This window comes from Pseudoalteromonas undina, from assembly GCF_000238275.3.
In the GTDB taxonomy this organism is placed as follows: Bacteria; Pseudomonadota; Gammaproteobacteria; order Enterobacterales; family Alteromonadaceae; genus Pseudoalteromonas; species Pseudoalteromonas undina.
In genome coordinates, this window is the sequence record NZ_AHCF03000004.1 from 346,027 (window position 1) to 403,697 (window position 57,671).

General features: G+C 40.2%; 42 protein-coding genes (2 of these 42 only partly in view). 22 read left to right on the top strand and 20 right to left on the bottom strand.

Annotation, left to right across the window (positions count from 1 at the left end; all coding sequences use genetic code 11):
- Both PUND_RS16530 and PUND_RS16535 read right to left on the bottom strand, forming a co-directional pair.
- Positions 1–1,182, bottom strand: partial view of an RluA family pseudouridine synthase gene (locus PUND_RS16530; protein ID WP_010389262.1) — the 5' portion only. Its footprint begins 486 nt before the window's first position; the window shows 1,182 of its 1,668 coding nt (coding positions 1–1,182); the start codon lies at positions 1,180–1,182; the stop codon falls past the left edge of the window.
- 136 nt (positions 1,183–1,318) lie between these two features.
- On the bottom strand, positions 1,319–3,367 hold the full coding sequence (locus PUND_RS16535; protein WP_021033124.1) for a S9 family peptidase: 2,049 nt from the start codon (positions 3,365–3,367) through the stop codon (positions 1,319–1,321).
- Positions 3,368–3,593: 226 nt separating this feature from the next.
- Here PUND_RS16535 and PUND_RS16540 point away from each other — a divergent pair, with 226 nt between their 5' ends.
- Together PUND_RS16540 and PUND_RS16545 are read left to right on the top strand one after the other, a co-directional pair.
- Positions 3,594–4,100, top strand: a complete 507-nt coding sequence (locus tag PUND_RS16540; protein ID WP_010389260.1) for a TetR/AcrR family transcriptional regulator — start codon at positions 3,594–3,596, stop codon at positions 4,098–4,100.
- A gap of 11 nt (positions 4,101–4,111) precedes the next feature.
- Positions 4,112–5,170 carry an alcohol dehydrogenase family protein gene (locus PUND_RS16545; protein ID WP_010389258.1) on the top strand — a complete coding sequence of 353 codons (1,059 nt, stop codon included), beginning with the start codon at positions 4,112–4,114 and terminating at the stop codon, positions 5,168–5,170.
- A gap of 41 nt (positions 5,171–5,211) precedes the next feature.
- Here the strand turns inward: PUND_RS16545 and PUND_RS16550 are convergent, their stop codons facing one another.
- Together PUND_RS16550 and PUND_RS16555 are read right to left on the bottom strand one after the other, a co-directional pair.
- The gene (locus PUND_RS16550; protein WP_075169987.1) at positions 5,212–6,444 is read right to left on the bottom strand and encodes a threonine/serine exporter family protein; all 1,233 of its coding nucleotides are present in this window, start codon (positions 6,442–6,444) and stop codon (positions 5,212–5,214) included.
- A 122-nt stretch (positions 6,445–6,566) separates the two neighbouring features.
- On the bottom strand, positions 6,567–7,790 hold the full coding sequence (locus PUND_RS16555) for a glycosyltransferase (RefSeq protein ID WP_010389254.1): 1,224 nt from the start codon (positions 7,788–7,790) through the stop codon (positions 6,567–6,569).
- 276 nt (positions 7,791–8,066) lie between these two features.
- Here PUND_RS16555 and PUND_RS16560 point away from each other — a divergent pair, with 276 nt between their 5' ends.
- Together PUND_RS16560 and PUND_RS16565 are read left to right on the top strand one after the other, a co-directional pair.
- A complete protein-coding gene (locus tag PUND_RS16560; RefSeq protein ID WP_010389253.1) occupies positions 8,067–10,517 on the top strand; it encodes a S9 family peptidase in 2,451 nt (816 codons plus the stop codon).
- Between the two features lie 218 nt (positions 10,518–10,735).
- The gene (locus tag PUND_RS16565; protein ID WP_010389252.1) at positions 10,736–11,353 is read left to right on the top strand and encodes a LysE family translocator; all 618 of its coding nucleotides are present in this window, start codon (positions 10,736–10,738) and stop codon (positions 11,351–11,353) included.
- 33 nt (positions 11,354–11,386) lie between these two features.
- On the opposite strand, the gene PUND_RS16570 is transcribed toward PUND_RS16565, so the two are convergent.
- Positions 11,387–12,271, bottom strand: coding sequence for a LysR family transcriptional regulator (locus PUND_RS16570; protein ID WP_010389251.1), 885 nt, complete (start codon positions 12,269–12,271; stop codon positions 11,387–11,389).
- 121 nt (positions 12,272–12,392) lie between these two features.
- On the opposite strand from PUND_RS16570, the gene PUND_RS16575 reads away from it, so the two are divergent.
- The 5 genes from PUND_RS16575 (at position 12,393) to PUND_RS16595 (ending at position 18,265) form a co-directional block, all read left to right on the top strand.
- A complete protein-coding gene (locus tag PUND_RS16575; RefSeq protein WP_010389250.1) occupies positions 12,393–14,378 on the top strand; it encodes a ligand-gated channel protein in 1,986 nt (661 codons plus the stop codon).
- Positions 14,379–14,646: 268 nt separating this feature from the next.
- Positions 14,647–15,501 carry a PA4780 family RIO1-like protein kinase gene (locus tag PUND_RS16580; protein WP_010389247.1) on the top strand — a complete coding sequence of 285 codons (855 nt, stop codon included), beginning with the start codon at positions 14,647–14,649 and terminating at the stop codon, positions 15,499–15,501.
- 553 nt (positions 15,502–16,054) lie between these two features.
- On the top strand, positions 16,055–16,558 hold the full coding sequence (locus PUND_RS16585; protein ID WP_010389246.1) for a hypothetical protein: 504 nt from the start codon (positions 16,055–16,057) through the stop codon (positions 16,556–16,558).
- A 758-nt stretch (positions 16,559–17,316) separates the two neighbouring features.
- Complete coding sequence (locus PUND_RS18410) at positions 17,317–17,775, top strand: hypothetical protein (protein ID WP_010389244.1); 459 nt, start codon at positions 17,317–17,319, stop codon at positions 17,773–17,775.
- 124 nt (positions 17,776–17,899) lie between these two features.
- Positions 17,900–18,265, top strand: a complete 366-nt coding sequence (locus tag PUND_RS16595) for an energy transducer TonB (RefSeq protein ID WP_010389243.1) — start codon at positions 17,900–17,902, stop codon at positions 18,263–18,265.
- A 385-nt stretch (positions 18,266–18,650) separates the two neighbouring features.
- Here PUND_RS16595 and PUND_RS16600 read toward each other — a convergent pair whose 3' ends face one another.
- The 5 genes from PUND_RS16600 to PUND_RS16620 form a co-directional block, all read right to left on the bottom strand.
- Positions 18,651–20,240, bottom strand: coding sequence for a tetratricopeptide repeat-containing sulfotransferase family protein (locus tag PUND_RS16600; protein WP_010389240.1), 1,590 nt, complete (start codon positions 20,238–20,240; stop codon positions 18,651–18,653).
- Between the two features lie 110 nt (positions 20,241–20,350).
- A complete protein-coding gene (locus PUND_RS16605) occupies positions 20,351–22,765 on the bottom strand; it encodes a TonB-dependent receptor (protein ID WP_010389237.1) in 2,415 nt (804 codons plus the stop codon).
- A gap of 334 nt (positions 22,766–23,099) precedes the next feature.
- On the bottom strand, positions 23,100–23,966 hold the full coding sequence (locus PUND_RS16610; protein ID WP_008115672.1) for an EamA family transporter: 867 nt from the start codon (positions 23,964–23,966) through the stop codon (positions 23,100–23,102).
- Positions 23,967–24,140: 174 nt separating this feature from the next.
- Positions 24,141–25,139, bottom strand: a complete 999-nt coding sequence (locus PUND_RS16615; protein WP_010389236.1) for a Gfo/Idh/MocA family protein — start codon at positions 25,137–25,139, stop codon at positions 24,141–24,143.
- Between the two features lie 35 nt (positions 25,140–25,174).
- Positions 25,175–26,176: an AraC family transcriptional regulator gene (locus PUND_RS16620; protein ID WP_010389235.1), complete on the bottom strand. Its 1,002-nt coding sequence runs from the start codon at positions 26,174–26,176 to the stop codon at positions 25,175–25,177.
- 88 nt (positions 26,177–26,264) lie between these two features.
- On the opposite strand from PUND_RS16620, the gene PUND_RS16625 reads away from it, so the two are divergent.
- The gene (locus tag PUND_RS16625) at positions 26,265–27,863 is read left to right on the top strand and encodes a GMC family oxidoreductase (protein ID WP_010389234.1); all 1,599 of its coding nucleotides are present in this window, start codon (positions 26,265–26,267) and stop codon (positions 27,861–27,863) included.
- On the opposite strand, the gene PUND_RS16630 is transcribed toward PUND_RS16625, so the two are convergent.
- The 3 genes from PUND_RS16630 to PUND_RS16640 all read right to left on the bottom strand — a co-directional run bounded on the left by PUND_RS16630 (position 27,855) and on the right by PUND_RS16640 (position 29,545).
- Complete coding sequence (locus PUND_RS16630; protein ID WP_041709302.1) at positions 27,855–28,664, bottom strand: class I SAM-dependent methyltransferase; 810 nt, start codon at positions 28,662–28,664, stop codon at positions 27,855–27,857. The genes PUND_RS16625 and PUND_RS16630 overlap by 9 nt on opposite strands.
- Position 28,665: 1 nt before the next feature.
- On the bottom strand, positions 28,666–29,058 hold the full coding sequence (locus PUND_RS16635) for a hypothetical protein (RefSeq protein WP_010389232.1): 393 nt from the start codon (positions 29,056–29,058) through the stop codon (positions 28,666–28,668).
- 67 nt (positions 29,059–29,125) lie between these two features.
- Complete coding sequence (locus PUND_RS16640) at positions 29,126–29,545, bottom strand: DUF3429 domain-containing protein (protein ID WP_010389229.1); 420 nt, start codon at positions 29,543–29,545, stop codon at positions 29,126–29,128.
- Between the two features lie 213 nt (positions 29,546–29,758).
- Here PUND_RS16640 and PUND_RS16645 point away from each other — a divergent pair, with 213 nt between their 5' ends.
- The gene (locus PUND_RS16645; RefSeq protein ID WP_010389226.1) at positions 29,759–31,027 is read left to right on the top strand and encodes an ABC transporter substrate-binding protein; all 1,269 of its coding nucleotides are present in this window, start codon (positions 29,759–29,761) and stop codon (positions 31,025–31,027) included.
- A 9-nt stretch (positions 31,028–31,036) separates the two neighbouring features.
- Positions 31,037–33,292, top strand: a complete 2,256-nt coding sequence (locus PUND_RS16650) for an ATP-binding protein (RefSeq protein ID WP_010389224.1) — start codon at positions 31,037–31,039, stop codon at positions 33,290–33,292.
- Positions 33,293–33,434: 142 nt separating this feature from the next.
- Here the strand turns inward: PUND_RS16650 and PUND_RS16655 are convergent, their stop codons facing one another.
- Positions 33,435–36,965 (bottom strand): ATP-binding protein, encoded by a 3,531-nt coding sequence (locus PUND_RS16655; protein WP_010389223.1) that lies wholly within the window; start codon positions 36,963–36,965, stop codon positions 33,435–33,437.
- Positions 36,966–37,220: 255 nt separating this feature from the next.
- Between PUND_RS16655 and PUND_RS16660 the strand changes: the two genes are divergently transcribed.
- From PUND_RS16660 to ahpF, 3 genes are all read left to right on the top strand, one after another.
- Positions 37,221–39,323 (top strand): two-component system response regulator, encoded by a 2,103-nt coding sequence (locus tag PUND_RS16660; RefSeq protein ID WP_010389221.1) that lies wholly within the window; start codon positions 37,221–37,223, stop codon positions 39,321–39,323.
- Between the two features lie 216 nt (positions 39,324–39,539).
- On the top strand, positions 39,540–40,109 hold the full coding sequence (ahpC, locus tag PUND_RS16665) for an alkyl hydroperoxide reductase subunit C (RefSeq protein WP_008115650.1): 570 nt from the start codon (positions 39,540–39,542) through the stop codon (positions 40,107–40,109).
- 161 nt (positions 40,110–40,270) lie between these two features.
- A complete protein-coding gene (gene ahpF, locus PUND_RS16670; RefSeq protein ID WP_010389218.1) occupies positions 40,271–41,848 on the top strand; it encodes an alkyl hydroperoxide reductase subunit F in 1,578 nt (525 codons plus the stop codon).
- A gap of 94 nt (positions 41,849–41,942) precedes the next feature.
- Here the strand turns inward: ahpF and PUND_RS16675 are convergent, their stop codons facing one another.
- The 4 genes from PUND_RS16675 to PUND_RS16690 all read right to left on the bottom strand — a co-directional run bounded on the left by PUND_RS16675 (position 41,943) and on the right by PUND_RS16690 (position 45,540).
- On the bottom strand, positions 41,943–42,134 hold the full coding sequence (locus PUND_RS16675) for a DUF3185 family protein (RefSeq protein WP_008115648.1): 192 nt from the start codon (positions 42,132–42,134) through the stop codon (positions 41,943–41,945).
- Between the two features lie 49 nt (positions 42,135–42,183).
- Positions 42,184–44,208, bottom strand: a complete 2,025-nt coding sequence (locus tag PUND_RS16680) for a hybrid sensor histidine kinase/response regulator (protein WP_010389214.1) — start codon at positions 44,206–44,208, stop codon at positions 42,184–42,186.
- A 205-nt stretch (positions 44,209–44,413) separates the two neighbouring features.
- Positions 44,414–45,265 (bottom strand): patatin-like phospholipase family protein, encoded by an 852-nt coding sequence (locus PUND_RS16685; protein WP_010389213.1) that lies wholly within the window; start codon positions 45,263–45,265, stop codon positions 44,414–44,416.
- A gap of 32 nt (positions 45,266–45,297) precedes the next feature.
- Entirely contained in the window at positions 45,298–45,540 is a 243-nt protein-coding gene (locus PUND_RS16690) for a hypothetical protein (protein ID WP_010389212.1), read from the bottom strand.
- Between the two features lie 116 nt (positions 45,541–45,656).
- Between PUND_RS16690 and tkt the strand changes: the two genes are divergently transcribed.
- Positions 45,657–47,660, top strand: a complete 2,004-nt coding sequence (gene tkt / locus PUND_RS16695; protein ID WP_010389211.1) for a transketolase — start codon at positions 45,657–45,659, stop codon at positions 47,658–47,660.
- Between the two features lie 118 nt (positions 47,661–47,778).
- Here the strand turns inward: tkt and tal are convergent, their stop codons facing one another.
- Positions 47,779–48,732, bottom strand: a complete 954-nt coding sequence (gene tal, locus PUND_RS16700) for a transaldolase (RefSeq protein ID WP_010389210.1) — start codon at positions 48,730–48,732, stop codon at positions 47,779–47,781.
- Positions 48,733–48,969: 237 nt separating this feature from the next.
- Here tal and PUND_RS16705 point away from each other — a divergent pair, with 237 nt between their 5' ends.
- From PUND_RS16705 to PUND_RS16730, 6 genes are all read left to right on the top strand, one after another.
- Complete coding sequence (locus tag PUND_RS16705; RefSeq protein ID WP_010389208.1) at positions 48,970–50,622, top strand: ribulokinase; 1,653 nt, start codon at positions 48,970–48,972, stop codon at positions 50,620–50,622.
- Positions 50,619–51,320 carry an L-ribulose-5-phosphate 4-epimerase gene (locus PUND_RS16710; protein WP_010389205.1) on the top strand — a complete coding sequence of 234 codons (702 nt, stop codon included), beginning with the start codon at positions 50,619–50,621 and terminating at the stop codon, positions 51,318–51,320. The genes PUND_RS16705 and PUND_RS16710 overlap by 4 nt, the downstream gene beginning before the upstream one ends.
- Positions 51,321–51,342: 22 nt before the next feature.
- Positions 51,343–52,842 carry an L-arabinose isomerase gene (gene araA / locus PUND_RS16715; RefSeq protein WP_010389204.1) on the top strand — a complete coding sequence of 500 codons (1,500 nt, stop codon included), beginning with the start codon at positions 51,343–51,345 and terminating at the stop codon, positions 52,840–52,842.
- A gap of 88 nt (positions 52,843–52,930) precedes the next feature.
- The gene (locus tag PUND_RS16720; RefSeq protein ID WP_010389203.1) at positions 52,931–53,521 is read left to right on the top strand and encodes an HAD family hydrolase; all 591 of its coding nucleotides are present in this window, start codon (positions 52,931–52,933) and stop codon (positions 53,519–53,521) included.
- 72 nt (positions 53,522–53,593) lie between these two features.
- Positions 53,594–54,805: an aldose epimerase family protein gene (locus tag PUND_RS16725; RefSeq protein ID WP_010389202.1), complete on the top strand. Its 1,212-nt coding sequence runs from the start codon at positions 53,594–53,596 to the stop codon at positions 54,803–54,805.
- 147 nt (positions 54,806–54,952) lie between these two features.
- The gene (locus PUND_RS16730) at positions 54,953–56,923 is read left to right on the top strand and encodes a family 43 glycosylhydrolase (RefSeq protein WP_010389201.1); all 1,971 of its coding nucleotides are present in this window, start codon (positions 54,953–54,955) and stop codon (positions 56,921–56,923) included.
- 68 nt (positions 56,924–56,991) lie between these two features.
- Here PUND_RS16730 and PUND_RS16735 read toward each other — a convergent pair whose 3' ends face one another.
- Positions 56,992–57,671 carry the 3' end of a carboxylesterase/lipase family protein gene (locus tag PUND_RS16735; protein ID WP_010389200.1) on the bottom strand. The gene runs 904 nt beyond the window's last position, so the window shows 680 of its 1,584 coding nt (coding positions 905–1,584); its start codon lies off the right edge, out of view — the gene reads right to left on this strand; its stop codon occupies positions 56,992–56,994.

Here is a 57,671-nt window from a genome sequence, read left to right on the forward strand (position 1 = left end):
CGAAGCGTGTGGGAACTGAGTTTTGATTCGCATATATACCGAATCGTCAATATTAATGCCTGGCACAGATAAAAATTCAGCTGGTTTATTTACCACTAACAAATCATCGTCTTGATAAACAATCGTTAGGTCTTTACCCTGTGCAGGGTTGACCAAGAGCGGGTTGTCTTCAACATTTAACCCCTCTAGCATATGCCCTAAAATAGGCTGGCATTTGCTATAGCACGATGGGTAATAATGTAAATGATGTCTTATTGCCGACTTAGGCGGTGCGCCCCACCAAAATTCGGCCATAGCCAGGGGCTTTAAATTATGCTTATAAGCATATTGTAATAATTTTGGCGCGGCACAATCTCCCGCGCCCGAAGGCGGTGTGTGCTCGGGCAGTTTGGCAAAAATAGCATTCAAATCGGTCACTTCGCCGTTTGCATTTAAAAACTGGTATTGAGCGAATAGCTTTTTTTGTAAATTTTTAGAGAGTACTTTACGGCGTTTTTTTAATCCGTTAATTTCATCATCTATTGTTAGTTGTGTCTGTTCAAGCGCTGCAATGCGTGTTTGCCACTGTTGCTTTAATGCTTGTAGTTGTTTTTTCTCAACAATGCTCTGCCCAGCTAATTGGTTCTTCAGTTTTTCAAACTCATCATTATTGAGTTGTTCGCCGGCGGCTTGCCGTTGCTGTTTTCGCTGTTTTCGAGTTACTTGCATCGCTTGCTGCTTGGCGATAAGTTGTTGCTCATAGTGTTGGCGAGCAGTCGTTAATTGTTGCTCAATTTGCTGATAATTATCACTGTTTTGCAAGGCTGTAATTTGCGCATTAATATCGTTAATCACTTGGCTTTGCTGACTAAATTCTGCATCGTCTATATGTTTAAGTGCCACATTTGGCGCAAAATGCAGTTGCTCATCTATCCCCGCTATTTGCCCCGAATAGGCGCTAATAAAGCCTAGCTGTTGCGACTTATCTTGAACAACCAATACGCCAAACATTTTACCGGCATCAATATCATCTGTATCTAAAATAGCCTTATCTAGCTTTTTTAATTGTTGTTGTAATTGTTTTGCAGCGGCAACGGCCAGCGGATGAGGCTTATAATAAAAGGGAAACGTAAACTGCTCAGGCAGTGCAAGGTTATCTATATTTTCATTAAAAGTGGTAAAGCAGCTAGCAGGGTTTGACATGGCAATAGTGTGATTAGCAGTTAACAGAATAATTAGTCAGAGTGTAACATAAGCAGCGCTTTGCCACTAAGCATGCCTGGCATTACAAACAAAAAGGCCAACATATTTATGTTGGCCTTTGGTATTAAGCTAATACTTATTTATTGGCGTCTTTCACTGCTTTTAATTTAGCTGCATGGTCAATTTCAAATGCAGGCATGTCTTTTTTGCCTTCCATTAAGTAGTTGTCCATCCAACGCATTAAACGCAAGCTGTAATCGTACTGTGCCGCTACTTTACGGTTACCATGGCCTTCTCCTGGGTAGTAAACAAGGCGAACATCTTTACCTTGCACTTTCATGTAACGGTAAAGTTCCATAGATTGTGCAGGGTGAACGCGAGGATCGTCTTTACCATGCATAATAAGCAGTGGCGTTTCAGATTGACCCGCCCAGTAAATTGGGCTGCGCTCTAGGTACCATTGCCATTTATCCCATGGGTATGAACGCGCATGAACTAGGTTCATTTCGTTTGAAATATCAGTAGTACCAAATTTAGATAGCTGATTAGTGACACCCACAAACATAACGCTGGCAGCAAAGTGCTCGGTTAGCTTTGTAGCGCCCCAGGCTGATGCATAACCGCCGTAAGAACCACCGGTAATACCCACGCGTTTAGTATCAACTAATCCTAAATCAACAAGGTGATTTTTAAAGTCAACTAAGTCGTCAAACTCTTTACCTGCGTAATCGTTTTGACCCAGTTTAGAGTAATCTACGCCTTTACCTGTTGAACCTCGGTAGTTAGGGTAAAATACCGCATAACCACGTGCAGCACCCATTTGACCAGGGCGCGAGTAGTTAGTTCCCCAGCCGTTTTTATCATGACTTTCTGGGCCACCGTGTACCGACATAATTAGTGGGTAGCGTGTGCCTTTTTCATAATCGAGTGGGTAAACTAGAACACCATCAAGTTCTACACCGTCACGCGCTTTAAGGGTAATTGTTTCTTGTTTAGCAAAGCGTTTGTCGTTTAACCAGCTGTTTGAATCAGTTAAACGTTTTGCCTTGTTACTGCGCACAATAAAGACTTCGTTAGGGTGTTTTGCCGTGTTACCACGAAGTGCTAGGGTTTTATCTGAATCAGAAACACTTAGCTGTGAGGCAATAAATTTGCCTTCTTTTACTAGCTTCTTGTATTTGTTAGAGCCGGTTTTAATGCTCGCAACAAAACTTTCTGTGCCAATATTGGCAATAAAGTTAAGCGTGTTACGTTTATGCGACCATTCAAAGTCAACAACGTGGCCCATAAAGTTAGGTAACCATTCAGTGATTTCGGCGGTTTTAGTATCGGCAATAAATAAGCGGCCAGTTGCAGGGTCGTGCTTATCTTCAGCACCTAAAATAGCAATGTATTTACCGTCATGCGAAAGCTCGGCATCGCCTAGCTTACCTTCAGTTTTAAACGATAAGGTGACCTTGTTGCTTGCAATATCAAACAAGTGCCACATCGATTTTGTGTATTTATCATCAATTAGTGCAGTAGGTTGAGTTTTAACCAGAAGCTTTTCACCATTCGCAGCCCAATTAACGTCACTCACGTAGTTATCAACATTGAGTGCGGTAGGGGTAAGTGGCTTGTCGGCTTTAGCTAAATCTACAATAAAAAGCTGCTTGTTCTTAAGGCCTTGCTCGTACACTTCTGCTTTAAAGCCAAGTTTTTTAAGTTCTTTTTCTGACTTATCAGCAGCTGGCATTGCTAAAATAGCGACTTGCTTGTTATCAGGACTTAACTGATAGCTTGAAATAGATGTGTCTTTTAATGACATAACCGCTTGTGCTTGGCCGCCATCAACAGGTATTTGGTAAAGCGAAGTATATTTGTCGTCTTTTAATTTCGCTAAAAAGTAAATTGTTTTGCTGTCGTTTGACCATTGTAGGCTTTTAATATTAACTGAACCGGTAATAAAAGGGCGTTCAACACCTTTACCGTCAACAACGTAAAGCTCACTGTAATTACTACCATTTTCATCAACGTAAAGCGTGCGAGGTAACGAACGGGTAAATGCAACACTGTCGCCATCGGGGCTAACGGTTGTTTGTATTACCGATTTTACTTTTGGAATGTCTTCAACAGTAATTGCTGATTGCGCAAATGCAAGTGAGCTTGAAAGCCCAATTGCTATCGCTAAGCTAGTTTTTAGCATTGTTATTTCCTTTGCTTTATTAGATTTCAGCCATTATAGCAAGGTGTTCTCAATATACTAAAAAATGCGATGATCTAACAAAAAACGCAGAGATATGAACTGTATAGGCTCAGTGTTTGCCAGTTACTCAGTGTTTTTACCTTTGGACTGTAACTGATATATTGACATGGTAGAATGAACGCTCTACTATCTGTGTAGAGTGTTCATTCTACATTGGTATAAAAATATGCTTAAACAAGAAATAGCTGCAGCGTTAGAGGTTGCCTTTAGCCAGCATGGTTTTGCCGAACCAAGCGTAGCAAAGCTGCAAAAGCTCAGTGGTGTCAGCTTACGTACCCTTTATAAATATTATCCTTCAAAGCAAGCAATGATTATTGCTGCACTTGAGTATCGCCATACTCGGTATCTACATTTTTTACTAAAGGACTCACCCGGTGAAGGTGTAAATGCGGTTTTACATATGTTTGATCAGCTTAAATTATGGATGCAGCAGTATGCACCTAATGGCTGTTTATCAATTAATGCATTGTCGGCATTTCCTGAAGACGAAGTAATTAGCAGCGCAGTGCAAAATCATAAAAATGAGGTTAAGCAATTGTTAGGTGAGCAAAGCTTAAATGCATCAATAGCGAGTAGCTTATTCTTATTGCATGAAGGGGTTTCGAGCGCATGGCCAGTAATAGGTGATGAGGCAGTACTAGCCGCAAAACAAAGTATCTTAAAGTTAATTTAAAGGAGCAAATAATGGCAAACCTACCCACTACAATGCATGGCGTGCAGCTCACAGCCCATGGCGATTTTGATACGCTAAAATATGCAACCGATATAGCTGTACCTAGTCTTGCAAGTACCGACGTATTAATAAAAGTCATGGCGGCGGGAGTAAATAACACTGACTTAAACACACGTTTAGCTTGGTATTCAAAAAAAGGTGATGAAAGCGATGATGCTAGCTGGTCTGGTAATGCATTAGTATTTCCCCGCATTCAAGGTGCTGATGTATGTGGTGTGATTATAGCCGTTGGTGAAAGTGTTGATAAAAATCGAATTGGCGAGCGTATTTTAGTTGAACCATGTTTGCTAAAAGCTAACGGTGAATCATTGAAAACACCGTGGTATTTTGGTTCAGAGTGCGACGGTGGTTTTGCACAATATACTGTAGTTGATTCTTTGCATGCATATAAAATTAATAGCAGCTATAGCGATGTAGAGCTTGCGTCGTTTCCGTGCTCATACTCAACTGCTGAAAATATGTTGTACCGCTCTAACCCGCAACAAGGGCAAACTGTATTAATTACTGGAGCTTCCGGTGGTGTTGGCTCTGCTGCTGTGCAGTTAGCAAAAGCGCGCGGTGCTAATGTTATTGCAATCACTAGTGAAAGTAAGGCGCAGCAGTTAAAAGATTTAGGTGCTGATAAAGTTTTATCTCGTGAAGACGATTTAATTAAAACCTTGGGTAAAAGCAGTGTTGATGTAGTTATCGATTTAGTAGCAGGGGAGCAATGGCCAAAGTTATTAGAGGTTTTAAAGCCAAAAGGGCGTTACGCGGTGTCGGGGGCAATTGGAGGAGCGTTAGTTGAGCTTGATATTCGTACATTGTATCTAAAAGATTTAACATTCTTTGGCTGCACAGTTATAGAACCAGGTGTATTTAAAAGCTTGGTAAACTTTATTGAGCAGGAAAAAATTAAGCCGATAGTGGCGCAAACATTGCCATTAAGTGAAATAGTAACAGCGCAACAAGTGTTTTCGCAAAAGCTGCACGTGGGAAAAATTGTTTTAACAATACCGCACAGCGAATAGCACACTAAAGCCCGCTATTTTAAAGTTAACGAGCTTTAAGCTTACAAACTCTTTTTAGGAGGAAGTGCCACGTTTGCAAAAATAAGTCCGGCCACGAGCGACATGAAAATTAAAAACGTTTGCTGACCAATATGATCTGCATAAACAAAGTCTTGGCCTTCAATTAGTGAGTTTAAACCAATATATGTTTTGCTCCCAGGCACTAATACAATTAATCCCTGCATAGCTACAATAGAGGCCGGAGCATTGGCAACACGGTTAAATAAGTTGCTAAATACACCGACTGAAAATGCACCAATAAAGGTGCCTAACGTGTAATTTAAATCTAAATATATAGCAGGCCCAATACTGGTGCCATAAGCTATAAAGCCTGAGGCAATAGACCAGATTGCATGTTTAAGCTTAGTTCTAAAAATAACGATTAAGCTACTACATAAAAGTAAAATAGCGAGCCATGCAGTCCACTTTGGTAACGGCTCTGGTTGTACGAAATCGGCTTGCCCAAAGACCGCAAAGCCAATAGCAAGACCAATAAAAGCCCCAAAATAAAGCTTAAACAGCAACATAAATGAGTCCATAACGCGAGCTGTGCCCGATACTAAATGTCTGGCTGCGAGTTCAGCAAGGCCAAGTGCAAGGGCTAAACCGGGTATAAACACAATAATGGCAGAAAGCACAATTAATCGAATGTTGATGTGTGCATCCAAATGAACGCTAATAGCACAAGCAAGAATAGCCGACACTATTGCCACTAATGGCTCAAGCATGTGAGCCACACGTTTCGAACGGGCCGACCACAATACAAATAAGTATACAATAAAGGTTAATAACCCAGACCACAGAACATCATTCCAACTGGTGCCCATAAGCATTGCAAATGCGCCGCCAGAGGTGGCAAAGGCAACGCCTGTCAGCACTCTGTTATAAGGATTTGGGGCATCAAAAATAATATCAAGTTGCTGATCAACCTCTTGCAACGTGAGCTCACCATTAAGCATTTTATTAACTAGGTCATCGGTATCGGCAAGTGAACCTAAATCGTGATCGCCTGGGTCAACACGGGCAACATGGGTATATTCATCTTCATGGCCATCGGTCCAAATAACAAAGGTAACCGACGTGGGCGACATAACAAACGATGATTTAAGATCTAAATAAGTCGCCACTTCCATTAAGTGGGCTTCTAAGCGATAGGCAGGTGTACCGTATTTATGGAGCATTTTGCCCAATTTAACGATAAATTTGCGTTTTTCAGTAAACGTTGCGGTTTTCAAATTTGTTTTGAACCAACTATTAAATAACTAAGCTAAAAATATAGGCAATAATGCTAAAATTGCCCAAGTTTATTTGCGGCGATTTTAAACACAAATCGCCGCCTGTCTAGTGATTTTTAATGTTATTTTTTATTTTTTTCTGCTATCCACTGCGACATATATTGTGTGCTGCGCATGGTATGGTGTTTGAGCATTTGACCCGTGAAATTTTTCATCCGGTGAGCATCTAAATTACTGCTTATTGAGTCGATTTTTTCAATTAATTGAGCACTTAACTGTACTTTGTCATACAGAGTATTAAGCAGAAGGCCGCCAGCGGCTTGTGCTTCGCTAAATTTAGCCTCGTTGTTGTATAAAGAAACTGCGGCATCTGCAAAAGCTTGCACATCTGCTGTTACCACACCTGGCCACGGCAACGTGCTGTGCATACCTTCGCTACCAATAGGCGTGGTGATGCTTGGGGTTTGCATGATCATGGCTTCTAAAAGTTTACCTTTAATACCTGCCCCAAAACGCAAAGGAGCTAAGCAAATACGCGCACTTTGCATTACCTCATACGCATCATCGGCCCAACCTTTAATTAAAAAGCCGGTTTTAGGATTATTAAGCGCGGTGGCTTTTGGCGGTGGGTAAGACCCATAAATATGCAATTCTGCCTGCGGTAGTTGTTTGCGGATAAGCGGCCAAATTTTTTGTAAATAGAGTACCGCATCCCAGTTTGGGGCATGTCTAAAATTACCAATGGTCATAAAGTGTTGGCGTTGTTGATACGATTTAGTTTGCTCAGGTAAGGCACTTAAATCAACCATAAAAGGTAAGTGATGCAACACGCTAGGCTCAACTTTAAACACTTCATTGAGTAGTTCCATCTCATAGCTTGAGATAATTAAGCTGAGATCACAGCGTAAAATAGCGGCTATTTCACGTTTAGCTATGTCTGATAGTAAATCGCTGTGGTTGAATTCGCGCTCACCTTTATGCGCCTCATGGCGTGCATTACGCAGGCATTGTAAATCTTCGGTGTCTAAAATTTTAAGCGCATTAGGACAATGCTTATCTACGCGCCAGCCAAACTGCTCTTCCATCATAAAACGATCGAACATCACTAAATCGGGGTTGTAAGCTTTAACATAGTCATCAAAACTATCGCAGTTAAGAGCGATGCTTTGGCTGGTTATACCAAAGTCGGCAAGGTCAACCATGTGTTCGGTAGGCAGTGCGGGCGTGGCGAACTCAACATCCCAATTTTGCGCCCTAAACGCATTTAGTAACGACATCATGTGCGTACCTGCAGCAGATGAATTGGGCTCTGGCCATACATAGCCAATTACCAGCACTTTTTTCATTGGCTAGATTCTCTAATTATTTGATGGAAAAACAGACTCAAACACAGTGGTATATTTTTAAAAGCTGTAACGGTATTTAAAAAGCAGAGTTTTTTTTTCGAAAAACTAAAATGCTGCAAATTAATAGACATAAACAACCAATTTTAGCGTTGAGTAAATAGGCGTGTATTTTAGCGTATTCAGGCTACTTAAGTCATTACTTAGCTTAACACTTTATGAATGGTGCAAAACGTGTTTATATATCCGGTAATATTTAACAATAAAAAGGATGAAAACATGAATGCTTTTAGGCTGTTAATTGCCTTGGTAGGCTGCATTGTTTTATTGCCTGCAAGTTATGCAGAGCAAGGATATCAAACCCCTTCACCAGCGCTTGCTACACTTGTAGATGCTAAGTTAGCACCAACTAGTTCTTTATCAAGTGATGGACAGTGGCTGGCTTTGTTTGAACGCAAGCGTGTTGTGTCGCTTGATGAGCTGGCAAAAGAAGAATTTAAGCTTGCGGGGATCAAGCTCAACCCAGCTAACTTTTCACGCTCACGGGTAAGTGCCAAATACAGTGCTTTAGAACTTAAGCATGTAGAAAGTGGTACTGTGGTTAACGTAAATAATTTGCCGCAGGGGATCATTCGCTCTCCTCGCTGGTCAGCAAATAGCGAGTATTTAGCGTTTATTGTTGAACAACCGGATAACGCACGACTTTGGGTTTATAGCGTTAAAACCAAGCAAGCAAAGCAGTTAAATGAGTTTGCACTAAATTCAGTATTAACCGCTACACCTTATCAGTGGTTACCCGATAGCACAGCGATTGTGGCGAATTTAGCGGTTAACTTAGACAAACCCAGATTAACCAATGATACCCAAAGCACAGTACCAGTTATTCAACAAAGTAGCGGTGAAAAAGCCCCGGCGCGTACTTATCAAAACTTATTAACCAGCCCATTTGATGAAGCACAATTTAAATTTTATGGTCAAGGTCAATTAGCGTATATCACGCTTGATGGTAAAGCACAGCCAATTGGCCGTGCTGGCTTATTTAAATCGTTTTCAATTTCGCCTGATTCAACCAATATTTTAGTCGCGACCATCGACGAGCCATTTTCGTATCAAGTCCCTTACAGCCGTTTTGCAACTACATGGCAAATATGGGGAATGCGTGGATATGCATTAGTCGAGTTGGCAAAGCAACCCCTTGCCGACAACATTCCACAAGGGTATGACAGTGTTCGCACTGGTCGTCGTGATTTTGAGTGGCGAGCCGATCAGGGTGCGGAGGTTATTTGGGCCGAAGCGCAAGATGGCGGCGATATGAAAACTGAGGTTGAGCATCATGATTACCTTTATAGTTTACGAGCACCATTTAAACGCGACCCTAAATTATTTGCCAAAGTAGAGCGTCGTTTTGCAGGCATACAATGGGGTAATGACAACATTGCCATGCTAAGTGATTGGCGCTTTAGTGACCGACAAGTGCGCACTTATGTAATTCAACCACGTAATGCTGATAGTAACCGCGTGTTATTTTCAGAGCGAAGCTACAATGATGCCTATAAAGATCCTGGTAGTGCCATATATGAACGAAACGACTTAGGCACGCGTGTTATAAAAGTCGTAGGCGGACGTTACATTTACCTTCGTGGAAACGGTGCATCTGAGCAAGGAAATATTCCATTTTTAGATCAATATGATGTAAAAACAAATAGTACTAAGCGAGTATGGCAATCGGCTGCACCTTACTACGAGCGAGTGCGAGCTTTATTAGACGATGAAGGTAAGCGTATTATCACTATTCGTGAATCTAAAACGCAGCAGCCTAACTTTTTTATTCGTGATTTAGATAAAGATAGCTTAACGCAACTGACCCAATTTGAGCATCCGTATCCAGCATTTAAAGGGGTGACTAAAGAGCAATTACGTTATACCCGCGATGACGGTGTTGAGCTTTCAGGTACGCTTTATTTACCGCCAGGGTATGACAAAACACAAGGGCCTTTACCTGTTCTGATGTGGGCATATCCACTTGAATATAAAGATAAAGCGGTTGCTTCACAAGTACGCGAATCAGAATACGAATTTACCTACATAGGTTACTGGGGCCCAATGCCTTATTTAGCTAAAGGAATTGCGGTATTTGACGATCCTAAAATGCCGATTGTAGGTGTTGATGGCAGTGAGCCAAATGATCACTTTAGAAAACAGCTGGTTTCTAGCGCCAAAGCAGCGGTAGATGTACTGGTTGAAAAGGGTATTGCTGATAAAGATAATATCGCCATTGCAGGGCACTCTTACGGTGCATTCATGGTGGCTAACTTATTAGCGCATAGCGACTTATTTAAGGCTGGTATTGCCCGAAGTGGTGCGTATAACCGCACATTAACGCCGTTTGGTTTTCAAGGTGAAGAACGTGATTTTTGGCAAGCACAAAGTGTGTACGCAAACATGTCGCCGTTTTTCCATGCTGAGAAGATTAACGAACCTATGTTAATGATCCACGGTCAAGAAGATCCGAATTCGGGAACTTTCCCAATGCAAAGTGAACGTATGTATGCTGCACTTAAAGGCTTGGGTAAAGAAGCGCGTTTAGTGATGCTTCCTTACGAAGCCCACGGCTACCGTGCCCGTAAAAGCTTATTACATGTACTGTGGGAGCAAGAGCAGTGGCTTGATAAGTACTTGCTAAGTGATAACGTTGAACCAGTTGATATGGAAGAACAACCGATTCAATAGTGTATTATGCCGTGAGATCAAGAAGATCCACTCTTAATCTCACGGCACTTAAAAAATAAGGCTTTCGAGCTACGGGTCTCGGGCTAAGCTCGTTACCCTTAGCCCGAGTCTCGACGCTGTTACTTCTAATTTATCGGAAGCTATTTCACCTTTGGCTTTTTTCCTTTACCCTTTCATTCATAATTAACACCATTTTATTAACCTATTGCGAGCTTTAAATGATTGATGTAGCTGCACTTGCGGTATTTGTTCCTACGTTCTTTTTTGTGTCTATTACTCCGGGTATGTGCATGACACTGGCCATGACTTTAGGCATGAGTATAGGCGTGCGCCGAACTTTATGGATGATGATTGGTGAGCTATTAGGTGTCGCCAGTGTTGCGGTAGCCGCGGTGCTAGGTGTAGCCAGTGTTATGCTTAATTACCCTAGTGCATTTGATATTTTAAAATGGCTAGGTGGCGCTTATTTAATCTACATCGGCATTAATATGTGGCGTGCGAAAGGAAAAATGTCGGTTGATACACATAACGCAACAGCGGTGAGCCGATATTCATTATTTTCACAGGGGTTTGTAACCGCCATTGCCAATCCAAAGGGATGGGCGTTTATGATTTCCTTATTACCTCCTTTTATTAACGTACAATACAGTGTTGCGCCCCAGTTAGCGGTGCTGGTGGCCATTATTTTGCTCTCAGAGTTTATCTGTATGATGATTTATGCAACAGGTGGTAAAAGCCTGCGGTTATTTTTAACCAAAGGCAATAACATTAAGTGGATGAATCGTATTGCGGGGAGTTTAATGGTGCTAGTAGGAGTTTGGCTTGCAATTAGTTAACTATAAACAAGCCTTAACCTGAACTTAGCTTATTTAAATAGCTGAAAATGATGCGTTAAGTGCTTTAATTGCAGCTTTTGTTTTTGCTGCTAACGTGTCGCGTGCAAGCGTTAGAGCAAATACATCGTAATGGGGAAGCTGCCAATCAGTGCATATTTCTAAAAGTTCTCCTGTAGCTAAGAAATGGCGTACTTCAGGCTCTGGCAAAATAGCATAGCCTAACTCATCGAGAACAAATTGAATCACAGTTTGCATATTATTAATGGCAATACGTGCTTTTGGTAGTGTTGTGCTTTCACCGCGGGTAAGGTGCGTAAGCGCCGGATCAACAGCTATATGTGCAATGCGGTTATGCGCTTTTAGGTCATCCAGTGTGATTTTTGGTTGCTGTGCTAGTGCATGATTTTTATGAACACACAGTATTAATGGCCAACTAGCGAGTTGGCGTGCAATTAAGTTTGAGTCTTCGAGAGGACCAATCGCCAACACCAAATCAATACCTGTTCTGATCATATCAATCGGCTCGTCAGAAAGCGTTAAGTGCACATCTATATCACTAAATTGGCTAATTAAATGCTTTACAGGCTCGCTTAATAACCCACCACCAAAACCAACAGGGGCGGCTAGTTTTAATTGCCCACTCGGACAATTTTGTAAATGCTGTAATTGTTCTGAAGTAGCTGTTGCAACGGCAAGCATTTGTAAACAACTTTGATAATACAGTTCACCCGCCTCGGTAAGCGTTAATTCTCGAGGGCTGCGATTAAATAAACTCAAACCTACATCTAGCTCTATTTGTTTTATTTGCTGGCTAATTGCAGAGGTTGTCATTAAAAGGTCTGCGGCAGCTTTACTCATACTTCCCGTTTGTACTGTGCGAACAAATATATTCAGGGTTTTAGTTAACTTATCACTCATACCGTTAAGCCTTACTTAAATTAGCTTTAATAAAAATAACGTTGTGAGAAAGGGAACTTCTCACTATTATCGCAAACGCTAATTATTATCATTTACATGCTAAATGTCACGGAGAAATATCATGAACACGGTAAGTTGTAAGTTAAGGCCGGTAACTGCATTTATTTTAAGTACTTTTGCAATTGCTAACCCTGCTTTTGCTGATGAAAAAAAACAAGATATGGAAGTAATGGTTGTCACTGCTTCTGGTTACGAACAAATGCTCAAAGAGGCACCTGCAAGTATTAGTGTTATCGACAGAGCGCAGCTAGAAAAACGCTTTTATCGTGACTTAACCGACGCAATGGCTGATATTCCGGGTGTAATAGTGACTGGCGGAGGTGACAGAAAAGATATTAGCTTGCGTGGTATGGCAAGCCAATACACGCTTATTCTTATTGATGGGCAACGCCAAAGTTCAAGAGAAACACGACCAAATAGTGATGGCCCGGGCGTAGAAGGTGCTTGGACGCCGCCAATTTCAGCGATTGAACGTATTGAAGTAATACGTGGCCCTATGTCGTCGTTGTATGGCTCTGATGCTATTGGTGGTGTGATCAATATTATTACCCGTAAAGCGCCAGAGCAGTGGTATGGAGAACTGCGTTTAGACAGCACCATTCAAGAGCAAAGCCAGTCAGGTGATATAAACCAAGCCAGCTTTTTCACTTCTGGTGGCATTATTCCAGATCTATTGGGCGTGCAATTATACGGTCAATTTTCAAAGCGAAATGAAGATGATTTTACTGCAGGATTTCGAGGCAAAGAACAAAGTAATGTAAAAGCTAAGTTCATATTAACACCTAATGATAGTCACGAATTAATGTTTGAACTTGGCTCGGCAAAACAAACATTAGATGAAACCCTCGGCAAAACAGTTGCCGAGCTTGCTCCAGGAGAAAGTTGTGGTCGACGTGGCTGCCCTGAATCAGCAACTACTGAGTATGAGCAACAAACATACTCTATGTCACACAATGGTTTTTATGACTTTGGATCGTCGCGTAGTTACATTAAATACGATAAGTTTGATAATAACTCACGTGAAATGTTTGTCGAAAATACCGACATTCAAACAACTTGGAGTTTACCGCTATTTAGTGATCATAACTCTACGTTTGGTGCGACCTATTTAAAAGAGTCATTGGATGATTATACAAGTAATAAAATTAGCGACTTAACCCATGTAGAAAACGAGCAATGGTCAGTTTTTGGTGAAAACGAGTGGGCAGCAACGAATGACTTTAAGCTTACCGCAGGCCTACGTTACGATCATGATGGCAATTTTGCCGGTCATTGGAGTCCACGTTTATACGGTGTTTATAGCGCATCTAAAGCGATCACCATCAAAGGCGGCATATCAACGGGTTTCCGTGCGCCAAATATTCGCCAATCTACTGCGCAGTGGGGGCAAGTGAGTCGTGGCGGTAATATTTATGGTAACCCTGACTTAAAGCCTGAGCAATCAGTGAACTATGAAATGGGTGTTTACTATGACTCTGGACGCGATTTAAGTATATCGACAACCGTTTTTTATAATGAATTTGATGACAAAATAACTCGTATAGCATGCCCATTAACGCAGTGCACAGATGGCCCAAATCAGTTTGGCTCCATGCCAACTACCTACATTAATGTGGATGAAGCCATAACCCAAGGTGTTGAGCTATCAGTAGATTACGATATTTCAACTGAAATTGATGTGAGTGCCAGTTATACCTACACCGACTCAGAGCAAAAAACCGGTGAATATAAGGGGAGCCCACTTAATCAGCTACCAAAACATAGTTTACAAACGTCTTTAAATTGGCGTCCAACAGATAAGTTAGGCGGATGGTTACGTGTGCAATATCGTGGAGAAGAAAGCCAGCCAACGACAGGGCCTTCACAAAGCAGTTTAATTGCTCCTGATTATACCATTGCCAATTTAGGTGCTAATTATCAACTAAGTGACAGCGTTAAACTCGGTGCTGGAATTTACAACTTGCTTGATAAAGAGATCACAGAGCAAGAGTATGGTTATGTTGAAGATGGTCGCCGTTATTGGGCGTCTTTAGTGTGGCAGTTCTAAACACTTTTTAATAATACAAAGTAAACGAGTACGCTAAACCGTACTCGTTTTTTGGTTTTATCTAGGCTCTTGTTCAATAATGTTTAAAAAGCACAAAAGGCGGTTGGCTTTTTCTGTGTAGTCGCTTATTCTAGCTGCGTATTTAGTCATTAAATGTAACTTTAAAGTTTACTAATAATTTATAATTTTCTTTAATCCCCAAAGGTATGCCTCGTTTGAACCACATAGCAAAACAAAAAGCCAACCCTGTATTTTTAGTAGGTGTCGTTTGAAAATACCTAAACGCTTACAGCCATTAGTTGATGATGGTTTTATTGATGAAGTGATCAGCCGTTTAATGAGTGGTAAAGAGGCCGATGTATTTGTCGTCGCCTGTGGCGATGACATTCGCTGCGCTAAAGTATACAAAGATGCCAGTAAGCGCAGTTTTAAAAAAGCTGCACAGTACCAAGAAGGGCGAAAAGTGCGAGGCGGGCGCCAAGCCCGTGCTATGGGTAAACGTTCAAGCTATGGCCGCCAATTAGAAGAAGAAATTTGGCAAAATGCTGAGGTTGACGCGCTGTCGCGTTTATCTTCAGCAGGTGTTCGGGTACCGCAAACTTACGGCTGCATTGACGGTGTATTGCTAATGGAACTTGTAAGCGATGATGAAGGCGATGTTGCACCACAACTTGGCGCGGTTGATTTAACCGAGCAACAAGCCATTGAGCAACATACATTAATGATGCATTACATCAAATTAATGCTGTGCGCTGGGATTATTCACGGTGATTTATCGGAGTTTAACGTGCTTGTTGATAGCAACGGCCCAGTAATTATTGATTTACCCCAAGCGGTTAACGCCTCTGCTAATAATAGCGCAGAAGCCATGTTTGCCCGTGATGTAAATAACATGCGCCGCTATTATGGCCAATTTGCACCGGCGCTATTACACACGCAATACGCCAAAGAAATGTGGGCATTGTTTGCAGATGCTAACTTAACCCCGCACTCAAAACTCAGTGGCGAATTTGAAGACGACAGCGAAGCTGCAGATGTAGACTCAGTACTTGACGAAATTCAAGCCGCCTTTGATGAAGAGCAAGAACGTAAAGAACGCATTCGCGACGCTGATGAGCAATAATCCTTAATTTACGTGCTGAGTTTTGACTATTAGATCAAAACCTAAAAGGCAAGTAAGGGCGATAAGCGGACAGTCGAAAGCGGTCACGCATTACATCAACTTTGATTTATCCATAGCCTCACTGTTAATTGGTATCTTGCCATTTACAGGTATGATGAATAATTTAACTGTGGCGACAAATAAATAACGCGAACGAGTTAGCAGCTTTGCTTGCTGCATCAAATCAATGAGTTAACCTGCTTAATTGCTCAGGCTAATAGCGACTATGCGAGCGAAAAATATCCTTGCTTAACGATTAAACATTCGGTTTAATGAATAGATAATAAACGCTGAGCAATGCAGGGAAAGCTTAAATTATAATAGGTAAACTTATTAAATTAGCTGATTTAGCTAGAGCCTCTAAAAAGCAAATTCCCATAGCATAAACAACACCAACTCTGACACACCGAGCGGGTAGCGCCTCAGCCCAACAAGCGATTATGCAACACAAACAGCGTGTCGCATAAATACTTAAATGTTAGGTCTACTATCAAGGACAGGTGTTTAAATTAACATGAAACCAGAAATCCCAAATCATCAAGTAAAAGACTCTGCTGATCAGTACATGGAAGCGTGGAAAATTTTGAATAAGTTACCACCTGGTTCTGGGGTCTTATTACCTCTACTAAATACCGGAGTAGTTGCAATTGAACTCTATTTGAAATGTATGTCTTCTCTAGATGTGTATACACCTCTAGGTGCAGAAGAGGGGATTAGTGTTATAACAGCAAAACCCCAACAATCAGGACACAAATTAAAGAGTATTTTTAATAAAGTTCCAGAAGAATATCGACGTGTTATAAAAGAACTTTATGCTACTAGCCATAAACAAACTCCTTATAACCTTGAGCAAGAAACACGCGACTTTGATAATGATATTTCAAACCTAGAAGGAGCTTTTATGCAATCACGATATCCATACGAAAAAGGATTTGATATCACGAAATTTGATATTGAAATACTTGATGGTTTATGCATTTTTCTTAGTAGCTTCGTATCGGGTTTACAAAATAAATAAGTCGCACTATGTAGTTATGTAGACCTAACAAGAAAACAAACAAGGACTTAAAACAGTTGGCTTTTGCTCCTTCGTCGCTTATTTTAGCCAACAATTTTAAGCCTGTTATTTAGGCGTTAGCATTAAGGAGTCAACTTGGATAGTCTATTGAAAATAACATCGCTACTTAATTTTTTAATTTATACCGTTGTGGCGATCTTTATTCTGATATCTCAGGGTGAATTTTATGAAAACCATTATTGGTTTTTAATTGCTTTTTTGGGTGTTTCTATAGCAGCGTCAAACTTAAAGCCCGTTAATGATGTACTTGTTGGTATTCTATTCTCAGGGCTTACAGCTAATCTCTTATTAGTTGCCTCGGTATCAACAGGTATAAAAATCAATAGTGCTACATTTTTGATTTTTTTCGGGTACTTATGCGCAGGCTGCTTTTCTGTATGGTTCTTTATCGCACGGAATAAGTATCAGAGTTTTAATGCTAACAAGTGACTATGGTGCTCAATGTCCTCTCATAGCACACAGGCATACTTCGGCAAAGAGCGATGAACGATCATTCAGGTGAGTCGTTTTTAACTTAGTAAGAATAAAAAGAAACCCTCCCATTTTTACATAGCGAAATAACCTACATTAAGCATAAAATTTATAGCTGGTAATAACTTACACTATTTGTTATTAATATATGTTAATAACATAATGGCATTTTCACGCTGGAATGTGGAAAGTGTTAACTGATAAAGCGGTTGTATGTACAAGGAGTTATGGTGAAGAAATTCTTCAAATATCTAGGTTTTGGAATTTTAAGTGTTGTTATATTTTTCATTGGTATTGGAGTTGTTGCATCCATAAATACTGTTGATAAAGAGGCCGTCTTTGAGCCTTTTATTGTAAAGGCAATCCCTAAGTTAACAACGTGGGAAGTAACTCCTTTTAAAGAGCTAATGTCTGAACAAGGTTACACTAGTGCAACTTCAGAGCAATGGGAGTTGTACGTAAAAAAGGTTGCTAAATTAGGTGTATTTCAATCAGTCGGTAAAGCAGAGTTGCAAAATTGGAAAACGTTATCTCCAGTTGGTAGCTCAAGTGTGACATATGCTGTTTATCAGGTACCTGTAACCTTTGATACAGGATTAGCTCATATTCAATTAGGTTTGCAGTCATCTGACGGTAAAGTTGAAATAAATAGTATAAAGTTTTTATCTGATTTGTTAATGCAATAGTACATATAACAAGGCTATAAATTATTGAATGCATAATAGTTGGTCTTGTTTCGTGTTGCTGCACACCTTAGTAAACTTAACCACTAGTTGTTTATTTTACTGAGTATATTTTTAGGAGTAGCCTTTGAAGTACATAACTATATTTTTAGTTCTTTTACTGGTTGGTTGTAATAGTACTGATAAAACGGCAAATTCAAGTATTGTGTATATTAATGCGCAAACAGATTCACCTGCTAAATGGGTTGTGAAGATTGAACCAAAATATCCTGAAGATGCAGCTAAAAATAGCGTAGAGGGCTACTTAAAATTCAAAGCAATAGTGAATGAAGTTGGAGCGTTAGAAAGAGTTGAAGTAATTGAATCTGCCCCAAAAGGTGTATTTGAAAAGGAAGGTTTACGGGCTTTAAAACTATGGCTATTTAAGCCTGCGTTATTAAATGGTAGGCTGGTTAAGGTTGAGTACGCTGGTACTCTTGAGTGGAGGTTATAATGTCTCTAGATATGAGCATATCATGGAGATCTAAGCAACCTAAACAAAAGCGATGTGATAGGTGTGAACTGTATTATTCTGAGTTTTTGGATAAATGTACGCATTGTTCCGATTTAAACGAAACACAATTACTTATGCTTAAGGCTAAACATCAAGAATCTTTTAAACACAATGCTAAGCTTGGTAAATATTTATTTATAGCTGCTGTTGTAATTGGTGCATTACTTTTTGTTAGTTTTTTATGGTAGCGTTGGGTTTTTCCTTAAGTGGAAGAGGGTAAGTTAACAGAGAAAAACCCCCAAATACATTCAGCTTAAAAACTTATATCCATCCGGTAACTCTAAAATTAATCACAATCAACTACCCGTCCACGTAACATTTGTTGTTATTTCATTAAACCTATAACTCCTTCATTAACTAAATGGGTCTGCGCTTCATTGGTATAGGGTTTAAACTTTTTCCAGCGGCCTATGGCTTTGTTGTTAAGCGGTTGGCGCACTTGCATTTTGCTAGCGGTTGATACCGGTGCGGTGTTTAAATGAAAATCAAGGCACTGCGGTTGCCAGTCTAAGTCGCAATAGCTCACTAACTCTTTTATTTTTTGCTCTGGTGCGGCGATGAGCTCTTCGTATTTTACTAGTTTAATATTGCTGTGCAGGGCGCTAAAGTGCTGCATCAGTTTATAAAAGCGGCTGTAAAATTTAGCGGTGTCGAGTAAGTCTAAGGAGTAAGCATAATATGGGTTGTTAATGGTAAATAGCTGACGATAGTTACCAATACAGGTGTCCATGGGATCGCGAAGTAGGCAAATTATTTTGGCGTTTGGCAGGGCTTTGGTAATTAAATCAATATAAAAAAAGTTAAACGGTAGTTTATCAATAAAGTGTTTATGACTGCCGGTTACAACGCGCGTTGCTTCAAGGTAAGTACTGCCAAGTTTTGCAAAATCAAGCTGGTAAGCTTGGCTTAAGGTGTCTATATCGAGTACTTGAGGCGTGTGCGTTTGGCTAAGTTTTTTTACACTTAGGCCAAAGTCTTGCAGCTCGCCCGCCGATTGTACGTCGCTGTGGCTTGATAAAATGCGTTCAACTAATGTGGTGCCAGAGCGCGGCATGCCTAATACAAAAATTGGCTCACTGCTTTGGTTGCCAGCTGTTTGTTGGTTTTTGTATTTATCACTGAGCTGTTTTATATGTGCAAATAAAGCCTCAGACGCTTGGTTATCAAACGCCTTATTAGCGAGTTTTGCTGCTTTACCTTGTTGTAACGCGGTAAAGGCTGCTGAAAACTCTCCTAAGTCTTGATATTCTTTTGCCAGCGCATGACCTATATGCAGTTTAGCGTCGGGATGATTGACCTGTTCGAATACATTTTTTAATCGCGTGATGTGGTTATTATGTTCGGTGACTTTAGTTAAATCGGCTAAGGCAAAATGACTTTGATGATGAAGCGGGTTCAGTGCAATGGCATTTTCAAACGCGTGCTGTGCTTTATCAAACTGGCCTAAAAACTTAGCGCATACTCCATAGTTATAATAAAACTGCGGTTGGCTGCTGTTACTCGCCTCAGCTAAATTTAACGCGCATGTAAAGTAGTCAGCAGCATGCTGATGTAAACCCGCTTGGGTGAGCGCGACGCCTAATGTATCGGCATCCAGTGCTTTACTAATATGTTCAATCTTAACGCTGAGGGCGGTGTTTTTTGCTTTTTGTAAGTCGCCCGTAAGAGCGTAACACTTGGCAAGTTGCGCTGTATATTCAATAGACTGGGTAAAGCTTAATGCTTTTTCAATTAGCTTTATCGCTTTGTAAATTTGGCCAACCTGTAAATTAACCATAGCGAGCAAAAAGTAGCCATCAGCAAAGTCTGGTTTTTGTGTTACCAGCTCAACCAGTGCTTTATGCGCTTGCTGAATATTGCCTTGGTTTAAGTTGTTGATAGCGCTTTGGTGTAGTTGCTTTAAGTTTGGCTGCATGAATACTCTTATAAATAATGTACTTACAAATAAAAAGGCTCAAAATTAATTTGAGCCTCTTGATTGTACTTAAACTTATCGTTTAATTACATTTCAAACTTGTCGCTTAATTATATTTCAAACTGATAGTTAAATTTAATGCCAACAGTAAGCGGGCGATTAATAAAGTAACCATAGTTACGTTGTATGTCTGCGCCATTGGCTGTTGTAATATCCGCATCTGAACGACGAACAGAAGTAACCGCATATTTATTAAATAGGTTATCTACATATAAAGTAGTCGACCACGCATCGGCGGTTAATTTAGCTGAAATATTACTTAAGCTATAACCTGGGAGTGCTTCACCGTTGTCACGTAGGCCTACTTTTGAAATTACATCACTTTGTGCGGTTAAACCATAGTTAATATCAAGGGTTTTATCATTTAAAACGTCTGTTTGGTAGTTAATACCCATAGAGAACTGATGCTCAGGTGAGCCCGGTAAACGGTCGCCGTCTTTCGCGCCATTAGTGCCATCGGCATTAAATAAATACGGAGCGTCTGAGGTTAGTTCTGCTTTTGTATAGGCATAAGTTGCATAGGCAGTAAACGAGTCTGATAAAATTGCACGCGTGGCAATTTCAACCCCTTTCGCATTTGCGCTACCAGCATTTGATAAATACGGTAATTGGCCTACTGTTGTTGCACCGGCAATTTGTGCGTTATCCCAATCTACATTGAATAGTGCGGCATTAAAGTGTAGCTGGCTTCTCATCCAGGTACTTTTAAAGCCTAGCTCATAGTTGGTGGTTGTATCGGCATCGTATAGCATTTCATCTGGTGTACCACAGCCTGTTTGTTGGTCTTCAGGTAGAGGTGTTGGGCAAGGCACTAAGCCATTTGAGCCACCAATTCTAAATCCTTCACTTATAGTTGCATACGCCATTACTGAATCTGTAAATTGGTATTTAGCATTAAATTTGAACAGATTACCGTTGTCACCGGCTTCGTTCTCTTCAAAGTTAACTGAAACTTCATCAGGTGCAGCACCTTCATACAAGGTATTTGCTAATGGAAAATCAAAAGCCGCTTTTGATTCTACGTCGTATTCGTAAAAACGCGCGCCAATGGTAATGTCGAGTTTATCGGTTACCTGGTAACCCACTTCACCAAAAAGTGCAGACTCAGTGACTTTGCTGCCAGTAATTTCTAAATACTCTAAAGAGTCAGGTCTAAGTTGTGCGCCACCAAAATTATCAACCGCGAACTGATCAAAGCCTGGCGTAAACTCTCTGCTTGATGCGTCGGTGTCGGTTTTATTGTAAAAACCACCAACAATCCAGTTTAAATCGCTATCACTTTGTGAGACCAAACGTAGCTCTTGAGTAAAGGTATCGACTTCGTCAATTTCACGAGTAAACGCTGAAAACGAAGGAAACTCTTCGTAGCCATAGTCTAAACGAATTAAAAGGTCAGTTTGGTCGCGTTGACCATCGGCTTCAAAGTGTGAAATACCGGTAGCTGATACCAGTTCGGCAAAACCTAAGTCGGCTTTAAGTTCGAGGCTCAGTAATTGATCTTCTTTTTCCCGTGGCTCTTCAAAACGGTACGCTGACTCGTATTTGCCGATGCGATCATTTAAACCATTATTTCCGTTAAGGCTATTGTGATGAACAATTGAGCGGCCTTCGGTGTCTTGCTTTTGATAGAAGTAGTTTAATGTGCCTTCGAATGACTCGTTTGCCTTGTAACGCAATGAAATACGCCCAGTTGTGGTGGTTTCACCGTTGGCGTCTTTTACATTTTTAAGATTACTATTAACCGCATCAAGGTTTGTCCAATCAGGGTCGGTAATCGACACACCTGGTTCACGAACGGTGTAGGCGTAGTCTATAAACCCTGGGTCTTCATAAATATTTAAACTGGTACGTACCGCCAGTTTGTCTTCAATCAATGGTAAGTTGAAGATAAAACCGGCTTCGCCGCCGACCGAATCACTTTCTTGAGTTTGAAAAACATCACCAAATACTTCACCTGATATAAAATCAAGCTCTGGCTCTTTAAGCATGTAGCGAATAGCGCCACCTAATGTACCAGCCCCGTATAGTGTGCCTTGTGGCCCAATAAGTACTTCTACTCGTTCTACATCAACAAGGCGCATATCTACCGATACTGGAATTTCGTTAATGTAAGTGGCTACCGTGCCGCCATCTGATGAAGGGCCTGATGAATTTGTATTTAATCCACGAACTATAATAGGTGAGCCAGAGCGACCACCTTGATCAGTAATTGTTAAACCTGGCACCCAACGCGCTACATCGGCTAATTCGCTGATATTTTGGTCTTTCATTACATCGGCATCAAGCGCAGTAATGTTAAGAGGCGCAGCCTGAATAGAGCCACTTCGGCGTGTTGCTGTAACCTCAATAACTTCAAGCGATTTATTTTTTTCAATAATTTGCTCTTGTGCTGTTGCATTACCGCTAAATAATACACCGCTCAGTGCGCTTGATACAGCCAAGGTTAACAGGCTTGGTTTAAACATAAAAATTGATCCCAGTTAGATTTAGTACGTTAATAAATGAGCGCTAATAATATCAGGGAGTTTTGTTGATGGAAATAAAAATATGAATTTTAATTCACTTTTTTAGAATAAAAATTAAGGTGTAGGTTTTTACTTAAATTTAAAGTTTAAATATAACAAGGTGTTTGTATAAATAATGCACACACCGTAAGTGGTATATATTGTTTTAAGTGCAACAATGAATGGTGTGAAAGGAGAGATAAAACGTAGGCTTAATTATACTAAGAGGGAGTTGTAAAATAGGAGATGAGAAGTTGCGCCATGATAGTTCATGACGCAATTAAATTATTAAACTCTAAGCAGCAGGCTGCTTTTTACCATTAGACATTGAACTGCCTACCGAGGCAATAATCACCAGTAAAATAGCCAGCCACTGCCAAATGCTTAGCAGTTCACCTAAAATAACTAAGCCAGCGAGTGCTGCAATTGCAGGTTCTAGGCTCATTACAATACTAAAACCTTGTGGCGACATATTACGTAAAGTAATCATTTCAAGAGTATAAGGCAGGGCGCTTGAAAGCACGGCGATAGCAATACCTAATGGAATAATATCCCAAGTAAATGCAGCACTTTGTGAAATGCCGCCATAAGGCACCAGCACAATGGCTGATATTGTCATGCCCATCGCAACCGTTGCGCCACCAGAGCTTTGACTGCCTGTTTTCTTACCAAATAAAATATAGCCAGCCCAACAGGCACCCGCCGCAAGTGCGAGTACTACACCGACTGGATCAAGGCTGTCTTGACCTTTCATATCAGGTAAAAGTAATAAAATACCGGCCACTGCACAGGCAACCCAAAATAAGTCACGTTTTCTGCGAGAAGAAAATAACGCGACAGCTAATGGGCCTGTAAATTCAAGCGCAACCCCAATACCTAATGGGATACGTTCTATCGCGTAATAAAATAGAATATTCATGCCGCCTAAACTTAATCCATAAATTAATATGGGTAAGCGTTGGCTTGCAACAGGGAAGTGTTTCCATGGTTTAAAAATCAAACATAAAATAGCGGCCGAAAACCCTAAACGTAAGGCTGTTGTGCCCTCAGGCCCAACAATAGGAAAAAGCTGTTTAGCCAGTGACGCGCCTGACTGAATCGTCATCATTGCTAGCAATATGCATAAAATAGCCAGTAATAGATCTTTGGTTGATTTTTGCATGGATGTCCTTAAAGATTGCGATGAATTTTGGCGGCATGTTACCTGCTTTTGATCTCAGAGGTAAGTCAAATTTTGTGATCTTTTTAAGCTTAATTCAAAATAGCAGTGTTTAGTAAAGTGTGCTCAAAGGCCAAGCGATAAAATACGCTTATCGCTTAGCCGATAGTTTTTGTTTTATTCAGAGGATAAATCTGCTGGGTAAACAACACCAAGTTGTGCGCGTGCGGTGTCAAGTACTTGCATTACATCGACAGAAAGCTGATGAGTATTAACGCTAGACTCTCCCTGATTTTGCTCAATGGTATTGATAAAGTTCTCGAGTTCGTACTTCATAAAGTGCTCGTCAAATTCCGTGCTAATAAGCTCTTTATGACCATTGTTAGCAATAAACTCTACTTTTTTAAGCTGCGACACGGCTTCAATTCTAATTCGACCTAATTCCCCCTGAATTTCAGTGATATTTTCGCCTTGTGAAATTTTCGAATAGCTGATCACCGCTTGTCTGTCGGGATAATTTAAAAGCACATCGCCTGCACCATCCACACCACTTTCAAGTAATACGCCGCTGGCGTGAACAGAGCGTGGCGCTCCCCATAATGCAATAACGAGATAAAGTGGGTAAATACCCAAATCTAGTAAGGCACCATTAGCAAATTCAGGTAAAAAGGTATTAGGGCGCTCACCATTTTTATACTTGTCGTAACGTGATGAATACTGACTAAATTGACCAATAAACTTACGTGGTGTGCCTATTTTTTTTAGGGCAGCTTGTAAGTGCGCAAAATTAGGTAAGTGCGTTGTCATCATCGCTTCCATGTAAAGGCGCTGATGCTGCTTTGCCGCAGTTAAAATAGCCGCAAGTTGCCTGCTATTAGCCGCTGAGGGCTTTTCACCTAATACGTGTTTGCCCGCTTTTAAACACTGTATTGCATATGCACTGTGCAGGCTATTGGGCGCCGCTATATAGACTGCGTCTACTTGTTCATCTTGGCACACAGCATCAATAGAGGTAAAAATTTTAGCATCGGTATTTGTTGGATGATTAGCTAAAAAGCGCTCGCCGCTGCTTATTTGGCGAGAGCAAATACCGTATAAATTAAAATTGCTGAGTGTATTAGCCGCTGCCAATAACGTGTCGCTAATAAAATTAGTACCTACAATTACAAAATTCATGAATAGCCTTTGCTGTTTTTAAACAAGGGCGCAGTTTAACAATGTTTGGCTCTAAATGCGCGGGCAGAGCAATTAAACCAACGTTTAATGCTAGTACATAACGTAGCTTGCTCCTGATAACCTAAAAGCTCTGAAATTTGAGTCACCGACAATTGGTTTTGTAATAAATAGTGCTCACATAAGGCGCGGCGAGTGGCGTCTTTGAGCTTTACAAAACTGGTATCGTGCTTTTTAAGTTCTCGGTGCAAGGTGCGAGGGTGAATATTAAGCGCAGCGGCAATAGTATTATTAGCGCTTTGAAATATCGGCAGCATAATGCGAATAAGCGCGCTTACCTGAGTGGGTAAAGATTGGCTATAAGCATTATTTTCAGCTAAAAAGTTAAGTGCTGCTTGGGTTTTATGTTGCTTAGTTATGTTAAGTGTTAAATCTAAGTCTTGTTTGGCAATTAATACACCGGCGCTATTTCTGTGAGTAATAACCTTACACCCAAAATGCTGGTGGTAGGTCTGCTTATTTGCGCCTAGGGTATGAGGTAAAAATACACTTTGTGGCTTACAGCGGCCATTACTCATATTTTTTAAGGTAGCTATGGCCAATGCAATGGTGAGCTCTATTACCTGGTTTATTGCCGGTAATGGCCTGAGATTTATAGCGAATGATAAAAACACGTGTTTATTATCATCAAGTGGATGAGTGGTTAAATTAAGCGCTGGCGTATGCAAGTGTAAATATTTTATCACCCAATCTAGCGCCTCGGCTAAATTAGTGCCTGTTTGAGCGGCTATTGCAATATGGCCCAAAATATCAAAGCTTTGCAGGCTTGCTAGTTTTAAACCAAAATTTGGACAATTCAGTGTATTCGCGCAATGCTCTAATAGCTGTGCATACGCGCGGTAAGTAAGGGTCTCTTGCTCTAGTTTATTAAAGTCCACATTAATGGCGCACTGCTGCATTATGGCAGCGAAACCTCCCCCAAGTTCTGCAATTAAATGGTCTATTCCTTGTAAAGAGGTGGCTCTAATTAAGCGGCTCATAAAATATACTTTTGCGTGAGGATGTCTAAAAATAACAAGTTTTTATTCGATGTTCCATGCAAACTAGTTTTTTAATTGGAGAATAAGTATGCATATCACTACATTTGATTACATTGTTGTTGGCGCAGGCAGTGCAGGCTGCGTTATTGCATCGCGATTATCTGAAAATAAAAATGTGAGTGTGTGCTTAATTGAAGCGGGCGGCAGTGATAAAGGTGCAATGGTTCAAATGCCTGCAGGGGTCGCTGCAAGCGTGCCTTATGGCATTAATAGCTGGCATTACAATACGGTACCTCAAAAAGAACTTAATAATCGCTGCGGATTTATGCCTCGTGGCAAAGTGCTTGGCGGTTCAAGTTCCATTAATGCCATGGTTTATATTCGAGGTAATAAGCACGATTATAATAGTTGGGCTGCACTGGGCAGTGAGGGCTGGGATTATGAGAGTTTATTGCCTTATTTTATTAAAGCTGAAAATAATAAAACCTTTACTGAAAGTGATGTACACGGGGTTTATGGTCCTTTGCATGTGCAGGATTTAAGCCTGCCAAGCCCAGTAAATCAGCTGTTTTTAAACGCCTGCGAACAACAAGGTGTACCGCACAATGGCGATATAAACGCAGGGCAGCAAGTGGGTGCAAGGTTATCGCAAGTGACTCAACATCAAGGTGAGCGTTGTAGCGCGGCAAAAGCGTATATAACTCCCCATTTAAACCGAAAAAACCTAACTGTGCTTAGCAAAGTACACGTTAATAAAGTGCTTTTTTGCGATAAAACTGCAACCGGAGTCTCTGTTTCTATAAACAATAAGGCCGTTGTATTGCATGCAAAAAAAGAGGTGCTTTTAAGCGCTGGCGCAATTAACTCACCGCAAATTTTAATGCTATCGGGAGTTGGCCCTAAAGAGCAACTAAAGCAGCATAATATTGAAATAGTAAACGAGCTTTCTGGTGTTGGAGAGAACCTTCATGACCACTTAACCGTTGTGCCATTGTATAAAGCTAAATACAGTAAAGGCACATTTGGTATAAGTGCGGGTGGGGCGTTTAATATTGCAAAAGGATGCGTTGATTGGTTTGCCAAACGTGAAGGGCAGCTTACTAGTAATTTTGCAGAATCACATGCCTTTATAAAGCTATTTTCCGATTCAAAAGTACCTGACGTACAGCTTGAATTTGTAATTGGGCTGGTGGATGACCATAGCCGTAAACTGCACCTAGGCCATGGTTATAGTATTCACTGTAGTATTATGCACCCTAAAAGCCGTGGCACGATTCGATTAGCCGATGCCAACCCCTTGAGTGCTCCACTTATTGATCCTAATTATTTAAGCCACCCCGATGATTTAAACGTGATGTTAGCAGGGCTTAAAAAAACTCTGCAGATTATGCAAAGTGAAGCATTTGATGTAATTAGAGGTAATATGGTTTACCCGCTAGATGTTAACAATAATGAGCAGCTTATTGAGTATATTAGGCAAACGGCCGAGACTGAATATCACCCTGTAGGCACTTGTAAAATGGGGCAAGATCCCATGGCGGTAGTGAATAGCCAACTACAAGTACATGGCGTGAAAAATTTGCGTGTGGTTGATGCCTCAATTATGCCGCATATAATTACCGGCAACACCAATGCCGGTGTGATAGCCATTGCCGAAAAAGCAGCTGACTTAATTAAGCTAGCTTGACTTATAAAACGCTGTTAACCATTGCTGCCAGTCTTGCTCTAGTTTGATCATTTGCAGGTGTTTTTTAGCAGCAAAATGCTTGCTTTTATCTTCGTAAGCTAAAAACGGCCCTACACGACATAGCGAGCAATAATTATCGGATAAGTAAGCAGGCAAAGTTAACAAGCTAGCCAGCTCAGGTAAGGGTTTTTCACTAAATACATAGGTAATGCCGCTGGTGTCTTTAACGTGCTTATCACGGTCAACATTACGAATTTTATAGCCACTAAAGTGACTAATATCAAATGGCATTTGCCCTTGATATTGTGCGTTCAAATGGGTACCTAAACTGCCTTCAATATTCCATTCACGGTACGGTTTAACATCTTTTGAAGTGATGAAACACAGCCTCGCGCCTTGCGGGTTTAAAGCAAACTCATTAGCGTATTTTATAAATTGATGCAGTAATGCACGGTTAAGTACGTTCATGCTGGTATGGCGAGTATTATGTTCAAATGCATCACGACCAACAAACGCAGGAATAAGCGGAAATTGAAAAATAACCACATCAAAACTATGTAAATGCTGGCCAAGCGCTTGCCAACATTGTGGGTTGGTTACATCAAAACTATTAAGTACTTCTACCTTTTGCGACTTTAAAGCATTGAGCGCATTGTCTGGGTATTTTTGCTCAATAGTTGATTGGTCGTCGTAAGTGGATGCCACTAACTTTTTTGGCTTAATATGACGATAAAGCGCATTTGAAAACGATAAATCGCCATCACCTACCGTAAGTATGTTCCAGTCTGGATTTAAATACATATCAGCGTGAAGATGTGTTTGGTTTTTCGGGCTCATCATTTTGCTGAGGTGCTTGATGCAACCTGTACATAGCTAAACGTGTTTTTAAACCCTCAATAGCAACCTGTTTTAAGATGAGGTTAAAGGTAATCAAAATAGCAAAAACAATGTGGATAGGACCATGGGTAAATCCTGCATCAGGATCAAATATAGATAAGCCAAACAATACAAACAACACAACCATTAGTATTTCAATGAGTTGATTTGAATAAAAAGAAAGACGACCTTCGCTTTTATGATCTTTTTTTATGCTAATGGCACAAAAAAAAGGGATCACTTTTATTTTAAAAGCGGCGTTTTTTTCTACAAAATTCTCACCAAGGTCAGTAAGCTGTTGGCGCAATTGGTCTATCATGGGGTGTCCTCTCAATACAGTGCGCGGATGTTACCCTATTACAGACCAATGGTTAAGTAATGGCGTGTTATTTAGGGTAAATACTCATACCAATAATTAAGATATGACACACAAACACCACAGATGTGAGCACAAAGCGCATTTTTTGGTAATCTTTGTGATAACCCTGCCAATGAATCGACGCTTTTTCGAAAATCAGTACTAACCAAAAGCTCGCGCCTAACCAAGCAAGCATCCACTCAATCGGCAAAAATGATAAAAACGGTATAGGAATTACCGGCAGCACAGCTTTAATGGCATCGGCAAAGCTTTGTTGCCCTGCATGCCATAAATTACCTGCCATAAACGCTAAAATAGCGATGCTGTAAAAACTAAAAAACTCTAAATTGACACTGTTACTGCCAAACATCAATGGCCAACCCACACAACCTAAAAACGGCAGCAAGCCCAAATAGCCTAGTTGAATGTGATTAACAAATTTTTCCATGGGTAAGCGCCTTAATCGAGTAGGTATTTCAACACTGCTAGTGTAACAAGGATAGATAGAGTTATCTTATAAAATTTATACAATGATTAAACGACCATGTTATTTATGACGATCACTCATTTTAATTAAAATAGTGTTTTTTGAAGCGCTAAGTTAGTGATTATTCGATTATTACCTATACTAATTGTGGGAATCACTAAATGGATGATTAGTATGGCTAACAATGTCACTCGACGTAAATTTTTAAGTACGCTAGCGGTCGGTGCTGCGACCTCTGCTGTCGCATTTAAAGCGCCGTATGTGTTTGCAAAAAAACCGGTTACGCTTAGAGTCATGGGAACGCATGTAACTTTACAAGAAGAGCTTAGAGTCCGCGCCATGCAAGAGCTAGGTATTAATATTGAATTTACCCCTATGGGGAGTGCGGCCGTTTTACAAAAAGCAGCAGCTGATCCCTCTTCATTTGATTTATATGAACAATGGTCTGACTCAATTAATATATTGTGGCAAGCCAATGCTATTCAACCAATTGAAGTAGAAAGACTAAAATATTGGCAGGAAATAAACCCACTAACCAAAACCGGTAAGTTAGTTCCCACAGCAAAATTGGGCGCAGGTGATGCGCCCAACAAAATTTTATATGTTCAACAAGATGGCTCACTTGGAAGCCAAGCAACTGATAAAATAAGTTTTATGCCTTATGTTCACAATGTGGATTCATTTGGCTATAACACTAATTTTATACCTAAGGGTGTGGCTTACGAGACTGAGTCATGGGGCTGGTTGCTTGAAGAGAGTAACAAAGGTCATGTAGGTTTGGTGAATGCCCCCACCATAGGTATTTTCGATGCCGCATTGGCAGCCCAGGCTCAAGGGCTGATGACATTTAATAATATTGCCAATATGAGTGTTGCAGAAATAGACAAACTGTTTGCAATTTTAATTAATAAAAAGCAAGCAGGGCATTTTTCTGGGTTTTGGACATCGGTGCCACAATCTGTTGAGTTTATGCTTAAAAAGCGCGTGCATATTCAAAGCATATTTTCACCGGGGGTGACTGCATGTAGAGCCCAAGGTTTACCCGTTGTTAATGCATCTCCTAAAGAAGGGTATCGAGCATGGCATGGGGTAATGTGTCTCTCTGCTAATACGGTAGGGCACGTAAAAGACGCCGCTTATGAATATATGAACTGGTGGTTATCGGGCTGGCCTGGTGCATTTATTTCAAAGCAAGGTTATTACATTTCTAATCCAGAACGTAGTAAAGAAATAATTACCACCCCCGAATGGGATTATTGGTACGATGGCAAAGAAGCGACTCAACCACTAGCGGGTACCGATGGCAAAAATATAATTATGCCAGGGCAAATTCGCGATGGCGGCAGCTATGAAAAGCGCTTTTCTAATATTGCGGTGTGGAATACAGTGATGGATAACTACGATTACAGTTTAGATAAATGGTTTGAACTACTAAACGCATAAGGGAATTGAATGCTGAAACAGTTAATTGGTTCTTTATCTATTAAAGTATTATCTTCGTTGGCTATTTTTATTTTAATACAAATAATAGTTTACGTTGTTATTAATGAGCGAACCGACAAAATAGAGCAAGCCAGTAAAAATGTATTGAATATTAATGGGCTGTCAGTTGTTGTATTTGAAATTAACAAAGATATTTTACAGATTCAACGAGATATTTCGGTTTATGGTGTGTCGGGTAGCGAGGTTATTTTTGATAAAATAAAAAGCACTCAGCAAAGTATTCAAGCGCGGTTAATTGAAGCACAACAGCGAATTCAGCAACACAAGATTAAAAACTCATTAAACGCCATGCAATCATTGGTTTTAAATTATGGCAAAAGTATCGATAGTCTTAAAAAACGATATGATGAAAAGTCTAAAATTATTGAGCAACAGTTACCAAATACCTACGAATTAGCATTAACTACCTTAGCAAGCAGGGATCGAGAAACGGCCAAGCTGGGCAAGGATTTATTATTGTTTCAGCTAAAGGATCATTGGCATCATCTGTATCGCAATTCAATCCTGTTTTTAACTCAACGCGATTACGCCAAACGTAGTCAAGTAAAACAGCGGCTACAATTAATTAAACAATTAACCAACAGTGGCGCTACAAACAAAATGATTGGCCACAACAAGGTCGAGCAACTAAATAGTTTAACAACTAAATTCGAGTCTTTATTTGCTCAGGCCATTCAAGCTAATAGAAACTATTTAACCTTAAGTAATATTGTTATTGCCGGTGATTCGGTCGAGTTTTCAGCACTTGCCAAAAAATTGCAAGAAGATGCATTGTTGTTGCTTAGTGATATTTCGAAAACCAGTCAAGAGAGCATTGATGCTGCGCAAACTGTTATTCAAGTGTCGTTATTTTTGTCTGTTACCTTGTTTATTCTTTTCGCTTTATTTTTTCACTTTCATATTATTAAAGCGATTAACAGGCTCACATTTAGTTTTAGATCATTTCTAAATGGTGATTTCTCAGCAAACATAGCTGATATTAACCGTGAAGACGAAATAGGGTTTTTAGCCCAAGCAGCAAATAAATTTAGAGTGCTAAACGAGCGCCTAGTTGAAGCAAAAAAAGCGGCAGAAGAAACATCCCGAATCAAATCTGAGTTTTTAGCTAATATGAGCCATGAAATACGCACTCCCATGAACGGTATTTTAGGCATGGTACAGCTAGTGAGTAATACAGAGCTTGATGCTAAACAAAAACGCATGATTGAGGTTATTAGCTCTTCAGGTAACAGTTTATTGGTTATTCTTAATGACATTCTTGATTTAAGTAAGCTTGATGCCGATAAAATGCTACTAGAAAATAGAGAGTTTAAATTAAGTGCTTTATTGTATGAGCTGGAACAAATTTTTAAATCGCAAGCCGACCATAAAAATATAGAGTTTAAAATAGTAAAAGAAAAAGTAGATTCTGTTGATTTGGTACAAGGCGACGAAACCCGTTTAAAACAAGTACTAATGAATTTATTGGGGAATGCATTTAAATTTACAGAGTGTGGAACAGTAACATTATCTGTTGCTCTAAAAGAGAAAAATAGCAATGAAGTGATGTTACTATTTAGCGTTATCGATAGTGGTATAGGTATTTCACAACATAGTATAAAAACGTTATTTGATGCTTTTACACAAGCTGACACTTCAACAACACGTCGTTTTGGTGGTACAGGGCTTGGATTAACTATCTCTAGTAAAATATTAAACTTAATGGGCAGTAATTTACAAGTAGAAAGTGAATTGGATAAGGGTTCGACATTTTACTTTCAGCTAAGGCTTAATATTCCCATTGCAAATACAAGCGTAAAACAACAAGCACAATTACCCGATGTAAATATTAAAAATAAAGATGTGCAGGTATTAATTGCCGAAGATAATCCGGTAAATCAAATCGTGCTAGAAAGCTTTTTAAAAGCAATGGGTATTAAACATATTATCGTGGCAGATAATGGTGAAATAGCGCTTGAACTATGTACTAAACAACAATTTGATTTAATTATGATGGATATCCAAATGCCGGTAATGGGCGGGCTTTTGGCAACTAAATATATTAGGGAACTAGCCAATTACCACGATGTGCCGATTATTGCCGTTACTGCAAACATCACTGAGAAAGACGAGCCTGAGTACGTGACAGCGGGTATAACTAACACTATAAACAAGCCTATAGAATTCAATAGTTTAAAAGTTATAATTGACCAGTATAGCGAGTAAGAATAAACATCCTATGTGCTTTTATATTTTTTGGTGGTATTGGTTAGCAATACACTCAAAAGTTAAAAGCGCCTTTAGGCGTTTTTAACTTTAATTAGCAATACATATTTTCAGTGGTTTATTCATTATCACCACCAAAATGCTAACTACTGGGTTGTATCTCTAAGTAGCTGTTAATGGTTGATTCGAGTTTTTTGTAGCTAGTTTGAATGAGCTCTAATTTATTCTTCATACTGCCCATGGCATTTTCACTGGCCATTACTTCTAATTCATCAAATAATTTATGCAAGTTAGCCGCACCTACATCACCTGATGAGCCTTTCAAGCCATGACTTAATTTTGATATTTGCGATAAATTATTGTTATTTATTGCATCCTCAAGTTCTTCTAGCTTCATTGGTGTACTCTGAAGGTATAATTCACATACTTTTATAAGAAGCTCTTCATTATTTAATAACCGAGATAGCGCGTTATCTTTATCCCAATCAGGTAAACTTTGACTATCCAAAGTATCAGAAATTGGTTTATTAATTTCGTTAAGCTGATTATTTTCCAATGGAGCTTCTTTTATAAAAGTTGAAGACAACCACTTTGTAGCCGTTGCAACTAATACCTCTGCAGAGATTGGTTTAGTGATGTAATCACTCATTCCCGCATCTAGGCATTTTTGTCTTTCACCCATCATTGCATTAGCAGTCATAGCGACTATGGGAATATCAATATTTTGAGGCGCTGCTTCACCAGCTCTTATTTGTTTTGCTGCATCATAACCATTCAATATAGGCATTTGGCAGTCCATAAATACACAGTGGTATTGATGATTATTGGCCACCGAGTTAACAAGTTTTTCTACTGCTTGTTGGCCATTTGACGCGGTATCTATCTCTAAAGATAAACATGACAATATACCCGCGGCTACTTCTATATTTATTTCGTTATCATCAACGATAAGAACATGTGCCCCTTTAAAGTCAGAGTTATCAGTTTTAACTGAGTCTGATTCACGGCGTTTGTTAATATTAATATTACTGCTACCAGCACTTATTTTATCTTCAAGGCTGCGTTCATCGGCGACTGTTTTTAAAAACTCTGAAATAAGTATTGGTTTAGAAAGTAAGCTGGCTTGCACGTGTCTTGTTTTAATTTGAGGATAACCGCGATTTGCTAATAAAATAACTTTAATTACATGATGATTAGCAATAGTTGGCCACATTTCATCTAAACGTTTTAACAATGTGTCGTCTTGTTCAATAAGTATAAAGTCAGGTAAAGACACGTTTTTTATATCATCTGAAACAAGAGATTGTTGTAATTGTTCAGCTGAAAAACTATTTCCAGAAAAAGCAGCTATTAAATTATTTATGCTGTCGGCTAACTCGTTATTTTTAGTCACAATAGCGAAGCTTTTGTTTTTTAATCGTGGGGCAAAACTATAATGAGTTGTATCATCATTGCTCAGTGTTAGTTTTATGTGAAAACTACTACCTAGAGACTTTTCTGACTCAAAGCTAATTTCTCCTCCCAGCAGGCTGCAAAGCTGTCTGCATATAGAAAGCCCCAGCCCTGTTCCACCAAATTTAGATGCCACGCTTTTATCTTCTTGGGAAAAGGCGGTAAATAATTTGTTCTGGTTTTCTTGTGCAATGCCCACACCGCTATCGGTAACTTTTACGTGAACGGTCACAGTATCATTGCTTGTTTGCTCGCAATAAGCGGTGACCTTTATAAACCCAGTTTCAGTAAATTTAATCGCATTATTTACTAAGTTAGTCAGAATTTGTGAAAAACGATGGGGGTCAGTTGTAATCGTTTTACATTTTAAATTCACAACATCTAAAACAAATTCGAGGCCTTTCTCCTGAGCTTTAACAGCCATACTGCCACAAACACTTTCGATTAATTTTATTAAATTAAACTCTTTAAAGTTCAACTCAAGTTTACCTGCTTCTATTTTAGATAAATCCAAAATATCATTTATTAATACAGATAAAGCACTCACACTCACTTCGGTCATTTCTAAATAGTTTTTTTGTGTTTCACTCAATGGCTCTTTTTTTATTAAGTTTAAAGTACCCACTATGCCATTAAGTGGAGTACGCATTTCATGGCTTATATTAGAAATAAACGCGCTTTTTACTTCACTGGCTTGTTTGAGCTCTTTAGTGCGAATGGCTACTTTATTTTCAAGCTCATGATTTACTTTTATTATTTCATTCTCAATGGTGCGCTCTTTGGTTACATCTCTGGCTATTATTGCAATACCAATAAACATTCCAAATTGATCGATAATGGCTGATAAAGAGAGTGAAAAGTAGCGTTTAGTAGAGCCGTTACTGATACTAGCGTCTTGCTTAAATTGACGAGTACCATCAGTGAACTTTTCAATTATCTCGTTAAAATTTAGCTGATCTATTATTTTTAAATCATTAATTGGTTTTCCAATTGCTTCTAACTCTCCAAGCTTAAACATCAGAGTTGCGGCATTATTCCAACTAGATACAATACCGTTATTGGTAATGCCAATTACCGCATCAGATGAGCCGGTTATAATTGCCTCAGATTGTGCGCGCGCATTTGCAAGCTCTTGGCTTTTGCGAAGACTACGATTGAAAAATGCGAGAATGATAGTTAATAAAATAACCAAAATAAGCAAAAAGGTGTAGAGCTTTGTTCTGCGTTCCATTTCAATATTTTTTATATACTCAACAGGCGCTAAAACGTGGCTAGATAAAAAGTTTTGTTTTTCACCCAGCGCTAAAGTGATTTGTTTTCTTGCAGTGTAATAACTTGTTTGCGCAATGCTTTTTGGTTTTATAAGCGACAATGAGCTATTAGCAACGGGGTTGAAAGTGTAATTATTATTGATGCTAATATCACTACCTAGGTCTTTACCAAAGGTGAAGTTTTTATTTGGATGCAATAAAAAATAGCCGTTACTGTCAGTTAAAGCGATTTCAAATGGTGAATTAATACTGTTGCTAATAATGCTTATTAAGTTATTAGCATTAACGTTAATTATGATAAAGCCAAATCTATTTTGATTTTCATCAAAAATTGGCATAGACAGCCTCAACATCGGGCGATAAGGAAACTCTATTTTACCGTACTCTCTATTCAACGAAATTTCAGACAGATACATTTCGCCATCAGAGAGTTTACTGCTGGCCGTAAAGTACTCTTGCGCTCCTTTATTTTGGAGCTTATTTAAATCTATAACCTCTACTGCACCCTGAACGCGATCAACCCTTACCAGTTCTTGTCCTTTTTTGTTGGTACTGATGATTCTTAGCTGCTCGTAATCGGGGTTATTTTTTAAAAACGCTGCAAATATAATTTCAAGCCTTGTTTTCCATTGAGCATAGGTGGTGTTCTCTAGTGGGTCTACACCTTTGTTATTTGATGCCCTGGCTAAACCTTTGATTGGAGGGGTTGCGTGTAAAAAACGAATATCTCGACGGTAGTTTTCAATAACCTCTTGTGTTTGTGAATTAATAGATTGGTTTTTGTCTATTATTTCTAGTTCTACAGAGCCAAGTACTGAGCGCGATAAACTTGCTTCATTAATAATAATGGCTACAACAATTAAGGTAATTATGGCGGATAAAGAAATAGGGAATAAAAGGGTGTAATTACTTACCTGACGAATTATCCTTTTCTTAAGATTTATTGGCATCCACTACTCCAATTAAAGACCAGCCATTATTTAGCTACCATAAACTTAGAGAGCTATAGGTAATTTATCAAGTTTTACTTTTAATAAAGAGTTTTGTTTTGTATTCATTTATCTCAAATTTAGAACTCTACAAACCCTTTTTGATTGACGCTAATAATATAATGCTTAAGTATATATTTTAGGTAATTGGTGGAGGTTTGGGTTAACTAAGCTAGGCTTTATGTGCATTTGTTTAATTTTTTATGGGAAGTGATTGTGTTAACCACTGTAGATCAAAGCTTTGCGCATCGAGTACTTATTGTTGATGATGAACCCACTAGTTTAATGATTTTAGAGGGAGCTTTATCAGATATTGCAGAAGTTATATGTAGCGATACTGGTTTTGGCGCCATTGAAAAAGCACAGCAGTTCTTACCAGAAATTATTTTATTAGATATTGAATTACCTGATATTAGCGGGTTAGAAGTGTGTAAACGCTTAAAAAACGATCCCAAAACTAGTGGTGTAACAGTAATATTTATTACCTCCCATAATGAGAGTAAGTTTGAGCATTTGTCTTTAGAGTTGGGTGGGATTGACTATATACAAAAGCCCGTTGATCTTAAGGTATGCCGCTTGCGCGTTGGCAATCATCTAAAACTAAAAACACAAGAGCAACAACTAAAACATTCACAGCGTTTACTTGCTATTGAATCAGAAAGATTGCGCGTAACGCTCAACTCGATTGGCGACGCAGTTATAGCAACAGACAAAGACGAAAAAATAACGTTTATGAACCCGATTGCAGAGATGATGACCGGTTGGGTAATGCATGAAGCAGTTGGTAATCATATTTCAGAGGTTATGCAACTACGGGATGCAACCACAAAGCACAAAAGCCTTAATCCAATTTCTATTGCTTTAAAAGAGCAGCGAAGAGTAGCTATGGCGCTTAATTGCCAATTAACGAGCTTAAATGGCAGAATTCATCGGGTTGAGGATTCTGCTTCCCCCATCAGAGATGAAAAGGGGAATATTATTGGCGCGATTATAGTTTTTCATGATGTGAGCGAGTCGATTGCGATGGCTGTTAAGATGAGCCATTTAGCAAACCATGACCAATTAACCGATTTACCCAATCGAATTTTATTACATGATCGCGTTGCGCATGCTTGTCAGGTATCTGTGCGTAATGGTTTTTTAGTGGCGTTAATGTTAATTGATATTGATCATTTTAAATATTTAAATGATACAGAGGGACACCATGTTGGCGACCAAATCATAAAACTGGTTGCTAAACGACTTGAATCTATTGTTGATTTAAATACGACCTTGGCCCGTGTTGGCGGGGATGAATTTGTATTGTTGCTCCCAGATATTAAATCGCCGTGTCATGTTGATGCTGTTGCATCTGATATTTTGTATGCAATGCATCAACCTTTTCGTGTTGATGGAAGAGAGTTTAATTTAACTATAAGCGTGGGAATTAGTATTAATCCAACGGATTCTGATTCTGCCGAATTAATGATGTCGCATGCTGATGCAGCAATGTATAAAGCCAAAGAGCACGGTAGAGATAGATTTTGTTATTTTTCAGATGACTTAGAACATGAGTTTCATCAACGTCAAAATATAGATAAGATTTTAAGAAATGCACTTGAAAATGACACGTTGGAAGTTCACTTTCAGCCCAAACTTAGCCTAAAAAATAAATTAATTATAGGCGCTGAGGCGTTAGTAAGGTTAAGAGATGAGGAGGGGAGTTTAATATCTCCGTTACACTTTATTCCATTAGCTGAAGAGACTGGTTTAATTAATAAGTTGGGTCATAGCGTTTTAAAACAAAGCTGCAGAGCGGCTAAACGCTGGCTAGATAAAGGCCATCCAATTAAAGTTGCTGTTAATGTGGCGGCTAAACAATTTACAGATCCTAAATTTATAGAAAGCGTAGCGCAAATACTTGAGGATACTGAGCTTCCTAGTGGTTATCTTGAATTAGAGGTGACAGAAAGCGCTTTAATGAGTGATTTTGATGAAACAAGTAGAATATTAAACGGACTTTCAAACCTTGGTTTGAGCATAGCGATAGATGACTTTGGAACGGGTTATTCGAGCTTGTCGTATTTAAAACTATTCCCTGTTGATGTATTAAAGATTGACCAGTCATTTGTTAAAGATATGGTTGATGATAAGCAAAGCCTAGATATAGTGAAAGCAATTACCCATTTAGCGCATTCATTGAATTTGAGGATAGTTGGTGAAGGCATTGAAACTCAAGCACAGCTAGATACACTTATTTCGCTTGAGTGTGAAGAAGGGCAAGGGTTTTTGTTTAGCAAGGCTTTACCTGAAAATGAATTTGAAAATCTCATTTTCTGATGGCTACCTTTAGTGCTCAGTGTAACTAGTATTTTTAATTTTAAGATAGCTCACATTCAATTATTTTAACTTCTTACCTTGGGTAATCTTAAAAATCGATTGTTTTAATCTAAACAATCAATTTTATTTAATTCCTCAATAGCCTTATTGTATTAATCAAGCCAACGCACAGGGCGTTAACTTTTTTAAATACACTAAACATAAATGAGGAATACTATGAGCACTTCATTGATTAACACAAAATTACAACCTTTCAATGCAACAGCTTACCACAATGGTGACTTTGTAGAACTCACTGAAAAAGACGTATTAGGTAAGTGGTCTATCTTTTTCTTTTACCCAGCAGATTTCACATTTGTATGCCCAACTGAATTAGGTGACCTTGCAGATCATTATGCACAGCTACAAGAAATGGGCGTAGAGGTTTACTCGGTATCAACAGATACGCACTTTACTCACAAAGCTTGGCATGACACGTCAGACACTATCGGTAAAATTACTTACCCAATGATTGGCGACCCAACAGGACGCATTACACGTAACTTTGGTGTAATGATTGAAGATGATGGTTTAGCTCTTCGCGGTACATTTGTAATGAACCCAGAGGGTGAAATCAAAGTTGTTGAAACGCATGATTTAGGTATTGGTCGTAGTGCTAAAGAACTTGTTCGTAAAGTACAAGCCGCACAATACATTGCCACGCATGACGGCGAAGTATGTCCTGCATCTTGGCAGCCAGGTGAAGACACATTAGCACCTTCACTAGACCTAGTTGGTAAGATTTAAACCTTACCTTCATTAAATTTAGAGTAGCACATAACTCTAATACCAGTGAGCCTACTTGGCTCACTGGGCACTCTCCCACGCCATCACTCTTTTCTAAAATTCGCACATGCACTGATGGCATGGGGGTTCTGCTGTTTTATTTTTCCGTAAGGGGCTAAGCCATGTTAGACAACAACATAAAGAACCAATTAAAAAGCCATTTTGAATCGCTGACTCAGCCTGTTGAGCTGCTTATCGCCTTGGATGACAGCAAAAAATCAACAGAAGTAGAAAGTTTAGCGAATGATTTAGCATCACTAAGCGATAAGTTTAGTGTAAGTAACAATCCAGATACTTCGGCACGCAGACCTTCAATGGTGGTGCATTCGCCACAAAAAAATACTCATATTACCTTTGCAGGGGTACCTATGGGTCATGAATTTACTAGTTTAGTGTTAGCGCTATTACATACGGGGGGGCACCCTAGTAAAGCCAGTCAAGAAGATATTGAACAAATACAAACACTTGAGCAAACACTCAATTTTGAAGTGTATATTAGTTTGAGCTGCCAAACCTGCCCGCAAGTGGTTCAAGCGCTAAATACAATGGCTGCTACAAATAGCAATATCAAAGCCACCATGATTGATGGTGCTCTGTTTCAAGATGAAGTAGAACAACGAAATATATTGGCTGTACCCGCTGTTTACTTAAACGGAGAGCCTTTTAGCCAAGGGGCAATGAGCCTAACCGATATTTTAAATAAAGTTGATAGCAAAGGTGCACAGCGCCAAGCCAAAGCATTGAATGAAAAATCAGTGTTTGATGTTCTTGTCGTCGGTGGTGGGCCAGCAGGTGCTTCGGCAGCTATTTATTCTGCACGTAAAGGGCTAAATACGGGGGTGGTTGCCGATCGATTTGGTGGCCAGGTAGCTGACACATTGGCCATTGAAAACTTTATTTCGGTAAAAGCAACCGAAGGGCCAAAAATGGTGGCTCAGCTTGAAGAGCATGTTAAAGAATATGATGTTGATGTAATGCACAACCAACGCGCGGAAAATTTGCAAAAAGGCAGTAATGGCTATGACATTACTTTAGAAAATGGCGCTGTATTACAAGCTAAATCACTTGTGCTAGCAACCGGTGCACGCTGGCGTGAAATGAATGTACCTGGCGAGCAACAATATAAAGGCCACGGCGTTGCATACTGCCCGCATTGTGATGGCCCATTATTTAAAGGCAAACCTGTTGCTGTAATAGGTGGCGGTAACTCAGGTATTGAAGCGGCTATTGATTTAGCTAACATTGTAGAGCATGTAACGGTGCTTGAATTTGCCGATGCGTTACGTGCCGACGAAGTACTTATTCGTAAAGCAAATAGCTTAAAAAACATTACTATTATTAAAAATGCACAAACTACTGAAGTACTCGGTGATGGTAACAAAGTAATAGGCCTTAATTATACCGATCGTGTTTCTGGAGAAAGTAAGGAGCTAGTTTTAGCCGGTATATTTGTACAAATTGGTTTGATACCGAACACCGAATGGTTAAAAGAGAGTGACCTTGAGCTTAGTCAATTTGGTGAAATACTCATTGATGCTAAAGGTGCAACGTCGTTACCAGGTATATACGGGGCGGGCGATGCGACCAATACGCCATTTAAGCAAATTATTATTGCTATGGGCGCCGGAGCAACTGCTAGCTTAGGAGCTTTTGACTACTTAATTCGCCAAACACCCGATGCAGAGCAAAATGCTGCTTAATAGCGTTTTAGCGTAAGCCTCTTGATAAAACAGCTCTCACCCATAGCTGTTTGTTCACCCAAGCCGCCCTCTCCAAAGGCGGCTTTTTTGTGTGTTATTTAAGTCGGGTAAGGCCTACTAAAATACAAACTGCGCCACCAATAAAGCCAAGCCATGCTTCTACTGGGGTTTCGCCATTGAATGCACGAGTAACTTGTGAAGCTGCAGAATCGTAAACATCATAACCCCACATACCAAGTGCTACGCCAATAACAATAAGTACAATACCAATGATTTTATTTGTCATAATGATCCTTTGTGTTTTTAGTGCAAATTAATCTGGGCGACACTCGTTGTTATAATGTGGCTACGCCCAGTCTTTTTAGTGTATTTGTAATTGCTTCTTCTATCGCTGGCAGTTTAAACGGTTTGGCTATAAACATATCCATGCCTGCTTGCTTACAGTTTAGTTTATCTTGTGAGGATGCATTAGCAGTTAACGCCACAATATAAGTTTCTTGCGAGTCACAGATACCTTGTGCCTTTAGTTGCTTGGTGGCTTCAAAACCATCCATGATAGGCATAATGCAATCCATAAAAATAAGGTCAAAATGCTTTTGTTTGCATTTTAACAGGGCATCTTGGCCGTCAATAGCAAAGTCTGATTTTATATTAAATTTATCCAGTGCTGATTCTAATACCAGGCGATTTATTTCGTTATCATCAACCACCAAAACCGAGAGCTTATTACTATGGTTATTAATAAATTTAAGGCTAGGTTTTTGTGTTTGTTGTTTACCACGCTCAATTGGGATAGTTAAGGTAAAACATGTGCCCACGTTAACCTCACTGGTTACCTCAATTTTGCCATTCATAAAACCAACGAGCTCTTTAACTATGGCTAAGCCTAACCCGGTGCCACCTTTATTGTTGTTAGCATCAACCTCTTGGGTAAAAGGCTTAAATAATGAGTTTAAATACGTTTTACTCATGCCGCGACCCGTATCGGTTATTTTAATTGTAAGTAAAGGGCGCTTTGTATCTAATGCTAACTGTGAATCGAGCGAAACAGAACCACGCTCTGTAAATTTTAATGCGTTACTCAGTAAATTAGAGACAATTTGGCTTAATCGAGAGGTGTCGCAGTATACCCAAACATCATTAGGAATGAGGTTAGTGGCTCGTAGTTCAATGTTTTTATTGCTAAACAATACCGAATATAAAGAAACCAAATCGGTAAATACCGTTTTAAGCAACGAGTGATGAGGTTCCAGTTTTAATTCACCATGATTTATTTTTGAAAAATCGAGTACTTCATTGATAATACTTAATAATATATCAGCACTTCGTAGGGCAATTTTAATTTTTTCAGCCCGCTTGTCATAATCATGTTCATCTATGAGTGTCGCTAACATACCCGTAATACCATTGAGCGGAGTGCGTAGCTCATGACTAATTTTTGCAAACAGCATACTTCTATCTTTTAATAGCTGTTCAGCAAGTGCTTTTTTTTGTTTTAACTCTTCGCGTAGCTTAACGGCTTCGGTTATATCTTGAAAAGTGCCAAATAATCGCACACATTGGCCGTTATTAAACTCGGCCTCACCAAAAGTCGACACCCAAATGCTTTGCTGTTTAGCGGTAACAATTTCCAGCTCTAAGTGCCATTTATCACCCGTAGATATTGCCTTTTCTACCGCTTTATTAATACTGTCTCGGCTTTTACCTGCTTTATAAAATTCAATGGCTTTTTCTATATCTGGAGTATAGTGTTCTTCGGCTTGATGAATACGTCGAGTTTGTTGGCTCCAAAAAATAGTATTTTCTATTAGGTCGACTTCCCATGTACCTATATTTGCTACGTTTTCAAGCTTTAATAAAGTGTCACTATTTTTAGTGAGATTGGCTTTATCCTGATTGCGCGCCAATTCCGAGCCTAACCACTGCGCTAATAATTCAATATAATCATAGGCTTCATCGCTAAAAGGAGCGCATTCTTGAGCAGATGAAAAGTTAACAGTTCCAAATACGTCTTTGCCTATTCGTATAGGCGCACCAATGTACGCTTCTAATTGGAAATTAATATAGCATGGATGATTTGCAATACTACTTTGCGACGCATTATGAAATGCGAGTGCAGAGTTGGCCGACAAGGTATGCGTGCAATAGGTGCCGTTTAATTCAAACTCTGTACCAATTGCAAGAGAATTGTCAGGGGTGATGGCATGTAAAACAATATAAGAATCATTTTTTACGCGGCTGATAATAGCTAAGTCGAGTTGAAAAACATCGAGCCCAAAAGCAAGTAAGTCTGCAATTTTTTGATCAAAGCTTAGCTGCTGATCTGAGACTATATTATGAAAGCATCGAAGAAAATTCACAAAAACCCTTAATTTATTTGGTGTGTACACAAAATTTAATGCAAAAAACACGCCTAAATTTAATCTGTTTTTTGCAATACGACGGGGAACACATCGTTCTTTATTACATTACCCCGTTGGTTTAAAAATTAATAGCTGGAGTAAGCTGTAAATTCAAAGGTTATATCACTGTATACTTCTTATAGGTTGATTTTATAGCTTATGTTCATTTCTCACGCAACCTAGGGCTACCTAGGTAAGTTTTAGCTTCACTTATGCCCATTTGATAGCCTGAATTGAGTATAGCTAGATTTTTAGTGGTGCGGCCGACTTTAAACCCTGCTGGTGGAGCAATAATATTTATTTTGCAATCCGGTGGAGCATTATGCAAAAAATCAATACTGTCATTATATTTTTTAGAACGCAGTATGGCCGCCTCTGCAAGCGCTGGGGTATCTTTATAGAGTTGTTTGGTTAACCACGGAACTTTGTTATCTTTTTTACGATAGCCTAAAGGTTGAGAAAGGATAACTGTTATTTCTGATGCCCCCATTTCATAAGCTTTTTTTACCGGAATAGAATCTGCAACGCCGCCATCGGTCATGGCGATCCCGTTTATTGTTGGATAATCCCGATAAGCTATTGGTATAGCGCAAGAGGCTTTTAATTGCTCTACCATTTCGCTACCTGTTGCTTGTAAGTAATGAGCTTGTCCAGATTCGATTGCCGTTGCAACAATATAAAAGTCGTGAGGGGATTGCGAGAATTCGTCGGTATTTAAAGGAATTTCACGTACTGTTTCTTGCCAAAGCCAGTCTAAATCAAACAAGTGTCCACCTTTAACAAATCGTGGCAAGTTAATAAATTCAGGCCTACAGGAATAATCAGTGATTACTTTGTAGTTTCGGGTTGCTTGCTTACATAAATACGCAGCAACATTTGTAGCACCAGCTGATACACCAAAATAGCTGGTAAAAGGTTGATATCCCTGCTCTAAAAACTCATCAAGTACACCTGCGGCAAAAATACCGCGCATGGCACCGCCCTCAACCACTAATGCGTGCTGGGTATTGTTCATATTAACTTCCATCCTTTGACAATGCACTTATGCTACCAAGTGTGCCCTAACTGTGCGAGCAACTTTTTACTCTGATATGGGACTTTTAAATTGTTTTCTTTAGGCTGTTGGCGAAAAAAAGTAGCTAAAAAGCGCTGACGAAAGCTTAAACCTGATGAAAACCCTGATTGTTTAGCAATTTTATCTATGTTTTGGTTACTCGTTTCTAATGGCTGCTGTGCTTTGGCAAGTAGTTCTGATACACAGTATGGAGAGAGGCCAATGTAAGCAGTCAAGCTAAAGAAAAATCAACAGACTTATTTTTATGTTGCAGTAAGGTATTTTCGATTGCTATTTATATTACATTCTGAGATATTAATTATAATATAATATTAACAGGAAATAATTACAGATGACTCTGCCTAGTTCTCAATCTGCAAATGCAATCCGTATGCTTGCTGTCGATGCTGTTCAAAAAGCTAACTCTGGTCACCCAGGTGCGCCAATGGGAATGGCCGATATTGCCGCTGTGCTTTGGCAAAAATTTCACCGTCACAATCCATCAAACCCTAGCTGGGTTAACCGCGATCGTTTTGTATTGTCAAATGGCCATGGCTCAATGCTGCAATATGCGCTATTGCACCTAAGCGGTTATGACGTCAGTATTGAAGATATTAAACAGTTTCGCCAATTACATTCTAAAACACCTGGTCACCCAGAGTACGGTTATACTCCAGGGGTCGAAACAACAACTGGACCACTAGGTGCCGGTATTGCTAATGCGGTAGGTATGGCGATTGCTGAAAAAACTTTAGCGGCACAATTTAACAAACCACATTTTGATATCGTTGATCACTTTACTTATTGCTTTTTAGGCGATGGTTGTTTGATGGAAGGTATCTCTCATGAAGCTGGTTCATTAGCGGGTACTTTAAAGTTAGGCAAACTGATCGCTTTTTGGGATGACAATGGCATCTCAATTGATGGCGAAGTAGAAGGTTGGTTTACTGACGATACGCCAAAGCGTTTTGAATCATACGGTTGGCAGGTTATTAGTGGCGTTGATGGTCACGACATGGCTGCGATTGCCAGTGCTATTGAAGCGGCACAAGCGAACCCTGAGCAACCAACGCTTATCTGTTGTAAAACAGTGATTGGTTTTGGTTCACCCAATAAATCAGGCAGTCATGATTGTCACGGTTCACCACTGGGTAATGATGAAATTGCAGCGGTTCGTGAGCAACTAAATTGGCCACATCCAGCGTTTGAAATTCCACAAGATGTATATAATGAGTGGAATACTCAAACTAAAGGCCAAGACTTAGAAAGTGCCTGGCAACAAACCTTTGCCGCATACAGCAAAGCGCACCCTGAATTAAGTAACGAGTTTAACCGTCGTGTGATGGCTAAATCATTACCGAATAATTTTGCTGAACTTGCTGATCAATACATTACTAAGTGCCAAGATGAAATGCAAAACATTGCAACGCGTAAATCATCACAAAATGCGATTACCTTTTTTGCCCAGCAATTACCTGAATTAATGGGCGGCTCTGCTGACTTAGCTGGCTCAAACTTAACTTTATGGCCTGATGCAAAGGGCTTACAAGAAGACGACGCGGGTAACTATGTATTTTATGGGGTGCGTGAGTTTGGCATGAGCGCCATTATGAATGGTATTGCATTACATGGTGGCTTTATCCCATTTGGTGCTACATTCTTAATGTTTATGGAATATGCACGTAATGCTGTGCGTATGTCTGCATTAATGAAAGCGCAAAGCATTTTTGTCTACACTCATGATTCTATTGGTCAAGGTGAAGATGGCCCAACTCATCAGCCGATTGAACAAATTGCCAACCTGCGTATGACACCTAATATGACGACGTGGCGCCCATGTGATGAGGTTGAAACAGCTGTTGCGTGGCGTCAAGCTCTAATAAAAGAAGCTGGCCCAAGCGCGTTGATCTTTAGTCGCCAAGGCACCAAAGCTATGCCGCGTGATAAAGCGCAGTTAGACAATGTAGCAAAAGGGGGTTACACCCTCGTTGAGTGTGAGCAAACACCAGAGCTAATTTTAATGGCAACAGGCTCTGAAGTTGAATTAGCGGTTAATGCGGCAGCTGAGCTAACAGCTCAAGGCAAACAAGTGCGTGTTGTTTCTATGCCATCAACCAATCAGTTTGATTTACAAGATAAAGCATACCGCCAAAGTGTATTACCTGCAGGTGTGGCTAAAATTGCCGTCGAAGCTGCACACAGTGATTTTTGGTATAAATACGTTGGCCAAGATGGTGATGTATTAGGTATGACTACTTTTGGTGAGTCAGCACCGGGTGCTGTATTGCTGGAGCATTTTGGTTTTACCGTAGAGAACTTAGTTGCTAAGGCAAATGCGTTATTAAACGACATCTAGGTTAAAGTTTTACCTGATAAAAAGCCCGCTGATTTAATTAAATCAGCGGGCTTTTTTATATCTTTAATTCGAGCTCTCGATAATGATTGATCATCAAGAGCCCAATTTAGTTAATGATTTAGACTAGCTCAGCTAAGATTGCTTCTAGTTTTTCTTGGTCAATTGCAAACTGACGAATGCCTTGGCTTAGTTTATTTGTTGCCATTGCATCTTGGTTCATTTCCCAGCGGAACGCTTGTTCGGTCATAGGCTCTGGGGCAGCAACTGTTTCAGTGGTAGGAGCAAGTTGACGCGCTAAAGGTGCATCTGTTGCTGCCAGTTCTGATAATAGCCCTGGGCTGATGGTTAATCTATCACAGCCTGCTAGCAACTGAATTTCGTTGATGTTTCTGAAACTTGCGCCCATAACGATGGTTTTATAATCATGCTTTTTGAAAAAGTCATAAATATGAGTCACTGATTGCACGCCTGGATCGTTAGCACCGCTAAAATCAGTATCAGTATTAGTAGCTTTATACCAATCCAAAATACGCCCTACAAATGGCGAAATTAAATAAGCACCTACCTCAGCACAGACACGGGCTTGGGCAAACGCGAATACCAGCGTTAAGTTACAACGAATACCTTGTTGCTCAAGTACTTTTGCCGCTTGAATACCTTCCCATGTTGACGCTATTTTGATCAACACCCGTGATGTATCAATATCTTGCTCTTTATAAAGTGCAACGAGCTCAAGCGCTTTATTAATCGTTGCTTGAGTATCAAATGATAAGCGCGCATCGACTTCAGTAGATACTAAACCTGGGACTTGCGCCATTAGGTTTGCACCAATCAATACTGATAACTTATCGGCGGCTTTACTGATCACTTGTGCATTGTCATTGGTTTGTTGCTTAGCCCAAGCAACGGCTTCAACAGCCAGTGGACGGTATTTTTCAATTTTAATCGCATTGAGTAATAACGATGGATTTGTTGTGGCATCTTGCGGCTTATATTGGTCGATCGCTTCAAAATCACCGGTATCAGCAACCACAGTGGTCATGGTTTTTAATTGTTCTAATTGGCTAGACATAGGCATCCTATTTTATCATACAAAATAAATTAATGGCTTTTAGCATTGCTTACAACATGGTTTAAGCCCTTTTTTAGTGCAAAACATTAGTTTAAAGGGCACAGGTGTCACGACTATTTCAGAATTAATCTGTTAATAATATTTTTATAATACCTTTACAACCCGTCATTATTGATATTATCATACAAATAACAGTAATGACTAACATTGTTAGTATCCAATTAGTGAAAGGTATTTATGTCTCGTTATACATTGGGCTTAGATTATGGCTCTGATTCAGTAAGAGCACTGCTTGTTGATGTAATTACAGGTAAAGAGCTGGCTAGCCATTTAGTGAATTATCCGCGTTGGGCGCAAGGTTTATATTGCGACCCAAGTAAAGACCAATTTCGTCAGCATCCACAAGACTACATCGACAGCTTGATTGAGGTCGTCAATGGACTATGGCAACAAGTACCTGCGGGAACTGCGGATAAAGTAATAGGTATGAGTTTTGATACCACGGGATCAACCCCGGTGGCTATTAATAACCAAGGTACGCCTTTAGCGCTGACAGAAGAATTTGCTGAAAACCCTAATGCGATGTTCATTCTTTGGAAAGACCATACGTCGATTAAAGAGGCGAATGAGATCACCAAAGCCGCGACCAATAACGAGGTTAATTATCTTTCACATATGGGCGGTATCTATTCATCAGAATGGTACTGGGCAAAAGCACTACATATTTTTAGAGATGATGCGGCTGTAAAAGCGGCAACTTACTCGTGGGTAGAGCATTGTGACTGGATGACTGCATTAATGTGTGGCACCACTCACCCAGAAGTATTAACGCTGGGACGTTGTGCTACGGGCCATAAACAAATGTGGAATGAGCAATGGGGTGGTTTCCCACCAAATAGTTTCTTCAGCAATATTGACCCATTATTAGATGGTGTGGTTGATACGCTTAATGCCACAACTCAACCGAGTGACCAAGTCGCTGGTAAATTAACAGCGCAATGGGCTGATAAACTTGGTTTATCACAGAATGTAGTTGTAGGTTACGGTGCTTTTGACTGTCATATGGGGGCAGTGGCTGCCAATGTGCGTCCAGGTGTTTTAACTAAAGTAATGGGCACTTCAACCTGTGACATTACTGTTACTTCAAAACAGCAACTAGGCGATACGTGCGTTAAAGGTATTTGTGGTCAGGTTGATGGTTCAGTTATTCCAGACATGATTGGCCTTGAAGCGGGGCAATCTGCGTTTGGCGATTTATATGCATGGTTTAAAAATCTGATGCTATGGCCGACTCGCCAATTAACAAATTTAAACGACGTTGAACAAAACTTGATAAATAAAATTGAAGACTCAATTTTAGTTGATTTATCAAAAGCTGCCAGTGCATTACCGGTTAAAAATACCGATGTAACAGCACTTGACTGGGTCAACGGCCGTCGCACACCTGATGCAGACCAAAGCGTAGCAATGGCCATAACGGGCATGAAAATGGGCACTGATGCGCCGCAGTTCTTTAAAGCATTAGTTGAGGCGACGGCTTTTGGTGCTCGTGCTATTACTGAACGTTTTCAAAATGAAGGCGTGCCAATTGAATCAGTGGTGGTAATTGGCGGTATTTCGAAAAAATCAGATTACGTAATGCAAACCTGTGCGGATGTATGGAACTGCCAAATTGACGTACTTGAAAGTGAGCAAAGTTGTGCGCTTGGCGCTGCCATTATGGCCGCAGTGGCTGCCGGTGAATATGCAACGGTTGCTGATGCACAGCAAGTGATGGCGTCTGCTGTGTGTCATCAATACCTACCAAATCCAGAGCGTGTTGCTGTTTATGATGAGCTATACGCTAATTATCAAGCGCTGGCACAGTATGTTGATGGAGCAAAATCATGAGCTACACAGAGTTAAAGCGTGAAGTATTTGAAGCCAATATGGAATTACAACGTCGTGGTTTAGTAATTTATACCTTTGGTAATGTGTCGCAAATTGACCGCGACAAAGGTGTCATTGCGATTAAACCAAGCGGTGTGTCGTATGACCAAATGAAAGCGGAAGACATGGTGATTGTTGATTTAGAAAACAACATTGTTGAGGGCAGTATGCGGCCATCTTCAGACACCAAAACCCATATCCATCTGTATCGTCATTTTAATGAGATTGGTGGCGTTACCCATACTCATTCAACCTACGCAACAGCATGGGCACAAGCAAAACAAAGCATTCCGTGCTTTGGTACGACACATGCTGATTATGTGCACGGTGATATTACCTGTACGCGTGAGCTTACTGATACGCAAGTAAATGGTGATTATGAGCTTGAGACTGGTATTCAAATTACCGATGCTTATAAAGACCGTGACCCAAAAGCAGCACCTATGGTGATTGTGGCAGGGCACGCACCGTTTACGTGGGGTAAAGATGCAGCGCAATCTGTTTATCACGCGGCGCTGCTAGAAGAAATTGCTCGCATGGCTTACCTAACTCGCACGCTTGATCAACATGCAGGTGCACTTAAAAAGTCTGTGATGGATAAACATTATTTAAGAAAACACGGTAAAGATGCCTACTACGGCCAAAGTAACCGTGGCTAACCAGTACAAGAGGAATTTATATATGCCGTCGTCAATCAAAGAAGTTTGGTTTGTAACTGGGTCACAACATTTATATGGCCCAAAAGTGTTAAACACCGTTGCAGATAATAGCGCTGCAATTGTTGCAGGTTTAAATAGCGAAGCTAATTTACCGGTTAACTTAGTGTGTAAGCCAACGGTGAAAACGCCTGAAGAAATTCATGCGGTGTGCCAAGCAGCAAACACCGATCCTAATTGTGTAGGTCTAGTATTATGGATGCATACGTTCTCACCCGCGAAAATGTGGATTGCTGGATTAAACGAGTTACGTAAACCATGGTTACACCTTCATACGCAATTCAATGCCGCGCTACCGTGGGCTGATATTGATATGAACTATATGAATACCCATCAAAGTGCCCACGGTGACCGTGAATTTGGTTTCATTGGTACTGTAATGCGCAAAGAGCGCAAAGTGGTTGCTGGCCACTGGCAACGTGCTGACGTACAAAAGCAAATTGATGATTGGTGTCGCGCAGCTAAAGGGTGGGCTGAGAGCCAAACACTTAAAGTGGCACGTTTTGGCGATAATATGCGTCAAGTTGCGGTTACTGAAGGTAACAAAGTTTCAGCACAAATCACCTTTGGTTATGAAGTACATGCCTTTGGCGTAGCGGAGCTCGTTAAAGTTGTTGATACCGTAACGGATGCCGAAGTAGATGCGCAGCTTGAAGTATACAAAACTGACTATGTGATTAGCGATGAAACGCTGCAAGATGATTACAAAGTATCGATGCTACGCAATGAAGCACGTTTAGAGCTTGGTATGGAGCGCTTTTTAGAAAAAGGTGGCTTTAAAGCATTCACTAACTGTTTTGAAGATTTATCAGGTTTATCAGGTTTACCAGGACTTGCAACGCAGCGCTTAATGGCGAAAGGCTTTGGCTATGGCGGCGAGGGCGACTGGAAAACAGCTGCCATGGTACGCATCATGAAAGTAATGGGTGAAGGCCGTGAAGGCGGTTGTTCATTCATGGAAGACTACACCTATAACATGGGCGATACTGACCAAGTATTAGGTGCTCACATGTTAGAAGTGTGTCCATCAATTGCTGCGCAAAAACCACGCCTTGAAGTTCACACTCATACCATTGGGGTGAAATGTGATGTGGGTCGTTTATTGTTTACTGCTAAAGCAGGTGAGGCAATTAACGTTTCGCCAATTGATATGGGTAATCGTTTTCGTATATTAATTAACGAAGTAGACACGGTAACCCCACCGGCTGAATTACCGCATTTACCGGTTGCATCAGCATTGTGGGAGCCAAAACCTAACCTATCAGTAGCGTCTGCTGCGTGGATCCATGCAGGTGGTGCACACCATACTGCGTACAGCCAAGCTGTTACCACCGATATGATCGTTGATTTTGCTGAAATGGCAGGTGTTGAAACCATGATTATTGATGCTGATACCAGTATCCGTGGTTTCAAAACAGAACTACGCCACAATGCAGCGTATTACATGTTAAAACGTGGGCTTTAATCACTTATAACGGCAGTGATCTAAGTTAACTAAATAAGCCAACTTTATAGTAAAGTTGGCTTTTGTTTTCTCAGAATTTGGAGTACAGATGCTCGATCTCACAAAATACCAAGGTATTATTTTTGATATGGATGGCACACTTATCGATTCGATGGGCTCTCATTTAAAAGCATGGGAGCTAACCTGCTATGCGTTTGATTATCCGTTTGATTATGATTATATGTATGGCTTAGGTGGCGTACCAACACTTGCCACAGTTGATATTCTTAATGAAAAATTTGGACTTAGTCATGACGCAGATGCCGTTGCAGAGCAAAAACATCAGTTTTGGCTAGGTTTAGACAGCAAACCAGAAATCATAACTGAAACAGTCGATGTATTAAACTATTACCATGGCAAAATGCCAATTGGGGTAGGTACTGGTGCGGATCGTGCGCATGCTGTTGACCACTTAACCCATACAGGGTTAATTGATAAGATTAAAACTTTAGTCACCGCCTGTGATGTTCGCCACGGTAAACCTCATCCTGAAACTTTCTTAACAGTAGCAAAGCAAATAGGTATTCAACCACAAAATTGTGTAGTGTTTGAAGACACGCAAATAGGTTATCAAGCAGCGACTGCGGCGGGTATGGATTGTATTTTAGTCAAAGACGGCAAAATACAACTAAAAACTTAGGCGAATAAATTTGCAATTACCTGTCAAATTGTATTATAAAAGTATAAATACAATTATAAAAAGGTTATTGGTATGTCATTGCAATGTGTAACTCAGCGCCTAACAGCGGTTCATCAGTCGTCAACATCGATTAAAAAATTATCTCGCGGTATCTTTGCAGTGGCAGTGTCTTTATCAATAGCCTTAACCCCCGCGTGTGCTCACCAAGGAGACAATATGACCAATTCACCTTCTGCATTACTGCGTGCTTACGGCAAGCTGGCAGATCAAACTCCGATCAACCAAGTAACTTTAACCAATAGTAATGGCGTGAGCGTTGATGTGATCAATTATGGTGGCATCATAACGCGCATCGAAACGCCAGACAGCAATGGCAACATGGGTAACATTGTTTTAGGTATGGATAATCTGGAAGATTATACGAATTCAACCACTTACTTTGGTGCAATCATTGGTCGATTTGGTAATCGTATTGCCAATGGTAAATTTAGCCTTAACGGTACCGACTATCAATTAGCCACTAATGATGGCGATAATCACTTGCACGGTGGCGTGCAAGGTTTTGATAAAAAAGTCTGGACTATGGCGCCATTTAGTACAGAAAACAGTGCGGGTGTAACACTTAAGCTTATAAGTCCTGATGGCGATCAAGGTTATCCAGGTACCTTGACCACGCAAGTAACTTATACGCTGACCAATAAAAATACCCTAAATATGCAATTTGTGGCAAAAACAGATAAGCCAACCATCATCAATATGACCCAGCACAGCTATTTTAACTTGGCGGGTAAGGGCGATATTCTCGATCATCAAATGCAAATCAACTCAAATGCAATTACCCCTGTGGATAGCGGTTTGATCCCAACAGGTGAGTTGATGCAAGTGGCTAGCACGCCGTTTGATTTCAGAAATTCAAAAGCGATTGGCAAAGACATTAATATTGATGATGAGCAGCTAAAGCTTGGTAAAGGTTATGACCATAACTTTGTACTTAAAAACAAACCTAATCATGATTTGATTGAAGCCGCTAATGTGTATGAACCAAGCTCAGGGCGTACATTGACTGTATATACCGAAGAGCCAGCGGTACAGTTTTACTCGGGCAACTTTTTAGATGGCAGCAGTAAACAAGCTTCAGGTTTAGTACATAAATTAAGAAGTGGTTTTTGTTTAGAGCCACAGCACTTTCCAGACGCGCCTAATCAGCCAAGATTCCCAAGCACGACATTGCTCCCAGGTGAGGTTTACTCAACTCGTATCGTGTATGAGTTTGGTACTAAGTAATAATCTTGCTCGATAAGCGTAGAGTGCCGTTTTTACACTGACGAACTCTATGCTACGGGCAACAACAGAAATCTAAAAAAGCAAAGCTTTCGAATCAAACCATCGCTCAATATGGATGGATAATAAAAATCAAGGGTGATAACAACAATGAATGCACAACATCACTTGCGCACTAAATTAAAGCGTACTGCTAAAGCAACAGGCCTTGTAGGTTTATTCGCTTTGTCTTTAAGCTCACTTAGTGGTTGTGAATCTACAACCCGCGCAGACACACAACAAACACAAGATGCAGCACCAATCGCGAACGCAAAAGCACCTACGCAAGATGATGGCGTGTTTACTAATCCATTATTTCCTAATGGTGCCGATCCATGGCTTGAGTACTGGGATGGTAACTATTACCTAACGACGACGACATGGACATCTGAATTGGTGATGCGTAAATCACCTACTTTAGCAGGACTTGCCGATGCAACCCCAGTAAATGTATGGTCAGCGACAGATCCTGCGCGTTGTTGTAACTTTTGGGCGTTTGAATTTCATCGTGTTAAAGGCCCTGATGACTACCGTTGGTACATGATGTATACAGCAGGGACTGATGGCACATTAGATAACCAACACCTTAATGTATTAGAAAGTGCTGGTGACGACCCAATGGGTCCGTATGAGTACAAAGGCGCGCTCATGCCTGACGTATGGAATATCGATGGTAACTATTTAAGCTACAAAGATAAGCTGTATGTTATTTATTCCCAGTGGCAGGGCGATCAACAGTTAAACATTATTGCTGAAATGGAAAACCCGTGGACGCTGAAAAAAGGCACGCCACATACTGTGATCACACGTCCTGAACTTGACTGGGAGATCAGCGGACGTAAGGTAACTGAAGGTGCTGAAATTTTGCAGCATAACGGTCGTACTTTTATGACTTACTCAGCAAGCTTTTGTAACACGCCAGATTATAAGTTAGGTATGTTAGAACTGGTGGGTGATGATCCGCTAGATGCAAACAGCTGGAAGAAGTTTGAGCAACCAGTGTTTGAACGCACAGATGAAGTATTTGGGCCAGGTCATAATGGCTTTTTCACTTCTCCAGATGGCAGCGAAGATTGGTTGGTATACCACGGCAATGACTCAGTAGAACATGGTTGTAGTGCCACACGTTCTTTACGTGCGCAAAAATTTACTTGGAATGATGATGGCACGCCAAACTTTGCAAAACCTGTAACACCGGGTGTTGAAGTAGCTCCGCCATCAGGCGAATACGGACCACTGGTTACTCGTGTGCAAGGTCAGCGTTATAACCTAGTAAATGCAACTAGCGGTTTGTGTTTAGACATTGCAGCCGATCCTCAAGATGCGCGTGCTGTGCAACGTCAATGTGCTGCAACCAATGGTCAGTGGGTGATTGATGCCACTACAGATGGCTTTGTCCGTTTAGCAAATCGCGAAGACAGCAAGTTTTTAGAGTTGGCTAATTGTAGCGATGCTGATAATGCGAAAACACAATCTGCAGCGTGGCGTAATAACTTCTGTCAGCAATGGAAAGTCTCCCCAAGCACTGATGGAAATGTCACCATTACGAATCGCTACACTGAAAAATCATTAGCCGTAGCAGGGTGTTCAGGCGCACAAAATCAAGCAGTGTTACAGCAAGGCAAAGACACGGCATGTGGTGACTGGCAATTACAGCTAGTTGGCAGCGTGGCAGTAATGAGCCAACAAAGCGGTAAAGCGTTGAGTGTTGCTGGTACTGTTAAAGCAGGCACTAATGTTGAGCAACAAGCGTTTACTCATAGCGATGCCCAGCAGTGGTTTTTTGCACCAACAGATACTGGTTACGTTGCTATAAAACAAGACCTTGATAGCGATTACTGCGCTGCTGTGGCAAACAATGCCTTGGTACCTGGCGCTAATGTTGAAATGGCCTCGTGCGAAACTAAAACAGCCCAATGGCGCATTGCTCCTGTTGCAGGTGGCGGGGTGATGTTGATCAACCGTTATACAAAACAAGCGCTGGGTTTAAGTGATTGTGGTCTTGCAGATAAAACTAATTTTGCACAACAACCTGATTTAGGAAACAAGTGTCAGATTTTCCACCTTCGTGAACCTAACTAGTCACTAAACATGTTCGACTCTTACCAAGCCACTACTTTGTTAGTGGCTTTTATTTGGTTTGCTGCAAATTAGTGAATTTTATTAGCCCATTTTTCACCAGCTGGTGTCCGGCGCCATTTAAAATACTCATCAAGTGTTTCTAAGGCTTGTTTGTCTGGTACAGGGCCAACTTTCGCTTGCTGTTGAAAATACATAGTGCTTGGCTTTTCGTTATTAAAAGCGGGCCAATGGGGCAAGGTATTGTCATTTGGATTGCCATTTTTGGCAAAATTAGTCCAATAGGTGGCCATTGTTTGTGACATTTTTAAATCGTTTTTGGTTACATTCGGATCTGATTTATTTAGATTTTTAAACATGTAGGCAATTTCATGGCCATGGCCAGCACCATGATCTTCATTTTTGGCGCCTTTTTCACGCTTTGGGTGATGGTCGAAGTAATAAAAGTATGCAGGGGCTTTACCATACTGACTTTGTAACTTAGCCCAACTCCATGTATGCCAACCAAATGCTGCATCGCGAACTAGATTTCGAGCACTGCGAGGAATGCTGTTTTTTGCAACAGGGTAAGCTTCAAGTAAGCTCGGTGCAAATTGACCAAAACGGGTTTTTACTCCATCAACAAAATTATTAACATCAGGGTCCCACACAAAGCTGACGCCTTCATCGGAATTATAGCCAACTAAGGCTGGGACATCATTAAACTTGCCTTGTTGATAGAGTTTATATTGGTCGCCTTTGATCACATAAC

Bases quoted from the DNA above. Each gene is read 5' to 3' on its own strand.
- PUND_RS16640 (WP_010389229.1), bottom strand. From the start codon at position 29,545: ATGGAAAAATTTGTTAATCACATTCAACTAGGCTATTTGGGCTTGCTG.
- PUND_RS16710 (WP_010389205.1), top strand. From the start codon at position 50,619: ATGAGCTACACAGAGTTAAAGCGTGAAGTATTTGAAGCCAATATGGAA.
- PUND_RS16630 (WP_041709302.1), bottom strand. From the start codon at position 28,664: ATGTATTTAAATCCAGACTGGAACATACTTACGGTAGGTGATGGCGAT.
- PUND_RS16615 (WP_010389236.1), bottom strand. From the start codon at position 25,139: ATGAATTTTGTAATTGTAGGTACTAATTTTATTAGCGACACGTTATTG.
- PUND_RS16575 (WP_010389250.1), top strand. From the start codon at position 12,393: ATGAACACGGTAAGTTGTAAGTTAAGGCCGGTAACTGCATTTATTTTA.
- PUND_RS18410 (WP_010389244.1), top strand. From the start codon at position 17,317: ATGGTGAAGAAATTCTTCAAATATCTAGGTTTTGGAATTTTAAGTGTT.
- PUND_RS16620 (WP_010389235.1), bottom strand. From the start codon at position 26,176: ATGAGCCGCTTAATTAGAGCCACCTCTTTACAAGGAATAGACCATTTA.
- PUND_RS16610 (WP_008115672.1), bottom strand. From the start codon at position 23,966: ATGCAAAAATCAACCAAAGATCTATTACTGGCTATTTTATGCATATTG.
- tkt (WP_010389211.1), top strand. From the start codon at position 45,657: ATGACTCTGCCTAGTTCTCAATCTGCAAATGCAATCCGTATGCTTGCT.
- PUND_RS16565 (WP_010389252.1), top strand. From the start codon at position 10,736: ATGATTGATGTAGCTGCACTTGCGGTATTTGTTCCTACGTTCTTTTTT.
- PUND_RS16635 (WP_010389232.1), bottom strand. From the start codon at position 29,058: ATGATAGACCAATTGCGCCAACAGCTTACTGACCTTGGTGAGAATTTT.
- PUND_RS16655 (WP_010389223.1), bottom strand. From the start codon at position 36,965: ATGCCAATAAATCTTAAGAAAAGGATAATTCGTCAGGTAAGTAATTAC.
- PUND_RS16730 (WP_010389201.1), top strand. From the start codon at position 54,953: ATGAATGCACAACATCACTTGCGCACTAAATTAAAGCGTACTGCTAAA.
- PUND_RS16535 (WP_021033124.1), bottom strand. From the start codon at position 3,367: ATGCTAAAAACTAGCTTAGCGATAGCAATTGGGCTTTCAAGCTCACTT.
- PUND_RS16625 (WP_010389234.1), top strand. From the start codon at position 26,265: ATGCATATCACTACATTTGATTACATTGTTGTTGGCGCAGGCAGTGCA.
- PUND_RS16720 (WP_010389203.1), top strand. From the start codon at position 52,931: ATGCTCGATCTCACAAAATACCAAGGTATTATTTTTGATATGGATGGC.
- PUND_RS16570 (WP_010389251.1), bottom strand. From the start codon at position 12,271: ATGAGTGATAAGTTAACTAAAACCCTGAATATATTTGTTCGCACAGTA.
- PUND_RS16540 (WP_010389260.1), top strand. From the start codon at position 3,594: ATGCTTAAACAAGAAATAGCTGCAGCGTTAGAGGTTGCCTTTAGCCAG.
- PUND_RS16585 (WP_010389246.1), top strand. From the start codon at position 16,055: ATGAAACCAGAAATCCCAAATCATCAAGTAAAAGACTCTGCTGATCAG.
- araA (WP_010389204.1), top strand. From the start codon at position 51,343: ATGCCGTCGTCAATCAAAGAAGTTTGGTTTGTAACTGGGTCACAACAT.
- PUND_RS16725 (WP_010389202.1), top strand. From the start codon at position 53,594: ATGTCATTGCAATGTGTAACTCAGCGCCTAACAGCGGTTCATCAGTCG.
- ahpC (WP_008115650.1), top strand. From the start codon at position 39,540: ATGAGCACTTCATTGATTAACACAAAATTACAACCTTTCAATGCAACA.
- PUND_RS16645 (WP_010389226.1), top strand. From the start codon at position 29,759: ATGGCTAACAATGTCACTCGACGTAAATTTTTAAGTACGCTAGCGGTC.
- PUND_RS16675 (WP_008115648.1), bottom strand. From the start codon at position 42,134: ATGACAAATAAAATCATTGGTATTGTACTTATTGTTATTGGCGTAGCA.
- PUND_RS16600 (WP_010389240.1), bottom strand. From the start codon at position 20,240: ATGCAGCCAAACTTAAAGCAACTACACCAAAGCGCTATCAACAACTTA.
- PUND_RS16685 (WP_010389213.1), bottom strand. From the start codon at position 45,265: ATGAACAATACCCAGCACGCATTAGTGGTTGAGGGCGGTGCCATGCGC.
- PUND_RS16705 (WP_010389208.1), top strand. From the start codon at position 48,970: ATGTCTCGTTATACATTGGGCTTAGATTATGGCTCTGATTCAGTAAGA.
- PUND_RS16605 (WP_010389237.1), bottom strand. From the start codon at position 22,765: ATGTTTAAACCAAGCCTGTTAACCTTGGCTGTATCAAGCGCACTGAGC.
- ahpF (WP_010389218.1), top strand. From the start codon at position 40,271: ATGTTAGACAACAACATAAAGAACCAATTAAAAAGCCATTTTGAATCG.
- PUND_RS16560 (WP_010389253.1), top strand. From the start codon at position 8,067: ATGAATGCTTTTAGGCTGTTAATTGCCTTGGTAGGCTGCATTGTTTTA.
- PUND_RS16555 (WP_010389254.1), bottom strand. From the start codon at position 7,790: ATGAAAAAAGTGCTGGTAATTGGCTATGTATGGCCAGAGCCCAATTCA.
- tal (WP_010389210.1), bottom strand. From the start codon at position 48,732: ATGTCTAGCCAATTAGAACAATTAAAAACCATGACCACTGTGGTTGCT.
- PUND_RS16545 (WP_010389258.1), top strand. From the start codon at position 4,112: ATGGCAAACCTACCCACTACAATGCATGGCGTGCAGCTCACAGCCCAT.
- PUND_RS16650 (WP_010389224.1), top strand. From the start codon at position 31,037: ATGCTGAAACAGTTAATTGGTTCTTTATCTATTAAAGTATTATCTTCG.